The organism is Synechococcus sp. WH 7805, from assembly GCF_000153285.1.
In the GTDB taxonomy this organism is placed as follows: Bacteria; Cyanobacteriota; Cyanobacteriia; order PCC-6307; family Cyanobiaceae; genus Synechococcus_C.
The window spans coordinates 330,471-388,141 of record NZ_CH724168.1 but is presented as its reverse complement, the minus strand read 5'-3'; the positions used below and the strand labels follow the sequence as shown (position 1 = coordinate 388,141).

Below are 57,671 nucleotides of genomic sequence, written 5' to 3'. Positions count from 1 at the left end.
CCTTAGCAATGCTCAAATCGAAGATCAGAGAACGGATCTCAACGTTCTTGGATCAGTGCTCGAGCTCTGCAGTTGTGAACCTTTAACTGGATGGTTCCGCGATGGTCATTGCAAGACCGATCCCTCAGACCACGGACAGCACACCGTGTGTTGTGTGATGACGGAAAGCTTTCTCAGCTACAGCAAAGCGCAGGGAAATGATCTGAGCACTCCGATGCCCGCCTACGGGTTTCCAGGGCTCAAACCTGGCGATCACTGGTGTGTCTGCGCACCACGCTGGAAACAAGCCATGGAGGACGGCATGGCACCCCCTGTGCGCCTTGAAGCGACCGAACAGGGATCTCTGGCAGTGATCCCGCTTGAAACCCTCCGTGAACACGCTCACCAGGGGATGGACTGACCATCCCAGGCCAGAAATGCACCGGATTGCGCAGGGGTCTGCTGGAGCAAGACATCCAATAGGTGACCCGCTGCCCGCTTCGGACTGAAGAGCTTCTCCGCCGGGACGAAGCTCTGAAAGGGTTTCGATAAAGCTGTATCGGTTGTTCCTGGATGCAGCAACGTCACCGTGGCTTCGGGAAAGCGGCGAGCCCACTCCACGCTGAGTGTCCGAAGCATCATGTTCTGGGCAGCCTTGGCGGCGCGATAGGCGTACCAACCACCACTGCGGTTGTCGCCGATGCTTCCGACCCTGGCACTGAGACTTGCGTAATGAAACGGTTGGTTGCGGCGCAGCGACGGCTCAATGGCCTTAGCCAGAAGCAATGGAGCGGCTGCGTTGATTTTGAAGGATTCGATCAGTGCGTCTGGCTGGACATGCTGAAGACGTTTCTCAGGCTGCAGAGAGGGACCGTGCAGGCGACCAGTGGCGTTGAAGACCAGTCGCAGGGGGGAGTGGTCATTCGAGAGCGTTTGGGTGAGCCAGGAGAGGCTCTCGGAATTCTCCAGGTCAAGAGGCCAGTCCGATGCATCTTTCGGTTGGCGTCGACAGAGCGTGACCGTTAAGTGGGGGCAGCGATCGGCCAGCTGGGACGCCAGCACTTCACCGATGCCACCGGCTCCCACAATCAGGGCGCGGCCCGACCAACTTTTTTGGCTTGATTCAGGCATGATTCAGCCGCCGCTATCGCGGATATGAAGTTCTCTCCTTCACTGTTACTGGCCACCTTCACCAGTGTCCTTGCACTGGTTCTCTGGTGGGTGTTTGCAAGCCGCTCCTCACTGCCGGACCCAACAGCCACCGAAACCTTGCTGCAAAGCTTGCTGGATGGTTCCGATGAGAAGGAGATCTCAAAACCGAGCGCTATCACTGTTCCGGCCAGTCCTGAAGCAGGCCGGTCAGCTGATCCTCAGGTCAAGGTTGCTCTCTTGAGTCAGTCGCCGCCCCGCAGCATCTCGCTTCAAAACGGAGCTCGTTGCCGTCGTGCTTCTGGGGAGGTGATCCCAAAAGGGACGCTGATGGAACTGTTGGCCGTCCAGAGGCAAGGTGTTATCAGCTGTGGCGGCGATCGCGGACGCGTTGGAGTGAATGACAGGTCCTATGAGGGAACCATCCATCTTTTGAACCGTGGAAAGGGATGGACTGCAATCAATCAGATCAGTCTTGAGCGTTACGTTGCCTCAGTGGTTGGTGCCGAAATGCCCTCGCACTGGAACAGTGAGGCGCTGAAGGCGCAGGCAGTGGCTGCACGCTCCTATGCCCTTGTGCATGTGATCCGTCCAGCAACAGCCGACTGGAATCTGGGGGATACAACGCGTTGGCAGGCCTACGCAGGCCTGACCAGTAAGACAGCATCCACTCGCCAGGCCACGACTGAGACCAGGGGGATCGTGCTCAGCTTTGAGGGGGGGCTTGTCGAATCCCTGTATGCAGCAACCCGTGAAATCTCAGCAGAAGCCCATGGCCACCTGGGCGCCAGCATGAGCCAGCATGGTGCACAGAGACTGGCAGAGGAGGGCTTGCAGTACAACGAAATCCTCGGCAAGTACTACGTCGGAGCATCACTGGCGAGGATCAGAACGGATGAGAAATGAACGTTTCTGGACATCAGCGCTGAGTCAATCCAGCAAGGCGCTGGAGAGTGGAGCTCTGATTCCTCTAACAACCTCCCGACTGCAATGTCCAGGCCCTGGTGGCGAACGATTCGAACTGCGTCGACTCAATGCGCAGCTTCCGAGACACCATCGACCAGAGGGACCCAAACCGAATCCATTCAGCCCATGGGATCGAGAACTCGAAATTGATGTGATCGGGACAGATCATGTGCTGATCCTCAACAAATACCCTGTTCAGACTGGGCACATGCTCCTGATCACTAGGCAATGGGCGCCGCAGGTGCATTGGCTGACCCAACCCGATTGGACTGCGCTTGTGGAGGTTGACCGTGACACAAGCGGATTGTGGTTCTTCAACAGTGGGCCGAAGGCTGGAGCAAGCCAACCGCACCGCCATCTGCAGTTGCTGCGACGCCAAAGCAGCGAAACAGCTTGCCCGCGCGAGAGCTGGTTTCGCCGCATCCTCGAAGGAGGTGACACAAAACGGCCATCAGAAAGTAGCGACCCGCTGATCGATAGTTGCGCCTTGGTGAAGCGTCCGAGCTGCTCAGACCCAGAGCAGGAGGCCCGTGCCTTGCATACCCTTTACCGCACCCTCGCCATGAGGTTGGCCCTTGGAGATGCCGATGCAGAGCGACCTCCACTCGCTCCCTACAACCTTCTGCTCACACCAGATTGGTTGGCCTTGATTCGGCGCAAGCAGGAGCGTGCATCAGGATTCAGCCTGAACGCTCTCGGTTTCGCCGGCTACCTACTGGCCACTGAGAACTCGGACTTGAGCTGGTTAGAGCACAACGGTGGTGAAGGCCTGCTCCAAGAGGTTGTGAGCGCGATCAGTGATGCCACGGATGACGGCAAGTCCTGAATGAGGACTGGATGAGATGAGTCCCTGCCAAGACAGGGGATCACGAAACCAGTCCATGCAGAAACAAACAACCCAGCGAAATCAAAGGGTGAAAGACCATTTGCAGCTGGTGACTCCGATCGCTAGGCACTACGCCCAACGTTGCGGAATCGATGCCGACGATCTGAGACAAGTAGGACTCATGGGTCTGCTCCGAGCGGCGGAGAACTTCAACACGGAACGCTGTACACCGTTCAAAGCATTCGCCAGACCGCATATCCGTGGAGCCATCCTCCATTACCTGAGAGACAACGCATCCGTCGTGCGCTTCCCAAGACGCCTGCAGTCAGACAAGGAGATGAACGAGTCTGGAAAACAGTGCCATGGACTCTTGCTGCGAAGGGTTTACTGCGGCGATGAGACCGTTGCAGACACCAAAAGCGAAACCATCGAGGAGATCGATCAGATGGAACGCTCAAGACTGATTCAAGAGGCTTTGAAGTCGTTGCGTAGCCCTGAACGATCGGCCATCCAGGAAGTTGTCCTCGATGGCAGAAGCCTCAGAGCCGCGGGGAGAGTGGCAGGGGTTAGCGCAATGACCATGCAGCGGCGCGTCAAGCGCGGGCTTTCGAGGCTTCGGTTGAAGCTCGAGCCTCAGCTTTGGGCCGACTGATCGCGTTCGATCTGCTGTTCAAGTGTTGAAATGGCAGCAGAAACCGCTGCAAGCTGGCGCTCAAGACCATCGCGCCAGAAGCGGAGCATGCGCAACTTCCGAGATTTCTGCTTGTGCTGCCACTCAGCATCGGCACAGGGCATGCAATCAAAAGGAGGGAACATGGATGAACTGCTGGTGACACCATCCTGCCGAGAGAAAATCCGAGTCGCGGGGTCGTAGGCGACTTGGCGGTTTTAGATCTGAGGCTTAAGTTTGGAGCTTGAGCCCTTGCGGGCGACCTTCCCGAGGATCCAGTCTCGCGTGTCTCACCGAATTCCACAACTGGTCCTAATTGGCGTCTCGGTTGGGATTGGCGCGGCTGTTGAAATACGCCCCGTTCAGGCGTTTGTGCCGCTGATGGCAGGCCAGCGAGCCAGACCATTGAATGGAACGTTCAATAATGTTCCGGTTCTGCATTCCAACCAGCCCGAGATTGTTAAGGGACCGGGAATTCTGGTCAATACAGCACCTGGACAAGCCATAGCTGCAGAAACGAATCGGCCGCTCCAGAACGCGACTTATACGTTCAATGGTGAATTTGGCCTGCATATGCACCATAAGTACTACCCGGAAGACTCCAACAAGTTGGGAGGACGTAGGGCCAGAGGACTTCTAACTGTGGCCGCAATAGCCATCAATCCTGGATCAACACCGATTACGCTTCGCTTTCAGCAGGGTTCAGTCAAAAACAGTTTTGAAGCCCCTTATCAAGCCAATAATCTGATGGGGGTAAAGCCTCTGGGTCGAAGGCCCTGGAACACAGGCCCAGGTGATGCAACGGCCGTGCAGATTCTCCGAGGTGAGCTCGATCGCCGACTTCCCGAATCAGTGGTGATTCCACCAAACAGCAAGAAGGTGATTGTGAGCAGCGTTCTCCCTGCTCGGGGAATCATGAACGGACTGCTTCACGGAAAAAGCGATGGACCCTTCCAGATGGCTGTAGTCGCAGCAGAAGAAACGAAAGATGAGAATGAATTGATTGCAGTTCTCAATCGTGGACGCCTCGCTCCCGGACGTATTTATCTCAATCGCCTGAGGGAGATTCAAGCAGGAACAGTCTTTTCTCGTGTTGCTGGCGTCGCTCTAGGTGATGAATACAAGGCATCCATCAGACACGACCTTGATCAAGGACCTTTGCATGTTCCGTTCACAAGTACCCGAAAGCATCACTTTGGAACTCGTGACATTCAAGTCAATCCATTAACCACCAAAATGGTGGATTCTGCAGTGAATAATGTCGGTACATACGGCGTTAGATTCGATATCGATTTGAATCTTTCTGGTGAAGGGACGCACGATTTAGTCCTCAGCCATCCTGTGGCATCAGGGCGTCCACCATTCACTGCGTTTCGAGGGTCGATCGGCATCAAAACTGACGAGGGGTATCAAGAAGTTCACGTTGGAATGCGCTCAGGACAGAGCCTTTCCATTGCCAAACTCAATCTCAAACGCAAGTCTCTAAACAAAGTCACAGTGAGTGTTGTGTATCCAGCGGATGCAACCCCTGGGCACCTGCTGAGCGTCGTTCCTGATACCCAGCTCGCCATGCTCAGACAACGGGAAGAAACGCAGGAAGCAGCTCGCAAGGCCCAGGCTGCTGCCAAAGAGCGCAAGATTCGTCCTGCGACACCACCACCGACAATCACAGCAAAACCGAAACCGACACCAACGACGACACCGGAACCCAAAACTGCCTCAAAGCAAAACACTCAGAAGCCCAACACGTTCACGCCGCCACCGCCACCCCCGCTCATCATTGCGCCTCGTGGAGGACTCAATCCGATGCCACCGGCGATGATCATGCCCCAACGCGTCAACAGCACCCTGGAACAGCGTTATCGCGAAGCGATCAAAGCCCAGCAGGAATGGCTGCGTCGTCTCCAGGGTCGATAGGCTTCCAGGCCTGAGGGCCAGATCGTTTCGTAGATATGCCAAGTAAACGGATCAGCCTCGAACTCCCTCAACATCTTGTTGACCGGCTCGATCAGCTGCGAAAGGAGTGGCATGCCCGATCAAGGGGGGCCTGCCTGGAGCGATTGCTGGAGGAGATTTTTGAATCCGAAAGTGAGACCACCTCGGCTGAACCCCAGTCCGATGGGGACTCAATCACGAGCAAGGTCATCAACTCGGAGAGCAGCGACCCTGTCTACGACGAAGACAGAGCCATTGTGCTGGTTGGTTCCCAGCGCAACAGATCCACAGAGGAGCGTGATGATGACATCGACGTCGAACCATCACCGTCGCGACGCACTGCAGGATCCAACGCAAGTGGGATCGATCTTCCAGGGTTTGTCAGAAAACGGACAGCCGCGATTCGATCCAGCCTGGATGTCACAGACACTCCTGTCGATGCCCCACTGGTGCCATCGATCAGCGAAATCCAGATCAAAGCTTGGTGTGATGCAGCACTCCAGCACTGGATGAACCTTTACGGCTCATCACCAGGTGAAACCGTGATGGAAGCTGTGATGCTTTGGATGGCCAGGGATATCTGGCCGCAGATTGATGGCAGCGAGGGACGAACCTTCACCTGGTCTCAGGTGAAGCATTCAATGGATCAGATCTGTGGAAGCTGGCCTGTGCAGACACCACGATTTGAACAGGTGATCGTTGCAGCAGCGGTGTTGGAAGATCCGTTTGCCACAGCAACGGTGACTGATCGGATCCCAACGTTGATTCGTCGGTTTGTGAACCGGTTCAAACGCAGCCGAAAGGTCACCTCCTTTGAGACTCTTGAATCCACCATGACGTTGCATGGCGCACTACGGCAACTTGAACTGCCAACCCAGGCCGGGCACTCGTTGACCTTGCGCACGATCCGCGATGCCTATAAACGCAAAGCTGTGGAGGTGCATCCTGACTCAGGTGGATCGACCGAAGCGATGCGTCGCTTGAATGAGGCCTATCAGATGCTGAAAGAGCTCTATCGCCAAAAAGATCAAACTGAATAACCGAACAACACCAACCAAGACGTGAGCAGGCAAGTCTCACACGGCACAGACGAGACACTAAATAAGTCTTTTAAAGCGTCTCATTTAGTTCTCCCGAGACATTCTTATTAACAATGTTTTTTTGTCTGTTTTTATCCATGCAGTGACGCACATAGCCGGCCTCCGATGCCGGATTGAGCGATTCGCCGAATAGCAAAGCCGCTGTTTGTCCAACCAGATCAACACCTCGTCCAACAGACAACCAAGCTTTCAAACCCATTGCAAACAGGAGTCCAATCACTTTGCGTACCTGCTGTAGACACAGTGACGCAGTCCTGATGGCCCAATCCAGCACTCCCTGCCGCGCTCACAGAGAAGTCTTGCAATACGCTTCTGAGACGCATGATGCGACGCGTGATGCGTCTCATATCAGACATACAATTTGGTTGATTGTGGTGTGTTCGTGTTGAACAATAAAAAAGGCCCTCGTTAGAGGACCTTGAGTCAACGGATGAAAGGAAGCAATCAGGTGCTGGTCTGCATGCCCTGAATCAGGAAATCGAAGTAGGGCCCTGCAAGCCTCTGTTGATCATCAGAGAGAAGAACCAAGGCAGCCTCACGCATTGCTCGCATGGCATCCACCATTCCTGGCATGGGAACGCCAAGGCTGTTGTACATCTCACGCGCACCAACCAAGCCGATCTGCTCGATCATCTCGGTACTACCAGCCAAAACACCGTACGTGACAAGGCGCAAATACCAGCTGTAATCCCTCAAGCATTGGGCACGCTGTTTTTGTCCGTAGGCGTTACCACCAGGAGCGACATACTCCGGACGAAGACTGAATAATTGGCGTGCGGACTCATCAACAATCTTCTTCTCGTTATCAGAGAGGATTCGCACCACTGAAAGGCGCACGGAGCCTTGGCTGAGAAACTCGACAATCGAATTCAGTTCACCGCTGCTGGGATAGCGCAGATCGTCATCCGCTTTGAGGATCAGATCCCTTACAACGCTCATGACGGCTGGCATGCTGGGAAAAGTTTAAAGCTCCTGAACCCCAGCCATGGATGTGAGGTGTGGGGTGTTACGCCTTTGCAATGACATCACGCGTTGATTCACCCAAGCCAGGCCTGACCATCTCGGTTCAGGGAGAGGATCTCGACCAGCAGGGACGGGGGATCGCACGCTGGAATGGCTGGGTGATCACGGTCCCGGAACTGATTCCCGGAGAGGACGCCAGCGTTCAGCTGCTGCAACGGCAGAGGCGGCTATGGCATGGCAAGAAGATCAAGAGCATCAAGCCCTCACCCGATGCCAGGCGACCACCATGCATCCTTGCGCATGCGTGCGGTGGATGCACGCTCCAGCACATCAGCGTGAATGCGCAGAACCAATGGAAACAGGAACACCTCAAAGCCACCCTGCTGCGGATCGGAGGTGTCACGACCTTGGCTGGGCCCTTGATCAGCCCCGAGGATGAATCCCTTGGGTATCGAAATCGAGCGCTGATTCCCATTCAACGCGGTGAAGGAGGACTTCGGCTCGGCTATTACCGCCGAGGAAGTCACCGCATCGTCAATCTCAATCATTGTCCGGTGCTCGACCCGCGACTGGACGCCTTGATCGAGCCCATCAAGAACGATCTGGCCTTGACCGACTGGCCGATGGATTCTGATTTGCGAGGTGAACCGGGTCTCCGACACCTCGGGCTGCGGATCGGCGTGCGAACCGGTCAGATTCTGATTTCACTCGTTGCGGCAACGGATCATCTTCCAGGGCTGGACCGACTCACTGCGGAGTGGATGCAGCGTTGGCCGCAGCTGAAGGGAGTCACCCTGAATGTGCAACCCAAGCGCAGTAACACCGTGATCGGCGAGCAGACCCTCTGCATTCAGGGCGATGACGTGATTGAAGAGAACTTCTGCGGCCTGTCGCTACAGCTCGGAACCACCACGTTCTTTCAGGTGAACACCACACGAGCAGAGCAGGTTGTCACGATGATTTGCGACTGGATCCATGCGTCAGCACCATCAGCCAACGTGATCGATGCGTACTGCGGCATCGGAACCATTGCCTTGCCGCTGGCAGCCTCAGGCTTGAACGTGGTCGGACTGGAAATCAATCGAGACTCCGTGATCCAGGCCCAAGAGAATGCGCAACGCAATGGGCTTGAAAAGGTTTGCTTTCTCGATGGCGACGTCGCTGAACATCTTGAGCAACTCCTGCCACACCACCAGGCTCTCGTCGTCGACCCTCCCCGCAAGGGGCTGGCACCGGCGGTGTTACAGATGATTCTTGCGATCCCTCCCGCTTTCCTGATCTACCTGAGCTGTGATCCCGCGACCCTGGCGAGGGATCTGCAACAACTTGCAGGACCTGATGGGCCTTATCGGATTGAACAGATCAAGCCTGTGGATTTCTTCCCCCAGACCTCCCATCTCGAGTGTCTGGTGATGATGATTCGCGTCAGCTCCGCAGTTCCACCTCGAACTGCTTGATCAGGGCCTGACGCACCTTCTCATGCACCGGCTGTATCTGATCATCGGTGAGAGTGCTGTCCTTGCCGCGGTAGCGCAGCCGGAACGCCTGACTGCAACGGTCGTCACCCAACTGCTTGGCCTCAAAGCGATCAATGAGTTCGACCGACTCCAGTAAGGGTTTGCCAGCCTTGCGGATGGCCTGCAACAGATCAGCGGACGGGAGGGATTTGGAAACCACCATTGCCAGATCTCGCTCCGACGCTGGAAGGGTGGAAAAAGGCTTGAACTGTGGGGTCCAGCGGTTGCTTCGGGTGGCGGCACTGAGAAGAAGTGCCATATCGAAATCAAAGAGGTAGGTCTCCGATGGCAACTCGAAGTGTTCGCAAAGCGATGGGTGCAGCTGCCCGAAACATCCCAGAGGTTTTCCTTCCACGACAACCGTGGCGGCACGGCCTGGATGGAGACGATCGTCGTCTACGAGACGACGATCCATGCTCTCAAGTCCCAGGGAGGCAAAGAGAGACGTGAGCAGCCCACGTGCTTCGTAGTAACTCAGAGGCGAAGGTTTGCCACTGTTGAGCCACCGGGAGAGCCGTCGCTCACCACAGATCACACCACCGAGGCGGGATGTCTGGCGAACCCCGCTGGCATCGGGGAAGAACACGTTGCCGATCTCAAACAGCCAACAACCGGGTTGGGACGATTGCAGATTGCGCTGGCAGATTTCCAGATGCTCCTGCCAGAGGGCCGTACGCAGGTGACTTGTTTCGGCGAGGAGGGGGTTGCTGATGGCAATCCTGGCCTCATCTGTGTCATCCGCTCGAGTCAGCGAGAGCGTTGTGACCTCCTGAAGGCCGAACGAACACAAACGCTGACGCAGGCGACGTTCAGCCTGTTGACCTAGAGAAAGCCGGCCTGGGCTTAGAGGATCGGGCAGGTGGGATTCAAAACGATCAAATCCAACAAGGCGGGCCACCTCTTCGATGAGGTCAACTTCACGCAGGAGGTCAAGGCGACGCGACGGAGGGACAACCACATCCCATCCGTCCTCTGTTGACGTCAGCGAGCAGCCAAGAGACTTCAGGCATACTTCAACTTGACCATCACTCAGATCCTGAGCCGCTGAATCAGGATCTGTAGGCGCCAGTGGTCCTAATAACTGATGCAGAGCGCTCCGACGTAGACCAACTACGGGCGCTGGACCTGGCTCGGACGCACACTGCCACGTGCGTCCGATTTCGGCTCCCAGTAACGATTCCAGGAGTGAAAGAGCGCGGCCGGCAGCCAACAGAGTGATTTCCCGTGGCACCCCTTTCTCATAACGACTGCTGGAATCAGTGCGTTGTCCCGTAGTTCGGCTACTGATGCGCACGGAGGACGGAGTGAAGAGAGCAGATTCCAACCAGATGCGCCGTGTTTGATCGGTGACCCCGCTCTCCTCACTGCCCATCACGCCAGCAATCGCAACAGCTCGATCGCAGCACGTCACCACCTGCACACGGGAATCCAGGGACAAATCCCGACCATCCAAACCACGGAACGCTTCTTTCTCGCGAGCCTGACGCAGGCCGAAATCGGATGCTGTGATGGGTTGTCCGCAGATGGACTCGAGAGCATCAGCGTCGAATGCATGCAGAGGCTGACCCTGTTCAAGCATCACCAGATTGCCGATATCCACTACCGCATTCACCGGCTTCACACCAGCGCGTTGAAGACGCTGCTGAATCCATTGAGGGGAGCAGCTTGAGCCATCGAGTTGCTTAACCTCAGTGACGGCATAAATGCCACCTGTTTGCATGGCTTCGGCCGATGGTGGGCTGGGATTCAGTGCATCAACTGTTGTGGGTGCTGATGTCTCAGGAAGAGACAGTGCAGCGCCTGTGAGGGCAGCGACTTCACGGGCGATGCCCGTCATTGACAGTCCATCGGGTCGATTCGCTGTGATGGCCAGTTCAAGAACGGTGTCGTCGAGCCCAAGCACTGGGGCGATCGATGCACCCGGTGCTGGAACCTCAGGGACGAGTTCCTCGAGGATGGCAATTCCGTCAACATCACTGGTTTGCCCAAGCTCTGCGAGGGAACAGATCATTCCCTGGCTGCTCACCCCTCTCAGCTCACCGGCCTTGATGGTCAGATTCACAGCCGGAAGGATGGCACCGACCATGGCCACCGGCACATGAATCCCTGCGCGCACATTGGAGGCCCCGCAAACGATCTGAAGTGGAGATTCAGCCCCCACGTCCACCGAACAAACACTCAACTTGTCGGCATTGGGATGTTTGTTCTTCTCCAGCACGTGACCGACAACCACGCCTTGCGCAAAGAGGCTGAGATCCTCAAGCTCCTCCACCTCAAATCCCGCCATGGACAGCCGATCCCCCAGCTCAAGGGCAGGTTCATTCACCTGAACCAGATCCTTCAGCCAGGAGAGGGAAACCCGCATGGGGAAACGTGTCGTCGGTGGGGGATCCTACGAACTCTTTCGTGCTGAGAAGGTGATCCATCAGTGAATGGCCGCCCTGTAGAGTTGTCGTTTGTCACTCGCTTCGCAAGCGCGGCGTAACGTCCTTATGGCCAAGAACAAGGGCGTCCGGATCGTTGTCACTCTTGAGTGCACCGAATGCCGGTCCAGCACCGAAAAACGTTCCCAGGGTGTGTCTCGATACACCACTGAAAAAAACCGTCGGAACACCACCGAGCGGTTGGAGATCAAGAAGTTTTGTCCTCATGACAACAAAATGACGATTCACAAAGAGATCAAGTGATCTTTCGAATCTGAAATTTCTGTACCAACTTCGCCTCCAAATCCATTCCAATGTCCAGCTCCTTTTTCAAGAAGCGTCTTTCACCGATCAAGCCCGGTGATCCCATCGATTACAAAGATGTGGATCTGCTCAAGAAATTCATCACAGAGCGCGGCAAGATTCTGCCCCGCCGTCTGACCGGTCTCACAGCAAAACAGCAACGTGACCTCACCAATGCAGTGAAACGTGCTCGCATCGTGGCTCTTCTGCCATTTGTGAATCCCGAGGGCTGATTTCTGGCGACCGCCAACTTCCAACCCGGTGACCTCGTCGGGATCAGCGAACTGAAATCTCCTCAACTCGCTGTTGTTCTCTCTGTACAGGGCAGCAAGCGTCGCTTGAGCGTGGGTTTCAAAGCCAAAGAGCAGCTGCTCCCGGCCCGACAGATCACTCTGATTGCCTCCAATGCTTCCTCCTCTGATGTGGCAGGAAGACTGGGGGCTTTTCCATGGGAATTCACCGAGAAAGACCTAGCACTCGCAAGTCTCAAGCGTCGCGACTGGGGCCAGGCATGGGTCTTACTTGCTGAATCAGGTGAGACTTCTGAGCTTGAGGAATTCGCTGATCTTGTTTACGGAACCAGTGATGCACTGCACTGCGCAGCAACCTGGTTAGCGCTAAAGGCTGAAGAGCAAGATTTATTTCGAATCAAGCAAGAGCGGATTTGCCCACGGTCGCTTCAAGAAATTCGAAACCGACGTCACGATCGCCGGCGACAACACCTTGCGCAGATCCGGTTCAAGCGCTGGATGGCCTTCCTCAGCAAACAGGGTGAAGGAGACAAGGAGCTGGATCCACTTCACAAGGAGTGGATTGAACAGCTCATCCGTTTCTCCGCTGGAAGCATCAACCTGGACGACCTGTCGACAGAGCTTCGTCAGTCTTTGACGAGTTTGCGCCTGGATCAGAACCGGGGGGACGTTCGCGAGCGCCTCGTGACCCTTGGCCAACTCGATCCTCACCAGCTCTCCTCGATCGCGGGAACGGCCTGGACCAACGGCTTCAGCGCCGAGCTCATCGCTGAAGCCGAGCGTGTGCTCAATGGCTGCCTGGACGATCACCCCGGGGATTCAGAGCGCATTGATCTGACCCATCAGACTTGCGTCACCATCGACGATGCCGAAACCAGGGATATTGACGATGCCCTGGGGCTTGAGCGACTGGCTGATGACCAACTCCGGATTTGGATTCACATCGCAGATCCTGGTCGTCTGATCACAACCGGCTCTCCTCTGGATCTCGAAGCTCGCCGCAGGGGGAGCAGTTTGTACCTGGCCAGGGGAATCTTGCCGATGTTCCCCTCGAACCTGTCAACCGAGGTGTTCAGCCTCAAAGCAGGTCAGCGAAACGCTGCCTGGAGCACTTGGGTGGATCTTGATCACACGGGAGACGTCAAAACGAGCGGGATGTGTCGTAGCTGGGTGACCCCTCGTTACCGACTCACCTACGAGGATGCAGACGAATTGATTGATTTCGCGCCACCGGAAGAAGCCGATCTCTCCAATCTTCATGCACTGCTGGCCACCAGACGTCGTTGGCGCCTCGAACGCGGAGCGTTGTTGATGGATCTACCGGAAGGTCGGATTCGCTGTCGCGATGGGCAGCCAACCGTTGAAATCACCGAGCCCAGCCCGTCCCGAGAGATGGTCGCCGAAGCCATGATTCTTTGCGGCACCGTTGCCGCCACAAAGGGCATTGAGAATGCATTGGCGCTCCCTTTCCGAAGTCAGCTGCCTGCAGAGCTTCCATCGGCGGCTCAACTCGAGGAACTTGCTGACGGTGCCGTTCGGTTCGCCGCCATCAAGCGCTGCCTCAGTCGTGGATTGATGGGAACCACACCGGCAGCTCATTTCAGCCTTGGTGTTCCTGCCTATACCCAGGCCACATCACCGATCAGACGCTATGGCGATCTGGTGGTGCAGCGGCAGTTCGCCGCCATGCTCTCACCAGATGGACATGACGACCCTCTGGATACGGAGTCATTGCAGACTCTTCTCCAACAGATAGAAACAGCGGTTCGCGAGGGAATCGCCGTGACCCGCGAAGATCAACGACACTGGCAACAGGTTTGGTTCGAGCATCACTCCAGTGAGCGCTGGCCGGTTGATTTTCTGCGCTGGTTGCGTCCCCAGGATCGTTTGGGACTGGTGCGTATCGAAGACCTGGCTCTTGATATCGCTGCAAGCTGTCCGACTGGCTGTGAACCCGGTGATGCGTTGGTGCTGAAGGTGGCAGGAGTTGATTCCATCCGCGATCAGTTGCATCTGGTCGCGGACGTCAACGGGACTGTCTGAACACAGAATCAGGCCAGCAAGGCCCGGAGACGTCGTGCCAATGCCTCGAGAGGAGCACCATCAGTCGGGGCTGAGCACCGTTCACCGGTCTCCCCGTTCATCCAGACCGGGTGCTGTCCGTGCCAAAGGATCGGTCGTGCGGGCTGATCGAACCAAGAAAGGGTGAGATTGAGATCGGACCCGCTGCGGTAAAGCTCAAGCTCGAGATCATTGTCCACGAGACGAATCCCATGGGCATCGCGGCATTCGATCCTGCCGCAGTAATCCTCAATGGTTGCACTGTCCGCTGAAACAACAGCATGAAGCAACGGCTTGCGACAGAGATCAGCCGCTGCTGCGATCAGTGTTTCAAGCGGCGCACAGGACACGATCTCAGAAGGCTTCAATCGAACGGATCAAGAGCTGGATGGATCCAGATCGGTAGCCGGGGTTGGCCTCGCCGTCGTCACCGAATCGGGAATGGAGCAGCTGAAGGCGCGTGATGCAGGAAGAATCAAACCGGAGTGGCAATTTGATAGGGCTTGCCCTCACCACAGGCTTGAGCTGAGCAAAGGGAATCTCCACCACGGTTAGTCCATTCGGCTGGGTCGGCACGGTGGACACCCATCGCAACCCGCCAGGAATGAGCTCAGTCAAACCAAGAACACCATCGCGGCAGGCCACCGCAAACTTGAAACTCCGCCCCTGACCATCCAGGGACAGGCGAAGACCGCGGTAAGCCGTCAGATCCAACGGCGGCTTGAAGACCGGAGAACGGCAACTGACGAATCCACCGCCTTCGCTCACCACGTCGCCTTCCAGCAGCAGTCCGTCATCGGTGATTCGACAGCCGGCTCGGCTTGAGCCACCCATGATCGTGTCGTTCAAACTGGACCAAGCGTTAAAGGCCGCCCCAGATGCAATCACTCGAATCTGGGGAGCGGGCTGGGGCGGTGGGGTTGTCAAAGACCTTGAGATGCAGCCTGATCAGCGAGCACAAGAATCTCTGTGCTCGGAGACACCAGTTTGGCAGGAGTCCGTTCGGCAGATTCCGAAGGATCAATCAGGCGAGACAGTGCCTGATGTTTGCCTTCTCCACTGACGAGGAACAGAACTTGTCTTGCTGCACTCAACACCGGCGCAGTGAGTGTGATCCGATCGAGTCCCTTGCCTCGACCGATCGTGGTCCATTGATCAAGCACCTTCGGCGCTTCCGTCCCTGGAAACAGCGAAGCGGTGTGGCCGTCATCACCAAGTCCGAGAAGCATGAGATCAAACACCGGCGGATCTCCCGCACAGACCTTGGTCACCAAGGAAGCAAAAGCCTCCGCACTGGCTTCTGCCGTGGGCAGCTCCACGGTGGGTACTGGATGAAAGCAGGCGCGTGAACCCGGGTAACCAGCTTTCAGAAGCGTGTTGCGCAACATCCGAGCATTGCTGGATTCATCATCAGCGGCGACCCAGCGTTCATCTCCAAGAAAAACATCCACACGGTCCCACGGCAGATGCGCTTGACCAAGAATGTCGTAAGCACGTGCTGGAGTGCTGCCGCCAGAAAGAGCAATCTGAGCACGATCGCGCTGATCCAGAGCCAAATCGATGGCAGCACCAATGTGCTCAGCGGCGCTGCGGGCCAGATCCTGAGGATCTGAAGCCCGCTCGATGCGATAAGAGTTCATCAGTCTGCGTTCAGTTCAACCACTCAGTGTGGAAGACTCCGTCCTTATCAACACGCGCATAGGTGTGGGAGCCAAAGCAATCGCGCATGGCTTGCACCAGGTTCTGAGGCAAACGGGAGGTGCGGTAGCTGTTGATGTAATCGAGAGTGCTGCTTAGGCAGGGAACGGGTATACCAGCTTCGGCAGCACCGGCCACCACCTTGGCCAGCCCAGGCAGTCGGCGGTTGACCTGGTCCGCGAACCAAGGATCGATCAGCAGGTTGGCCAACTGAGGATCAGCATTGAATGCATCCTGAATGCGTTTCAGCAGCCGGGAACGAATGATGCAGCCACCCTTCCAGATCTGAGCGATCGCAGGCATGTGCAGGTTGTAGTTGTGCTCAGCAGAGGCAATGCGCATCAGCTCCATCCCCTGGGCGTAGCTGGCCATGCAGGCCAGAACCATCGCATCCATCAGTGGAGCCATGCCATCGGCGGGGGTGCCCATGTCGAAGGGCTTGATCGCTGGGCCCTTGAGAATCGGCTCTGCCTTGATCCGCTGTTCCTTCATGGAACTCATCACCCTTCCGTTCAAGGAGGCGTAGATGGTGGGAACGGAAGCACCCATTTGGAGAGCACTCACCACGGTCCATAGACCTGTTCCCTTCTGCCCGGCCTTGTCCTGGATTTTCTCAACCAGATCAGATCCGTCATCAGGATCTTTCGTGCGCAGACACACCTCGGTGATCTCAACGAGATAAGAGCACAGCTCTTCAGTGCTGTTCCAGTGCGCGAACACATCGGCCATCTGGGTGCCGTTCATGCCTCCCACGCGCTTCATGAGGTCGTAGCCCTCAGCGAGAATCTGCTCGATTCCGTATTCGATGCCGTTATGAACGGTTTTGACGAAGTGACCTGAGCCACCGGGACCGATGTAAGTCACGCAGGGGCCGTCTTCCACCTGTGCGGCCATTTTTTGAACCAGGCTTTCAATGGCGTCGTAGGACGCTTTGGTGCCTCCAGGCATCATGCTTGGCCCTTCAAGAGCACCCTTGGCGCCACCCGAAACGCCCATACCGATGAAACCGAAACTCTTGCTCTCCAGCTCAGCAACACGACGCTCGGTGTCGTGATACTCAGAATTTCCACCGTCGATGAGGAGATCTCCCTCTTCGAGATATGGAGAGATCTGCTCAATCACCGCATCAACCGGACCACCCGCCTTCACCATCATCAGGATGCGACGAGGACGCTCCAGTTTGCTGACAAAGTCCTGCAGGTCTGTAGCACCTTGAATGTTCTTGCCGGCACCACGGCCTGACAGGAACTCCTCGGTTTTGGAGTAGGTGCGGTTGTAGACAACGCTTGAGAAACCGTTGCTCTCGGCATTGAGGACGAGGTTTTCACCCATCACACCGAGACCGATCAGACCGAAGTGTGCCTTGGACATGGTCAGATCAAACCATTCACTGGCGTCAGTGTGACCATGCCACCGGGGTTCGGCTGCAACCTGGACAACCTCTGTCAGGAATGAGTGATCAGATCACCGTTCCATCTGGAATGGACGCGTTCTTCACTACCACGACAATGCCGTTTCGAATGTAGAAACCATGCTCAGGGCGATCCGCCTCTTCGACGTGATCCTTGTTGACGATGGTGACGTTGCTACCGATGCGCGCGTTCTTGTCGAGAATCGCCCGTTTCACGGTTGTTCCCTTTCCGACACCCAGCGGGATGCCCCCCCGTTCCTTCAGTACAGCCCGTTCGCTGGAAGACTCGAAGAAATCTGATCCCATCAGCAAGGAATCCTGTAAGACCACGTCGTCCTCAACGCGGCTTCTTACACCGAGTACAGAGTGGTGGATGCTGCAGGATTTGAGAATGGACCCTTCACCGATGATTGAATCTGTGATCTGAGAGTCCACCAGTTTGCTGGGTGGCAGGTAGCGCGGTCGTGTGTAAATCGGAAACTCAGCGTCGTAAAAACTGAACGGCGGAGTTGGTTGCTGCGTTAAGGCCAGGTTGGCTTCGTAGAACGCGCCGATTGTGCCGATGTCTTCCCAATAATCATCAAAGACGTAGCTCTTAAGACGATCGCCACGTGCTAGTGCTTCAGGGATAATTTCTTTGCCGAAATCCTTGTGCGTTGGATTCTGGTGAAGCAGATCAAACAAGGTATCGCGGCTGAAGACGTAAATCCCCATCGAGGCAAGGTAGGGGCGCTCCTTCGCTGAATCGGCACTCAGTCCGAATCTGGAGGTATCGACGGCCATTTCCAGGAGGGAATCACCTTTGGGCTTCTCTCTGAATTCCAAGATGCGACCATCCTGATCGGTGCGCATCAGACCGAAGGCTTCAGCTTGCTTGGCGTCAACGGGGAGAGCCGCAACGGTCAGGTCCGCTCCGGTACTGCGGTGATGATTGATGAACAGGCTGTAGTCCATTCGATACAGCTGATCACCCGAGAGAATCAGATATTCATCAACGTCCCACTCCTGAAACAACCACTGGTATTTGCGAACAGCATCAGCTGTTCCTTCAAACCAGGAAGGACTTTCGGGAGTCTGCTGAGCAGCCAGCACCTCCACGAAACCCTGACCGAAGCCGGCTGACAGGTTGTAGGTCTGACTGAGGTGCCTGTTGAGAGAGGCGCTGTTGAATTGCGTCAACACATACATCTTGTTGATGTTTGAGTTGATGCAATTACTGATTGGAATATCAATCAGTCGGTATTTACCGGCGAGTGGCACTGCAGGCTTCGCCCGCATTTTTGTGAGGGGATAGAGGCGCGTACCAGCGCCTCCCCCGAGAATGATGGCCAGAACGCGCTTCATGCCGCCCCCGCAGATCGGCGTTGCGGTGCAAACTTACCGGACTTTTCGCTCTCTCAACCGGGGAAAGGGGAAGATCCACCAAGATTGGTGCGAATCACTTCTGGACAGCGCCAAAAGCAAGGATTGACGACCTCAACGGTCGCTGTCCTCCTCCGGCTGTAGAGCGAACAGACGCTCAACAACAGAGAGTGCATTTTGTCGGTCCGAGCGTGGCTGTGGGCTTCTCAGAGCCGTGACAGGGGCATGCAGAATTTTGTTGATGATCCCTTTGCTAAGGGCTTCGACCACTTTGCGTTCCCGCGCTGAGAAATCCGGACCCATACGGCTGAGAGCCTTCATCAATTCCTCAGAACGGATGGACTCCAGCGATGAGCGCAGACGGTTAATCGTTGGGACGGCTTCCAACGAGTCCCACCATTCAAGGAACATCCGACTTTCCTCGTCCAGAAGCCCCTGGGCTTCACGAGCCACCTGCTGTCGGGCCTCTTGGTTGCGTTCCACCACCTCTTTGAGGTCGTCGACGTCATGGGCTTCAACGCCCCCGAGTCCCACCACATCCGCTGCGATATTGCGTGGCACTCCGATGTCGATTAAACGAAGTAAGCTCCTCCGGTTCAAGGTGGATAGACGCTGGGCATCGATGATCGGATCGTCAGCGGCTGTACTTGTGAAGACCAGAGAACAAGTGCTCAAGCAAAGATCAAGATCCTTCAGCGGTCTGCACTGGACGGGAAGGCTCGGAAAATCTGCAGCAAGGGCCTCGGCTCTCGCGACCGTTCGATTCAGCAGGACAACACCGGTAGCGCCTTTGGCCTGGAGATGTTGCAGTAGCAGGCGGCTCATCCGGCCTGCACCGACGACGGCGACCTGCTCATCCTCAAGCGTGACAAGCTCGTCGAGACCGCGGGTCTGACCAAGCTTGAGCTGGGCCAATTCAACAGCAGCGGAACTGATCGACACGGCTCCTGTGCCGAGATTTGTTTCCGAGCGGACGCGTTTACCGGTACTGACGGCCTGGGTAAGAAGCCGATTCAAAATTGGGCCAAGGGACTTGTGCTCCTGGCCCAGACGCATCATTTTTTTGACCTGGGAGAGGATCTGGCCTTCGCCGAGCACCAGACTGTCGAGTCCAGCAGCCACACGCAGCAGATGCGCGACAGCATCCTCGTGGTGGTAAGCGAAGAGATGGGGTTTTAGATCCCTGGTCTCCAGACCGGAGTGTCCACTGAGAAACTCCCTAACGGCACTAATTCCCAACTCGGGATTGCGCACCAGTGTGTAGATCTCGAGACGGTTGCAGGTGCTGAGAATCGAAGCTTCCAGCACCTGGTCATGACCGCGCAGGTTCTGAAGGGATTCCTCCATGGTCTGCTCAGGAATGCTGAGCTTTTCGCGCACTTCAACCGGTGCCGTTCGATGACTGAGGCCGACAACGGCGATGTGCATGGAGAAATCCCTTGTTGCGTGAAAAAGAGGTCAGCTCAGCGCGATGCTCTGGGCGCCGTCCTTGATGTGCACCGTGTTGGTGAAGCGGCAGGTGTTGTCCAGGTTGCTGATCACCAAGCTGCTCGTTCGGGTGCAGTCCGACTCGAACTTAACGCCATGGAATAGGAGGCCATCAGTGATGCCACTGCCGGCAAACACCACATGCTCACCAGAGGCCAATTCCTCAGCCTCATAAATTTTATCGGGATCGGCGATGCCCATTTCAGCCAAGCGGGCGAGGTTGCCTTCCTTGGTGAGATCCGCCCACTCCTTGGTCTGAGCAACCGCGGGGTCGTAAACGAGCTGACCCTGGAAGTGGCCGCCAAGGGCGCGCATGGCCGCCGCAGAAATCACGCCCTCAGGAGCAGCACCGATGCCCATCAGGCAATGGGTTCCTGTGCCAGCAAATCCACAGGCGATCGCAGCCTGAACATCACCGTCTGAAATGGGCTGAACACGGGCGCCGGTGGCGCGGATCTCAGCAATCAGATCTTTGTGGCGAGCACGATCCATCACCACGATGGTGAGCTCACTGGCCGCCATCCCCAGGCATTCGCTGAGGATTTTGATGTTTTCAGTGGCCGATTTGCGGATATCCACCTTGCCTTTCGCAGCCGGAGGTGCAGCGAGCTTCTTCATATAGAAGTCTGGAGCGTTGAAAAGGCCACCACGATCAGAAGCAGCCAGGACGGCCATCGAGCCCCTCTGATTGTTGGCGCACAGATTCGTACCTTCACAGGGGTCAACAGCGAAGTCGACACCAGGACCAGTGCCGCTGCCGACCTCTTCGCCGATGTAGAGCATGGGAGCCTCATCACGCTCGCCCTCACCGATCACGATGCGGCCCTGCATTTGGATTGTTCCCATGCGCTGTCGCATGGCCTCAACGGCAGCAGCATCGGCTTCATCCTTTTTGCCGAGACCAGTGAGGCGGGCGGAGGCGATAGCCGCCTGCTCAACGACCTCGAGAATTTCCTGGATGAGAGTGCGATCCACGGGAGTGCGGCGGGGGAACTGGATGCGAAGAGTGTCAGCTCACTGGGCTTGGTGCCACTGGGCTCATCACTCAAAAGCGCGGCTAACTGTATCAGCGACTTCCGCACTCCTTACAATCACTGGGTCTCAGCAGTCTTCTCGTCATGAGCACCAAGTCCCTGGTGGTCTCCCCATCCATTCTTTCAGCGGATTTCTCACGACTCGGCGAGGAGGTCAAAGCTGTTGACCAAGCCGGTGCGGACTGGATTCACGTTGACGTAATGGACGGCCGCTTTGTGCCGAACATCACGATCGGTCCCCTGATCGTTGACGCACTTCGACCGGTCACGGCCAAGCCTTTAGACGTGCACTTGATGATCGTCGAGCCTGAGAAGTACGTAGCAGATTTCGCCAAAGCCGGCGCCGATATCATTTCTGTTCAGGTTGAGGCCTGCCCTCACCTGCATCGAAATCTTGCTCAGATCAAGGATCTCGGCAAGATGGCTGGTGCTGTTCTCAACCCCAGCACACCGCTCAGCACCCTTGAATACTGCCTCGAACTGTGCGATCTCGTGCTGATCATGAGCGTCAACCCTGGTTTCGGTGGCCAGAGCTTCATCGACAATCAGGTTCAGAAGATTCGTGACCTGCGACGGATGTGTGAGGAAAAAGGTGTAGATCCCTGGATCGAAGTGGATGGTGGCGTGAAAGGCGGAAATGCCTGGAAAGTGATAGAAGCTGGTGCCAACGCCATCGTGAGCGGTTCTGGAGTGTTCAATCAGCCTGATTACGCCGCTGCCATCCAGGGCATTCGTGACAGCAAGCGACCGGAAGCTGTTCTGGTCTGACGCCGTCGTGAGCTGGTCCCACTGATGGTTCACCTTGCTCGGTGAGTCATCAGTGGGAACCCCTGAATCAAAGGAAATCGCAATGATCGTCGTCGCTGTCTGCTTCCCTGGCTTGGATGGCTAGTGCAGACAGAGGCAAAAGAATTGCAAGACCAACAAAAATTTCCATGAAGAGGTTTCTTGGAAAACCAAGCATGGGGTGATTTCTCGACAGGAACTGCAGTAGTCAATACCTTTCAAGGAACATATTGATTTTCCTGGGAGACGTCCATTTTATTCATCATTAAAGTTCACACGCATCCGTCACATCAAGCACAATTGCGAACGACTGGAAACCATTAGCTTGAATTCAGCTAGTCAAGGATCAATGACTTCAAAGCAGTCACCAATTTCCTCATCGGCAAAAAGTTCATTTACCAACCGGACCTACGCAGTCGATTACTATGTTTGTGACAACGATCACAACTGTAGAATTGTCCCTCATTCTTGGCTGGCCGAGCAAACATCTAGATTGACGATGCGATATTCTCAATCAGTCCTTGAGACCAAAACTTGCTTCACTTTTCCTGAATAGCATCAATTGCAAGCATCTTCACAAGAGGGCACAAATACAGACACTCTCAAGAAAGACAGCGTTAGCTCAAAACTGAGAAAACAAGATCCTATCGGCCGACGGCAGAACCAGAGCCCTGGCAGCAGTGCAGCGATTAACGCTAGGACAGTCATAATTTTTGTCGACGAGTGATTTAAAAGCAAAATGCAACCACCCATGAATTTCATGCAACTTGCCAACAACCAGCAAGTCGGAAATTTACTCAGATTGTACTAAAAGTTCTAGGCAAAACCATATCCTCAATATCCAAGACAAATATAGACCCCTCTAAGAGCAATCACAGAATACTCTCATACAAAGCAGAGCACTTAAAATATAGTTAAGACAGGAGGGAATTTTCACGCTCCAATGTCCAATCAATGTGCCAATAAAGCCATGCAAGTCAACAAAACTGACAACACAATCACAGTGACAGGCTGTGGGATGAACAGCCAGACCATCATCTTCGACAAAGGCTATGACACGCTATGGAGGATGCGCCAGTTCACATCAGAAGGAGTACGCATTCCCGGATGGTCTTACGAGGATGTTCAGACCTATCTGAACACACTGTGGTAATAGAGAAAGTCCTCAAAATCAAAGAGACCAACGTTAAGCTCTGCAGGAGAGGCGTGTCACAGACAAGGGTTATAACGAATCTAATCGTTTACAACTTTCGTGCCATCAACCAAAACCTCAGAGATTGTTGTTACCCAAAAAACCATCCATAACTATGCAATCCGATGCCGAGTAGATTCACTCCGATATAGCAAACAACAATGACAAACAAACCAGCGACTGCGACCAGAGCTGGACGTCGTCCCTGCCAGCCGCGGCTGAGACGGGTATGGAGATAAGCCGCATAGACAAGCCAACAGATCAACGCCCAGGTTTCTTTAGGATCCCAGCTCCACCAGCTTCCCCATGCTTCGTTAGCCCAAACGGCGCCACTGATGATTCCTACGGTTAGGAGAAGGAATCCCACTGTGATCGTTCGATAACTGAGATTATCGAGCTGCTCACTGCGACTGAAATCCAAGGAAGACAACTGCAGATCCGGTGAAGCTTGCAAAACCACAGAGCCATCACCGACTGGCGCTGGTATCGCCCGGCGAAAGGCACCCGTTCCGATAGAACTGCTTCTCAGCTCAAGCTGCTGCTCCCGGTCCGTGAAAAGAACCGCTACCGAAAGCAGCGATCCCACCAGAAGAGCGGCATAACTCACCATGATCACGCTCACGTGCATGACCAGCCAGCTGCTGCGAAGAGCGGGAACCAGAGGAGAGGCCTGCTGAAGCTGATCAGGGAGAGCAAAACTGGCAAAGGCAATGCACCCCAGGCCCATGGGTGTAGCCGATGCCGCCACGAGCGGTGAGGGCCACTGACGCTCCACCAGCAGCTGGGTGAGTGTGCAAGCCCAAGCGAGGAAACAAAGAGATTCGTAGAGATTGCTGATCGGGAAATGACCGGACTGCCACCAACGCAGCACCAACTGCGCTGTTAACAAAAGATTGGCCATTCCAAGAAGAGAGCGGACAGCGCTGGAGCTGCGACCATTCGACAGAGCCCAGAAACTCCACGGCAGCGCTGTGAGCAGAAGAGCGAAGGCAATCAAACCAAGAAGCAGAACAGGTTCTGAGACGATTGATTCAAGATCGAGACTCCCCAAGACAGACACCGGACGAACTATGGATAAATGAAATTCTGCCGGAAAGGATCAGCGGCTGGCCTGCCGAAGCAAGAAACCGCCACCTGCCAGAGAGATCAACACCGGCGACCAGGCCGCGAGCAGCGGAGGCAGGGTGCCCTTCACTCCTAACGAGCTGAAGCTGAAACTGAGTACGTAATACACGAGAATCAACACAACGCTGATACCGAAACCCTGACTACGGCTCGTGCGGTTGTTCGGTTTGGCTCCGAGACTCGCACCGATCAGACCGAAGACCAAACAGGCCATTGGCAAGGTGAATTTTTCCTGAATCCTTACCTCCAGCCTGCGTGCTTCCTTGATATCTCCTGCTTGTTGCAGCAGGTCCTTGGCTTGAAGTGCTTCAACCACCGTCATGTTGTTCGCATCCTTTGGCAACTTGGCAATACGGATCGGTGCTGCGCTCAGTGGATAGAGGTATTGGTCGAAATCAGCGGAAGTGGTACTTCCTGAAGGAGTCAGGGTGAGGATCTGCCCATCGAAAAACTGCCACTTTGCCTGACTCTCATTCCAGACTGCTCGATCAGCAACAAGCATCTGAGTGAAACCAGCGCGGGTGAAATCAAGAACGGTCACTTCGTTCATCACACCATCTCGAAACTTTCGGGCATAAAACAACTGCGCCAGGCCTTTATTAGAAGTGCCATCAGTTTCTTGAAGGCGACCGAAACGGGAATAGACAATATTGGTTCCCTTTTCTGTTGCAATTGCCTTCCCTAAAGCTCGAGCGAGAGTCGTTTCAGCCGAGCGATTGGCTCTCGGTACGAGTGCGTCGTTAAATATAAAAGTTAATCCGGACATCACCAATGCCAAGATCAGAGCAGGCACGATCATTCGCGTAGCAGTCACTCCCACGCTGCGAAGAGCGGTGAGCTCACTGTTGGCGGACAATCGGCTGTAAGCCAACAACGAAGCCATCAGTGTGGCCATCGGAAATGAAATCACCAGAAAACTGGGCAGGCGCTGTAGAAGCACCTGCACTGCAATCCCCACTGGCAGACCAGATTCAACAATCTGACGCACCAGTTCGAACATCACCCCAACGGAAAGGGACACAACGGTGAAAGCGGCGACAGCGAAGAGCAGAGGACCCAGCAGCTCACCAAGCAACCAACGGTCCAACAAGGGAATCCGATGGATGAGACGTTGAATGGAGGACTTCATGGATTCGATCACAGTTGAAATCCCTCGCCGAGATAGTGGCGCCGCACCAACGGGTCATGAGCGACCTGCTCAGAGAGACCGGAAGCCAGGATGCTGCCATCAGTGAGGATGTAGGCACGATCTGTGATCGCCAGGGTTTCACGGACGTTGTGATCGGTGATCAATATCCCCATGCCGCGTTGCCGCAACGAATGGATGAGTTGCTGAAGGTCGGCAACGGCCAAAGGGTCCACTCCAGCGAAGGGTTCATCGAGGAGCAGGTAACGGGGGCCTTCCAGACCTACGGCCAAAGCACGAGCAACCTCGCATCGGCGCCGCTCACCTCCTGACAGTTGATAGCCGCGACGATTAAGAAACGGCTCAAGATGAAAGTCACGGATCAACTGCTGAAGACGCTCCCTGGACTGGGATCGGGCGAGTCCGCTTTGATCAAGCACCAATTGCAAATTTTCCCGCACCGTGAGCTGGCGAAAGACGCTGGGTTCCTGGGGGAGATAACCGATGCCAAGCCGAGCACGCTTGGGCATGGAGAGGCTGGCGACGGGATGACCATCCAGTAGGACCTCCCCACTGTCCGGCCGGAGGAGACCGATCACAAGATTGAAACTGGTCGTTTTTCCGGCACCATTGGGGCCAAGTAGACCAATCACTTCACCTGGTTCCAGGCTGAGGGTGAGATTTCTCACCAGTGGACGACCTCCCAGGCTGAGGGAAACGCCATTGAGGCTCAAACTCATGGCGTTAGTGGTGTCTGTGCAGGCTGCTTGGCGCGGATCATCATCGTGGATCTCACCTGATTGCCCTCGGCGGGTAGGGCCACAGCCCGCTCATCGTCAAGGCTGTACGTCACCCGTTCCGCCCGCAGTGTGCTGCCATCCTCCTGAATCAGATCAACGTCGCCACTCAAAACCAACCTCCCTTCTCGGCTGAAGTATTGCGCCTGCCGGGATGTTGCAACCATGCCCCTTGCTGGATAAACAATTCTCACGTTGCCTGAGGCCGTGACGACACCGGTGAGGTTGTCGGCGCTCTGGCTGTCGGACTCGATACTGATCAGACCAGCTTCAACTGATTCGACGTCATCAACGGGTGCGGGCAAAGACTGAGAACGCACCAGTTCGACCGATGCCATTGCCAGGAGAATGGCCAATGGTCCAGAGAGCCATGACATCGGAGCCTTCGTACGCGACTTGAAAAGCAAGGGAGCGTCTCAAGAGACAATCAAGATGTCATGGTCCCACGGGATCATGACAGGAGGAGAGGGATGGGGGCGGAAGCTGCTCTGGGTCCCCATCGTTTTGAAGAACAAGTAATCGAGCGCTCGCCAAAGCGTGCAGGAGTGTGAGATCGAGCCCCAGCGCTGTTGGAAGTGATGCCTTCAGACGGCCGATTCCCTCACCGAGAAGGATGGTGGCTCCGCGTGCATTGCCTCTCTCAAGGTGGACATGCGCCACAGCAATCTGAATGATTCCCTGAAGCAGGCGCCGCTCAGGATTGACCTGCTCATGCCAAAGCTCCTCGAAGGCATCGTGAGCTTCATACCAGGCTCCTGAGTTAAAGAGCTCAAGAGCCATAGCGAAACGAGGATCGTCGACAAGCTTCAACGCTTGGCCATCCTCTTGGCAGGCAACTTGCGGAGACGGATGGACTCCGGAGTGACCTCAAGCATTTCATCGGGGCCGATATATTCCAAAGCTCTCTCGAGAGTCATCTGAACGGGAGACTGAAGCGTATCGAGTTCTTCCGCTCCAGCAGATCGCATGTTGGTGAGTTGCTTGGCCTTGCAGACATTGATTTCCAAATCCTGCGGGCGATTGTTCTCACCGATAATCATTCCCTTGTAGACCTTAGTGCCAGGCGAGATGAAGAACTGACCGCGATCTTCGGCATTCTTCAGGGCGTAAAACGTGGCTGTACCTTCCTCAAAGGCAATCAGAACACCATTTCTGCGGGTATCGAAGTCACCCATCATTGGCCGGTATTCAAAGAAAGAATGGCTCATGATCCCTTCGCCCCGTGTGGCACGAATGAATTCACCTCTGAAACCAATTAGACCGCGGGACGGCACAACAAACTCCAACTGCGTGCGTCCATCCTGACCGGTCTCCATGTTTTGCATCTCGCCCTTTCGGGTGCCGAGTTTCTCGATACAGGAGCCCACCGCCTCTTCAGGCACATCCATAACGAGAGTCTCCACAGGCTCACAAGGAGTGCCATCAATTGTTCTGAAGATCACCTGAGGCTGGGATACCTGAAACTCATAACCCTCGCGGCGCATGGTTTCGATCAAGATTCCCAGGTGAAGTTCACCCCGGCCACTGACAGCAAAGCGATCTGGAGAGTCGGTGTCCTCCACCCGCAGGGCCACGTTGGTGAGAAGTTCACGTTGCAGACGGTCCCGCACCTGACGACTCGTGACGAACTTGCCTTCCTTCCCCGCGAAGGGAGAGTCGTTGACAACGAAAGTCATCTGAAGGGTGGGCTCATCCACCTTGATCAGTGGGAGTGCCGTCGGCTCATCGGGGCAGGCAATGGTTTCCCCGATGTTCACATCATCGAAACCGGCAACGGCAACGAGATCGCCGGCAGCGGCGTTCTCAATTTCAACCCGTTGCAGACCTTCAAAACCGAGAAGCTTGCTGATGCGTCCCTTCTTGACACTGCCATCGTCTTTGATGAGTGAAGCGCTTTGCCCCTGCTTGATCACGCCGTTGTGAACGCGACCGATAATGATTCTCCCCAGGAAATCGGAATAATCAAGGGTCGTGATCTGGAGCTGAAGAGGCTTCTCTGGATCACCGACCGGGGGCGGGACATGACGCAGGATCGCATCGAACAGCGGACGCATGTTCTCGCTGTCGGTTTTCATATCGGGTTTGGCAAATCCTCCCAAACCACTTCCGAACAAATAAGGAAAGTCGCACTGATCATCGTCAGCACCCAGCTCGATAAACAGATCCAGCACCTTGTCAACAGCCGTCTCGGGATCCACGCGGGCCCGGTCGATCTTGTTGACGAAAACAATCGGCCGCAGTCCCTGTTCGAGCGCCTTCTTGAGCACGAAACGGGTCTGGGGCATGGGTCCCTCGTTGGCATCAACGATCAGCAGACAGCCGTCCACCATGCCGAGGACACGCTCGACCTCACCACCGAAGTCGGCGTGGCCAGGGGTATCAACAATGTTGATGCGCGTTTCGTTGTAAGTGACCGCAGTGTTCTTGGAGAGAATGGTGATGCCGCGCTCACGCTCCAGATCATTGGAGTCCATCACGCAGGTGGGCACGGCTTCGTTGTCGCGGAAGATGCCCGATTGGGCCAGCAGAGAGTCGACCAAGGTCGTCTTGCCATGGTCAACGTGGGCGATGATCGCGATATTGCGAATCGCCTTTTGCTGGGCACTCATGGGGGTCCGTGGAGGGGGCGAAGGGTCGCTGTGACGCCCGTAGGCGCAGCCGGTGAAGACTATCTCAACGTGAGATCAATGTGGTTCCCTGCGCACGATCTGCGCGAAGACTGCCCCTGGTGACGCCGAGACGATGCACGATCTGTTCGTGACGCCAAACCTCAGCAGAAGGCATGCGCCCTTGGATTGCGTCGCCGTAAAGCTGCACACGCCGTTTGGTGGCCTCAGCATCTTCATCGAGGAGATCAAGCCGGAAATGCCTCAGGCCCCGAGCGCGCATAGCTGGAAATGCCTCAACACCGGTTTGTGCGGTTCCGTTGAATAACGTGTTCCGACATCCGAGGTCAGCCCGCAGAGGGTGTTCGATGCCGCTGCGATCCCTCAGCAGAACGGTGTGGGTCTCACAGGGTCTACCGCAGTCCGTGTGGTCATGCCCATCAGACAGCAGAGAGCAGAAGAGACAATGCTCCATGTGAAACAGAGGCATGTGCTGGTGCAGCACAACCTCCAGACGATCGGAAGGCACGTTCTCGGAGAGCTCCAGCAGCTGGTGAAGGTTGAGGTCACAACTCGCTGTGACGCGTTGAAGTCCCCAGTGTTCAAGAAACCAGAGCAGCGTTAGGGGATTCGCCACATTCAGGCTGAAATCACCCCGACAGGGACCCGTGTCGCTGAGACGTTCGAGCTGATCAGCATTGCGCACCAGGAAGCCATCGGGTTTGGCGCGCAGGAGCGGCTCCAGAGTCCATCCCTCATCGGGACGCGTCACCCTGGGACCAGTCAACCAGATGCCATCACTCCAGCAACCCCGGGCTATGGCAACGGCCTCCTTGAGGTCTCGGGGCTGCTCCAGGTCAGCAACGACCCCTTGAATCGGGGTCTCGTCGCCGAGTTCCATCAAGCCCTTGAGCTGATCGAGACTTCTCACCAGCACAGTGAGTCGAGGGGTCTGATCGGCAGTGTCAGCCGGTAGACGGTTGATGCAGCTGCGAATCAGCTGACGTCGCTCATCGCGGTTGGATGCTTCAAAACATTGGCGTTGTGTTGTCCCAGGGTTCCCAGGAACAATGCCCGCGTCCGCCATCACCTGAAGCAAAGCCCGACGCAGACGGTTGAGCTCGCCGATCGGCAGAAAAAGGGACTCGGGGAGATCAAGACGCAAGTGATCAAGTCGCCAGCCTGTTCCTCCAAGACGCCCCAGCTGAGCCATCAGACGCTCCCGATTCAGTCCGTGGTCTTTCGCAGGCTCTAGAGGTCGATCACTGACGACGGTCAATGATTGGCCATCCAGCGATTGTGGTGACTCCAATGCGAGCACGAGTGGTTCACCATCGCGACCGCTGACCGCCAGAGACAGCGGAAGATCAAGGGGAGGAGTCTCTCGACTGGCTCGCCGGCTCCAGGTTGATTGCCACTGGGGATCACTGGTGAGCCAGACAGGAGCTCCAGCGCACAGACCCGCCGTATCAATGCGGCCTGGTCCAAGCATCAGTCGCCAGCACTGATCGCCTAACGGCTCCACCCTCATGATTCGACCGCCAACTTCTCGGGGAATCTGAAACGGTCCACCCTTGGATGAAGCGACCTCAAGAACCACTCCCTGACCGCACTGAGGCTCAGTCTCAGCCTGAATCTTGAGCCAACCACGGGATAGAACCGACAGGAGCCGACCGAGGCACGGTCCACGTTTCTTGCTCCAACGACCGTGAACAAGGGCCGGATGGTCAATGCCCTCAAGCCAACCAGTGGTCAGGCCCCTTGAAAAACCAAGTTCAAGCTGATTGCTGATGGCGGCAGGTTCACTGACCACACCGTCAAGAGCGCGGCGGTAAACATCAGTCACCGCGGCCACGTAGGCGGCACTTTTCAGCCTCCCCTCAATCTTGAGGCTGCAGATGCCGATCCTGGCAAGTTCCGGGATCAGTGACCATGCAGCAAGATCCTGGGGTGACAACAAATAACGCTGCTCGCCTAGGTCACGCTCCTCACCATCAACGATGAGCTGGTAGGGAAGTCGACAGGCCTGGGCGCATTCCCCACGGTTGGCGCTGCGTTGACCGAGCGATTCACTGGTCAGGCACTGCCCCGAATAGGCCACACAAAGAGCACCGTGTACAAACACCTCGAGCGGCACATCAAGGTGGCGCTGCTTGAGCTGTTGTTGCACCCGTTCCAGGTCTCTCAGGGTGAGTTCGCGGGCCATCACAACCCGCTCACATCCAGCTGCGGCGGCCTGAGCCACACCAGCGGCACTGGTCACCGACATCTGGGTGGATGCATGAAGAGCGAGATCAGGCACAAGCTCTCTGGCGAGCAGGCACAGACCAAGGTCCTGAACAATCAGGGCATCGACCTCAGCCGTCCAACAGTCCACAAGGAGCTCAGAAACCGTCTCGAGCTCTTCGGTGAAGATCAGCACATTGAGGGTGAGGAAGCCCTTGACCCCTCGGGCGTGCAACCAACCCATGATCTCCGGGAGATCACGCCGATTGAAATTCTCAGCTCGCAGACGGGCATTGAAGATCTCAACTCCGAAGTACACCGCATCGGCTCCTCCAGCAACGGCGGCCCGGAGTGCCTCCCAGTCTCCAGCTGGTGCCAGGAGCTCTGGAGAGATGTTCACTGTCAAAGACCGTCGGCCAACCGTCGCGCCGGTTCGAATGCGCGCAGTGCCTGTGAAGACCCTTCAAATCGCCAGTGCCAGGGCTCGTAGCTCACGCCCTGGGGATTGACGACTGGGAATGACAGCGTGAAGTGATAGACGGCGGCGTTGTCCTGAAGCCAGCGAAATGCGCGTGTGTTTTCGAAGGATTGCGAGAGATTCGTGGCTGGATCAGCACCGTCCCCGAAGTCAACGGCATAGCCAGTGCTGTGTTCTGAATATCCCGGTGGTGCAGAAACCTTGGCCCGTTCGGCAGCGGTTTGGTTCCGCTCCGATTTGACATCAAAAAAGATGTTTTTCTGTAGATCGTGAGATCGATAGCCGCTGAGAAGGCGCAGGTCCACGCCATCAGCGGCGGCCGCTCGACGCATGGCATTCAGAGCCAGAGCAGCATCACGATGAAGCTCAATCCCAGCCTCCACCGGCACGAGAGCGTCGAGGCTCACCTCTGGATAAGGAAAATGTCCGAGGAGACGACCATCACGCGAAGGTTGGGCATCGATGCCTTCAACAAGCTCTGGGGAAGGCTCTCCAGGCCCGTTGAGCAACTCTGGAACCATCGGAATCAGCAGAACCGCGGCAATGGACGATGCGAACACCACCCCACTGGCAAGCAGTAAGCCAAGACGACGACGTTTCGGAGCGGCGGCGGGACTACGACGAGCTACAGGAATATCGTCGCGTCTTTGATCGCGAGATCTGCTGCGTCTGGCGACAGCCGGAGACACGACTTCATTGCAGTGATGTATCGATCGTAAGGGGAGGCGCCAGGGTGGCCCCCGGATCGGTACTCATCGGTGATAGCTTTTCAATAACAATCCAGCGGAGTGAGCTGAGATGCTGAGAGTTGCCGTCGTCGGAGGTGGTCCGAGCGGATCCTGCGCAGCTGAAATTCTTGCCAAGGCTGGCATCAGCACCTGGTTGTTTGAGCGAAAGCTCGACAATGCCAAACCCTGTGGGGGAGCCATTCCGCTTTGCATGGTCGAGGAATTCGATCTTCCGGAGTCGATTATCGACCGCAAGGTTCGAAACATGAAGATGATATCCCCCTCCAACAAGGAGGTTGATATTCAGCTTGATCCACTCGGGTACGACGATAATGCCTATATCGGCATGTGCCGCCGAGAGGTCTTCGATGCTTTCATGCGCAACCGGGCTGCTGAGCTCGGCACAACCCTGATCAACGGTCTTGTCCAGAAGATCGACACGGGCAGCGCTCGTCAAGGTCCGTACACCCTTCATTACGCCGACTACAGCTCTGGTGGACCAACCGGTGAGTTAAAAACCCTCGAGGTGGATTTGATCATTGGCGCCGACGGGGCTAATTCCCGTGTCGCCAAAGCCATGGATGCTGGCGATTACAACGTGGCCATCGCCTTCCAGGAACGCATCAAGCTTCCTCCTGAAGAGATGACCTATTACGAGGATCTCGCCGAGATGTACGTCGGAACCGACGTTTCTCCCGATTTCTACGCATGGGTTTTTCCGAAATACGACCACGTGGCCGTTGGAACCGGGACCATGCAACAGAATCAGTCCCTAATCAAGGGATTGCAAAAAGGAATTCGTGAGCGGGCCCGCAAACGCCTGTTCAAGGGCGAAGTGATCAAAGTTGAAGCTCATCCGATTCCGGAACATCCCAGACCCCGTCGCGTTGTTGGTCGGATGGCCCTGGTTGGTGACGCCGCCGGTTATGTGACCAAGAGCTCCGGTGAAGGCATCTACTTCGCAGCGAAAAGTGGCCGGATGTGTGCCGAAGCCATCGTTGAGATTTCAGCGAACGGCAGCCGCGTACCCACGGAAAAAGAGATCAAATCCACGTACCTCAAGCGTTGGGACAGAAAGTACGGAGCCACTTACGCCGTTCTCGACATTCTCCAGCGAATTTTCTACCGGAATGACGCGGCGCGAGAGGCATTCGTGGAAATGTGCGATGACCGAGATGTACAGAAACTCACCTTTGACAGCTATCTGTATAAGAGGGTGGTGATGATGAATCCGTGGCAACAGGTGAAACTCACCCTGCGCACCCTTGGAAGTTTGCTTCGGGGTGAGGCCCTCGCCCCAGCTGGTTACGACGCCGTTCCTTCCGCTGTGGGACGTTCGGAGGGAGATTTTCTAGCGGATGAAGCGGCTCAGGCCATCAAGGCTCAGGTTCACACTGAATCGTCAACAGAGACGAAGGAACGACCGACCGTCACAACTGGGTGAAGACTCCATAGCTGAATCTGCGTTTTGCAGATTCAGCTGCAATCGTCCCGTTTCAAGACTGAATGTTGTCGAAACGGGCCAACACAAACGCTTGGTTGCGCAGCACGCCCAGCAAATTGAGGCGATTGCGCCGAATCGATGGATCATCGGCCATCACCATCACACTTTCAGCACCATCAAAGAAGGCTTCAAGTGCGCGTGCCGCACCCTGGAGTTTCTGAGCCAAGCCTTCGTAGTCTCTTGCGACGGCGAGCGGACTCATCGCTTCGAGTTCCACTAACAGCGAAGCCTCGCTGGGTGAATCGAAGAGTTCGGCGTCCACCACACCTTCGACACACAGGCTGGACAAAGGCAGATCACCTTTATCGGCCAAGCGGGATGCACGTTGGACGACAGCCTGCAATCCCTGCAAACGACCAGAAGTCCGGAGGTTGTTCAACAGAAGCAGGCGATCCCTTGCATCCACTGGATCCTCCAGCAAGCGGTCAGTGCTGACCCCATCGCCGCTGACTGCCTGCACCAAATCAATTTCAAATCCATCCTCTTCGAACTGAGACACCATCCGCTGACGGAGAAGTTGTCCCAGATCATTGGCCAAGGCTGAAGCTTCAACCTTGAAAGCCGGGAAACGTTCAGCCCAATGCGTTGCTGCCGTTTTGAAGAGTGACTGCAGGGGGAGTCTCCAGCCACGATTCCACAGGATCTGAACAATTCCATTGCCTGCTCGCCGCAGGGCATAAGGATCAGAAGATCCAGTAGGGCGCTGACCCTTCGCAAAGATGCTCAACAGCAACTCGATCCGTTCCGCGAGAGCCAGCAGAGCTCCTGCATCACTGGTGGGAGGAGCATCACCGGCACCAGCAGGCTGGTAGTGCTCTGCCACAGCCAGAGCCACGTCACGGACTTCTCCTTCCTCAAGAAGGTACTTACCGCCCATCAACCCCTGCAGCTCAGGGAATTCCCCCACCATCTGACAGACGAGATCGTGTTTACAGAAATGGGCAGCGCGTCTGGCATGGCTGGCGATGGGCCCCTCAAGTTGAAGCGCGAGCAGCAGTTGGTCCATGACCCAACTCATTCGCTCACTACGGTCCAGAAGCGTGCCCAGACCCTCGGCAAAGGTGACCTGTGCCAAATTTGCCCGCCGTTGCTCACTGGACTGACGACGATCCACAGTGAGAAAGAACTCGGCATCGGCCAGCCGGGCTCCAAGAACGCGTTGATTGCCGCTCACAATGGTGTCCGAAGCTGGTTCCAACCCATTGCTCACCAGAAGGAATTCCGGCCTCAGAACATTGCGGGACTGAAGTTGCAGGGGGTCTGAACCTGCCTGCGGATGCAGGAGTGGGACATAACGCTGATGGGCCTGCATCACCGTGACAATCACCTCCGGCGGTAGATCAAGAAAGCGATCCGCGATCTTGCCCTTCAACACTGAGGGGGTTTCAACAAGATCCACAAGCTCCTGAAACAGTGACTCAGGACAATTCGCTTGTCCACCGCAGCGCTCGGCCTCCTGCGCGATTGCCGTGCGGATGGTTTCAGCGCGTTGTTCACGATTCACCATCACCCCGGCTCGGGCCAGTTGAGCCAGAAGTTCCTCGGCGGACTTCACGTCCTTCAGTGGTTGATGAAGACGATGACCACGGCTTGTGCGACCGCTGGTCACCACAGGATCAGCCGCATCCAGAGTCACAGGGATCAACGCATCCCCGAGGAGGACCACTAACCAGCGAACCGGTCGACTGAAGCGCTGCTCTCCACATCCCCAGCGCATAAATCGACGCCCCTGAAGAGCATCGATCCAGCGAGGAACGTACTGGCCGAGTAGAGCGGAACTGGCCTGCCCTGGAGTCTTGACCTGCGCGAACAGACAAGGGCCTTTCGGCGTTTCCCTGGGCTGAAGATCCGATGGATCTACACCGCAGCGTTTGGCAAAACCGATGGCAGCCGGACCAGGCCGACCATCCACGAAAGCCGAGGAGACAGGTGGTCCTTTGCGGTCTTCTTCCAGATCCGGCTGAGAGTCAATCAGGTCTTTCACAACCACAAGCAGCCGACGCGGCGTTCCTGTCACCGACAGCTCACCGTGGGCGAGCCGCAAATCGTTGAGATCACTGCGAACCCTCTGCTCCAATTGCCGAAGGGCCGAGGGAACGAAATCGGCGGGGAGTTCTTCAGTGCCGATCTCAAGCAGAAACGTGTTCGCCACAGCACGTACGTGTCCAAGACGCGACTGTATTGGAAGCCGCTTCGCTAGCTTCAGAGAGTTGATGCAGCTCTTTGCCGGTGAGTCAGTCCAGTGTGGAATCCGCCACGGAATCAACCACTGCCAGGCTGCCGAAGGCTGAGCAACGCAAGCTGGACAGTCATCATCTGCGGGACCCCCTGCTAGATGAACTCTCGAATGAGCTCCCCTACTTCAGTGAAGACGCGCTTCAGCTGCTGAAGTTTCACGGGAGCTATCAGCAAGATGACCGGGATAAGCGAGAGAAAGGGAAAGAGAAGACCTGGCAGATGATGCTGAGGCTGCGTAGCCCAGCAGGACGCATTCCGGCAAGGCTGTTCCTCGCCATGGATGATCTTTCCAATCGCCTTGGCGATGGCACCCTGCGAGCAACGACCCGACAGGCCTTTCAGATGCATGGCATTCCAAAAGGTGATCTGAAGGAAGTAATCGGAACCATCGTTGAAAACATGGGGTCCACCCTGGCGGCCTGTGGAGACATCAACCGCAACGTCATGGCACCGGCTGCGCCTTACGCCAAAGGTGCTTATCCGGCAGCGCGTCAGCTGGCTGATGAAATCGCGGATGTTCTCAGTCCCGAGGCTGGTGAAGCGTCTTATCTCGAGCTGTGGATCGATGGTGACCTCAGTTATCGAATCAATCCTTCGCGGATGGTGAAGGCAGCCCGTTCACGTCAGCGTGATGTTGGAGTGTTTTCAGGTAGCGACGATGAACCGCTCTACGGAGACACCTACCTACCCAGAAAATTCAAAGTAGCGGTCACGGTTCCTGGAGATAATTCCGTCGACCTTCTGACCCAGGACATTGGTCTTGTGGCCTTCACCGATGCCACAGGTGCCCTGATCGGCTGCAATGTTTACGTGGGTGGCGGCATGGGCCGCACCCACAACAAGGAAGAAACGTTCGCAAGGATCGCTGACCCTCTTGGATACGTCGCAGCGAACGATGTGCTTGATCTAGTGCAATCGATCTTGGCCTTGCAGCGTGATCACGGTGATCGTCAGATCCGAAGGCACGCCAGGATGAAATATCTCGTTCACGACAGAGGTGTGTCCTGGTTCAAGAGCGAACTGACGCAGAACTACTTCCGTGGTGAGTTGAAGAGTCTTCGCAATGAGCCGAAAGCAAAACTCACCGATTACCTCGGCTGGCATCGACAGCAGCCTGGAATTTGGTTCGTTGGGATCCCTCTGCTCTGCGGGAGGCTCGAGGGTGCGTTTAAGGCTGGGCTTCGAGAGATCGTTGATCGTTACCAGCTCGAACTGCGTTTGACGCCTAACCAGGACGTGCTTCTGTGCAACATCGGCAGCTCCCAGCGCAATTCTGTTCGTGATGCATTGTCGAATCTGGGAATCAAAACGCCGGAGGCACCGCCACCGCTGGCACGTCATGCCATTGCCTGCCCTGCCCTGCCCACCTGTGGGCTTGCCATCACTGAATCTGAACGCATTCTTCCTCGGGTTCTTGAACGTCTGGATGCGCAACTCAGCAGGCTCGAAATCGAGAAGTCCTTGCTGTTTCGCATGACCGGATGTCCGAATGGGTGTGCCCGGCCCTACATGGCAGAGCTTGCGCTTGTCGGCAGCGGTGTGAATCAATACCAGCTGTGGCTTGGTGGTAGTGCCAATCTCCAGCGTTTGGCGAAGCCTTTCCTGCAACGCATGCCGTTGGATGAACTCGAGAGCACCCTGGAACCATTGTTCGTGAGCTGGAAGCAGGCTGGTGGGCGAAGAGGTTTTGGTGACCATGTGAGCCAGCTCGGTGACGAACGGGTTGCCGAACTGCTTACTTCCGCCCGTTAGTGGCCATCCACTCGGCCGTAGACGGCCATTGATGCCTTAACCGTCCAAGCCCACAGCTGATCTCCATAGCTGTAATGCCACCATTCATTGGGATGTCGGACCAATCCGGCATGTTGCATGGCCGCATGCAGGTTGGAACGGCGTCGGTGCCAAAGGGCTTCAGGGCTGTTGGGATTAGCCCTTGCAGCAGATGCGTGGTGGTCTGGGAGCGATTCAGGACCGATGGCATCAATCGCTCCCCCCATGTTCAGAGGCGCTCCACGCTGATCGGCCAGCGTTAAATCAATGGCTCCCCCCGTGCTGTGAGGAGGCGGCGTCGACCGATCGTCACTTGGCGGTGCCCAGAAGCGTCCAACATCGCGCTGCACGTCCTCCAGCGCCGTCGCCCAATGAGGCAGTGTCGGTTGAAGGCCTCGACGCACACATTCTTCCTTGACCGCGTGCTCCACCATGAAGGCCTGAACACTGACGGGGCGCCAGGCATCAAACACAAGCAACTGGATCGGGCCGATCTCAGGATCCGGATGCTGGGTGAGGTGGTTCTGGGCTTGAACGAGACGGGTCAAAAGGCTCGATCGCACCCTGAAGGGATCACCCTGATCTCCGTAGGGGGCACCAAGTTCTGCGTAGGGATGGGGCTCAAGGCAGAGAAACGTCCCTCTGAGCGACTCCAGCGGTTCACCGCAATCCTTGATGGCCACATCACTCCAGGGCCGGCGCATCGTTGGAATTCAAAACAGAAGAACTGTATTCACTCGGTCTCCGACTGAGAGCCCTTCCATCCTTTAGATCCAGACTGAACGGGGCATCAGTTCAACTGCGCTGCTGAGGTCACACGGTTGCGTTGATCATCGAGCAAGCAGCGAAGCACCGGGTGATTGTTCAGATCAGGATCGTTGCGGAGGATATCGGCCGCTTCGTCCCGGGCCTCCTCCAAAACGGAGCCATCATCCGCCAGGCTGGCCAATGCCAGGTCTGGCAAACCAGATTGGCGGGTTCCCAGCACTTGCCCGGGGCCACGAAGCCTGAGGTCCATTTCGGCGATCTCGAAACCGTCCGTGGAACGCACCAACACCTCAAGTCTCTGTCGAGCTAGCGGATTACGGCTGTCGTTAATCAACAGGCAGCGGGATGCCGCAGCACCGCGGCCGACTCGACCTCGCAGTTGGTGAAGCTGTGCCAGTCCGAAACGATCAGCATGATCAATCATCATCACGCTCGCTTCAGGAACATCCACACCAACCTCCACAACAGTGGTGGACACCAAAACCTGCGTTTCCCCGCGCGCGAAAGCCTGGATCACCGCCTGCTTCTCCGCACTCGGCAGGCGTCCGTGCAGGAGCCCGACCTTGAGATCCGGAAACTCCTCCTCCTCAAGCTGACGATGCACGTCAACGGCAGACCTAAGGTCCATTTTTTCTGACTCCTCCACAAGCGGAAGCACCACATAAGCCCTCTGGCCCTTCTCCACCTCCTCACGGATCACGCTGTAGGCCTGATCACGCTCCGAGCCTGCCAACATCGTGGTCAAGATCGGCGTTCGTCCCGGCGGAAGTTCATCGATCTGACTGACATCCAGATCTCCATGGAGTGACAGAGCCAGCGTTCGCGGGATCGGTGTCGCTGTCATCGTGAGGAGATGGGGCTGGAGACCTTTTCCAAGCAGTCGATTGCGTTGGCGAACACCGAACCGGTGCTGCTCATCCACCACCACCAATCCAAGACGCTCGAACGCAACAGGGTCCTCCAGCAGGGCGTGAGTTCCCACAAGAACCTTGCAGCCCCCTGAAGCCACATCAGCGAGAAGCTGCCTCCGTTTCTTGAGAGGTGTGGAACCGGTCAGGAGCTCAACCGTGACATGCAAAGGAGGAAGCCACTGGCAGAGACTGCGGTAGTGCTGTTCCGCAAGCACCTCCGTCGGGGCCATCATTGCCCCTTGCCATCCGGCCTGGATGGCCTTGAGCAAGGCAGCAACAGCAACAACCGTTTTCCCACTGCCCACATCACCCTGCACCAGCCTGGCCATAGGCTCCGAGCGCTCGAGATCCTCATCGATCTCCGCCAACACTCTGGTCTGTGCCCCTGTGAATTGGAATGGAAGATTGTCAAGGAAGCGAGCCAAGAGACCGTCGCGATCCGAGGCGATCCTCAGTGATGGTGCCGCTCGCTGACGCAGTGCCGCCCTGCGTTGCATCAATCCGAGCTGAAGCAGCAGAAATTCATCAAAGACAAGACGGTGACGGGCCTGCTGAAGCTGCTCGGACGTCTCCGGTCGATGAATGGCCGTCAGCGCCTGATGCCTGTCCAGCAGCTGCCTAGCTTGGCGTCTTTGAGGTGGCAGTGGTTCAGGCCAGAGACGGACGGATGGCAGCGCCGCTTCCACCAAGGTTCTGAAACGATCGGCCGTCAGACCTTCCGTCAGGGAGTACACCGGCAACAGCCTGCCAATGCGTTTGGATTGCAAGGGGGCCTGAGCACTCTCCATCACTTCAATTAGCGGATCCTGAAAGCTCAGGCCGTAGGGACCATCCTTGACCAGACCGCTCACTGCAACGGTGGCTCCATTTGGATAGAGCCGGGTCTGTCCATGGAGATAGGAGGGATTGCTGAAACGCCGACCTGCCAGAAAACGACTGACCTTGATGCGTCCGGTGGGGTCCTGAAGCTGCAGCTCGAGAATGGAGAGATTGGGATTTCTCGGACTCGTGAAGCCGTGACAGCGACGGACGGTGGCAACGATGGTGGCTGTTTCCCCGGGAACCAAGGCCTCAATCCGGCGCAAGGCGGAGTAATCCACATAGTCCCTGGGGTAATGAAGCAATAGATCTCTGACCACCAGGAGACCGAGGCTGGCCAGGCGTTCCGCCTGCTTGGGGCCGATGCCACGGACCCGTGACAGTGGTGCGTCCAACGGCATGATTCCGTGGTGAGTCGCTGGAGCTGCCGGGCTGCTCGTGGCAACCTTCAATTTGGGAGGTGCCATCGGTCGGGTGGGTTCCAGGCGCTGACGAAGGGCATGGAGCCACTGCCTCACCGTGGTGACTAGGCGCCGACGCGCTGCATCACTGAGAGAGGGATAGGACTGAAAATCATTGGAGAACGCCTGCAGGCGTTCCTTGCAATCGGGCGGAAAAGGAATTCCTGGTGGTGCACCCAATTCACGGCTTAGGAAACTGTGGAATGTCTCCTGCCGGCCTTGAACATTGACGAATCCTCGCTCCGCCTCAAGCGACAGCGCCTGCTGGAGCGGGCGAATCCAGATCTGAAAACGCTCCAGAGCCTGATGATCCAGGCCAGGACTCAATGGCGCGGAGGGATCTCCGTTCGGTTGGGCCACCAATGGGTTTGAACCTCCCTGGTGCTTGAGCGACGTTGCCAGTGTCGCTCCTTAACCACAAGAGTGGAGAGATAACGCCGTTGCTGCTGAATGCGTTCGCGGCAACGGCGCAGAGAGGGATGATCGAATTCCAGCTCAGAGCTGCGCAGAAGTAGGCAGTGGCTTTCAAAGGACTGCTCATCAGCAGCAACGGGCAGCGGGAGATGGAGTCTCAGAAGATTGGACTGGGAAGCCTGAGACGGCAGCTGACCGTTCATGGCGGCCTCCAACAACTGGATGGGTAGAAGACTTCTGATGATTCCCGCGCGCATCAGCTCCACATTGAGCGCATGGGAAAGATTGCGGAGGCGTCTGCAAAGGGCTGCATCAAGTCCCTCAATCCAGGCCAGCAGATCGCTCGGTGACGCTGGCATCAACTGATTCGATGATGAAACCGACCGCAGCAACGAGCTCTCCGAAGGTGTCATGGCTTCACCGGAAGACACCTGGGCCTCTCTTGTTTCCATTGACTCACTGGCCAAGACAAACAGGGAACGGAGCAGATCCAGTTCCGTAGCCTCTTGAATCGGTGGTTGTTCTTCCTTAGAGAACTGATCCGCTTCAGCTCCACCACGGTCTGAAGATTGCGGGTCAGGGACCAAACCATCGATCAAGTCAGGACGATCGAGGGGAAGCGACAGTCCGAGATGAATTTCATGACAGGGCTCTGAGGCAACCAGCGTTTCAGAGGAACTGGCCATTGCCTGAACCTGGAGGAGGCGGCTGCGCTGGGCATCCGCCCTTAAACGTTCGGCCGTGACGAGCAGCTGCTCGACAGTGATCAAGGTGGTGGTTTTCTGAACAAGTGCATCAACCCGGAGATGGATGCTTTTCAGGCCATCCCCTCTGCGGATCCGTGCGTCCACATCGGGGTCACAGAGAAGATGCTTGATCGCGGTTCGGACGGCCTTGGGGAGCTGATCGCGAACAATCTGAAGGTAGAGCGCTTGCTCCCGGTAAATCGAGGGGGATAGAGAGCGACATCGCTTGGCCAAACGCTCCAGCTGGAGGTCTGGATCATGACGATGGCGACTCTCCGAGTGAACCTCCAAAATCAGCCCTTGGTCATGGATGCCACTTCAGCGGCAAAATCGTTGTCTTCCACTTCGATGCCCTCACCGAGGGTGTAACGAGTGAAGCGACGCACCTTCACATTTTCACCGATCTTTCCTGCCGTCTGCTTGACGAGTTCGGCAACGGTGAGAGAACTGTCTTTGATGAAGGGTTGCTCCATCAGGGCCAGTTCTTTGAGTCGCTTGTTGATCCGACCTTCGACAATCTTTTCCTTCATTTGCTCAGGTTTGCCATCGAGATCATCACGTCCCATCTCAATGGCCTTCTCTCGCTCACGGATCTCGGAAGGAATCTCATCGGTGTTGACATACTCCACACCTGGGCAGGCAGCCACTTGCATGGCCACGTCCCTGAGCAACTCCTGGAACATCTCGCCTCGGGCGACGAAGTCGGTTTCACAGTTGACTTCGATCAGCACGCCAACACGGGCTCCGGTGTGGATGTAGCTGCCAACAGCACCTTCCGCAGCGGTGCGTCCTGACTTTTTCTCAGCGCTGGCGATACCTTTCTGACGAAGCCATTCGATGGCTTTGTCAGCATCGCCGTCAGTGGCTGCAAGTGCTTTCTTGCAATCCATCATTCCAGCGCCGGTCTTGTCGCGCAGGTCCTTAACGAGCTTGGCGGATACGGCAGCGGCCATCAGAAGAGAAGGAGGGGAGTGTTTGGGCAAAAAGCCGCCTTTCCAAACATTCGGAAGGGCGGCGTGAACTTAGCGGCTCGAGGGACTCAGCCTTCGCTGTCGTCACCACCACGCTGTTCATTGGAGCCATGACGGCCTTCATTGATGGCATCGGCGAGACGGCTCAGCACCAGCTGAACGGAACGCACGGCATCGTCGTTGCAGGGGATGGGAACCTCGCAAAGATCAGGATCACAGTTGGTGTCCAGCATGGAGACCAGAGGAATATCCAATTTGCGGGCCTCGAGCACCGCATTGGTTTCACGACGCTGATCAACCAGCACCACTACATCGGGAAGACGACGCATGTTCTTGAGGCCGCCCAGATATTTCTGGAGACGGTCAAGTTCACGACGTAGAACGGCGCCCTCCTTCTTGGGACGCATGGCGATCGCTCCGCTTGCCTCCATGCGCTCAAGATCCTTGAGGCGATCGATTCTGGCTTTCATCGTGGTCCAGTTGGTCAGCATGCCGCCCAACCAGCGTTGATTGACGTACGACCCACCACAGCGTGTGGCCTCTAGAGCCACCACTTCAGAAGCTTGTTTCTTCGTGCCGACAAAGAGAAAACGTTTGCCGCTCCTCGCAGCAGAACGCACCCATTTGTAGGCGTTATTCATGCAGACAGCGGTCTGCACAAGATCAATGATGTGAACCCCATTCCGCGCGCAGTAGATGTAGCGCGACATTTTGGGATTCCAACGACGAGTCTGGTGACCAAAGTGGGCACCAGCCTCCATCATCTCAGAGAGAGTGACAACAGCCATAATTGTTTGAGGTTTCGGGTTGGCCTCCACCTGTCAGGGATCACGTGCGGGCTTATGCCCAGACGATCAGCACCCGAAACAGACAGGTGTGCGGTTTGAGAGAACGTCTTGAATTTATCAAACGGTCGGTTTAATGCAGACCGTTGGCCCTGGCCTCGCTGTAGAGAGCCTCAACGCCCAGTCGGTTCAAGGGGAGGCGCAGAAGTTCGAGGGCCAGAGAGGGCTGTCCTCGATGGATGAGCCAGGAGAGAAGCGGCTTGAGTGATCGCTCATTGACCAAACCTCCCAGGGTCAAAACGGACCAGAGAACCCTGTGCATCCAAGTGAACTGAATAATCATGCGTACTCGGCGACTGGGATGCTTTCTGTAGAAGACAAGGCCCATCCGCGCGCGCTCTTTCTCCACACGAATCAGATCGGGAATTTGCTCAAGCCGGAACGCGGGATGCCAGTGATAGCCGACAGCTTCAGGACAGCGAACGAGCTCCACACCCATCTGCCTCAGACGTTCACCAAGTTCAAGATCTTCCCAGCCATAGAGACGGAATCCCGTATCAAAAAGACCGGACTGCTCGAGAACGGAGCGGTCGATGGCGACGTTGCCGGTTGCGAAATAAGCCCAGGAGAGATCTCGAAGCTTGTGCCGCTCCTGCGTTGGATTCTCAAAATTCGCAGTATTGATCACAGCGCCGTAGGTGAAGCACAAACGATGTCCGCTTCGACGCCACTGAGCAGAGAGCGCTTTGGCATGACTGGCCAGAAACGTTGGTGTAACCACCAGATCACTGTCGATGAAGACAATGACGTCACCCCGAGCGTGACTGACGCCGCGGTTCCGACCTTCAGCGGGTCCACCGTGGCTCTGTTCGATCAGACGCATGCTGGGGAAACGACTGCTTGAGGCTCTCAACCAGTCCGGCGTTCCATCGGTGGAGCCGTCGTCGACAACGACCACCTCATAATTTTCAATCTCCCCACTTGGAGTCTGCCCTTCCAGTGCAAGCAGGCACTTTTCCAGGATCGAGCGTCGGTTGTAGGTGGGAATGACAACGCTGATGAACATCCGCGCTTCACGGTGATCCGATTGACGTCAGCCTAAGGGCACAAAAAAAGAGGGGGGTAGCCCCCCCTCTAACAGCAAAGCCGGAACTCAATCGGCGGCACCACCATTGTTGGCAGTCCCTGTGACACCGTTGCCAGCACCTTCGCCACGACCGTCATTGCGCATCTTGCGCTTCTTGAACTTGCGTGCGTAGGCGCGGTTGCGCTCCTGCTTTTCTTTCTTGAGGTTTCTGCGCTTGGACATGCGTTGGTTGAAACGGTTCCTGTTGTCACCCCAACCTACTCAATGGCCTGAAAAAGGCGGCCATCTTCCATCCGCACCAAACGATCGGCCACATCGAGAATCCTGGGATCGTGGGTAACCATGAGGACGGAACAGGATTGTTCCCTCGCCAAACGTTTCAACAATTCCACCACTTCTCGCCCCGTTGCGCTGTCGAGAGCGGCCGTGGGTTCATCAGCCAGCAAGAGTTTGGGCCTGGCGGCAAGCGCTCGGGCAATGGCGACGCGCTGTTTCTGTCCCCCTGAGAGATCGTGGGGGAGTTTGCCGAGTTCATCGTCCAGGCCAACAGCACGCAACCACTGCCTGGCTTGATCACGCCGGCCCCGATAACTGAATCCGGGGAGAAGATCGGCACCCATCTGAACGTTCTGCTCGGCTGTGAGGCAACGGAGAAGATTGTGGCCCTGAAAGATCATCCCGATCCGGCGCCGAAGCCTCTGCCGCTGGCCCCGTCTAGCTCCCTGCAACTGCTGACCGAACACGCGAACGTCGCCCTGCTGCACTTGACGCAAAGCTCCGATCAACGTGAGCAGCGTGGTCTTTCCACATCCGGATGGCCCTGTCAGAAGCACCACTTCACCGGCAGCGATCTCTAGATCAACTCCCTGCAACACCTGCCGACGGTTCGAACCCTTTCCGTACCAGTGACTCAAGCCACTGATACGCACACTGAGCTCCTGTCGAGAGCCTGGCTTGTGGATCGACTCTGAAAGCGCGCTGCTTGACATCAGAAGATCTCCGCCGGGTCAGCATCCACGAGGCGACGCATCGCCAATCCCGCCGACGCCATGCACATAATCAAAATCATGGTGAACACTGTGAAAGCTCGGCTGAAATCCATGGCAACAGGAAGCTGGGTTGCATTCCTAACGAGCAGGTACAGACCTTGGCCGGCGGCATAGGCCGGCAGATATCCGAAGAGAGCAAGCAGTAATCCTTCACGAACCACAACGCCGAGAAGTGTGTTGAGGCGATATCCCATTGCCATCAACGTGGCGTATTCAGGCAGGTGATCACTCACATCGGAATAGAGCACCTGGTAAACGATCACACACCCCACCACGAAACCCATGGCGGCTCCGAGGGTGAAGATGAAGCCAATCGAAGTACCGGTTTTCCAATAATTCTGCTCAAAATCGATGAAGCCTTGTTTTGTCAAAACGGAGACGTCATCTGGGAGCAAGGTCTTTAAGCGCTCCACAGCCAATGCAGGGTCTGCATCGGCCTTGAGGCGAATCAATCCCACCTCAATGCTTCCAGGGGGCGTGTTGGGGAGCAGTTCAAGGAATGTTTCGCTGCTGGTCAGGAGATTTCCATCGGCACCGAAGGACGTTCCAAGTCCAATCAGGCCGGCAACACGAACACGCTTGCCAGCAATTTCGCTTTCCACAACGCGACCTTCGCGGAACCACTCAGCAACAGGCCCGAACTCAGGACGCGATTTTTCATCAAACAGAACTCTGCCTTTTTGAGTGAGCTTCTTGGCTTTGGGCGACAAAGTCGGATCGGTAAATAAAGGATCACCAGGTTCGAAGCCGAGAGCAAGAATGGATCGAGTTCCACGGGTTTCAGGATTTCTCCAGAGGAGAAGATTCCAGTTCACAGGAGTAATGCCTTCCACTTCCGGAAGCGCCATGGTCTGTACAAGCCGCCTTTTAGGAAAGCCAGCCATACTCACCGAACTGGTAGAACGCGGGCTGATTAGAACAATGTCGGCATCAAATAAGCGATGCACAGTGACACTGGCATCAAACAATCCGTCTCTGAATCCCAACTGCATGAACATCAGGATTCCAGCAAAACTGATTCCAGCTAGAGCAACAGCCAAGCGCACAGGCTGTCGGATCAACATCAGTGAAGCCAGGGGAATGCCTCGGCTAGACCAGAATCCACCGCTCATGGGGCTTTGAAGCGAGCAATCACTTTCAGACCAGCCAACGTTTCAACCCGACGTGCCGAATCGCGATCAAGGCTCACCTGAACCTCGACAACCCTGGCATCGGCATCACCTGTGGGGTTCGTGGACAAAACCTCCCGTTGTCTCACCTGGGGGCTGATGCGTTCGACGCGCCCCGTGAGGCTTCCTTCAAATCCACCGTTCTCGCTAACAAGCGTCACCGGATCATCAACAGCAATCCGGTTGATGTCGGATTCATACACCTCAATCAAGGCCTCCATCGACTGGCTGGCGCCCACTTCGAGCACACCATCGGCACCGGGACGCTCCCCGACCCTGGCATGCAATTTGAGCACGGTGCCATCGATCGGAGACTTCAGTTCACTGTCCGCCAGGTCGGCTTCAAGGATGCGACGTTCGGCGATCAGCTCGATGCGCTTACGTTGAGACAACGTCAAGGCGTTCTGCTTCTCTTCAAGAATCACCATCGAAGCGGCGCCAACTTTGGCAGCCTGTGAATAGCGCAATACCTGTCGGCGAAGCAAAGGAATTTCCGTCTCCACAGAGCGAATCTGAGCATCAAGAGCCGAAAGATCAGCTTCAATCTGGGGGCGGCTATCGAAGACAGCCAGCACCTGGCCACGGGTGATCGCATCCCCCTCATTCACCAGAAGCTTCGAAACTCGGGGGGTGCCTCCGAAGCCGCTGACCGGTGCCGCAAGGCGGCGAATCTCTCCAAGAGGGCGAAGTCGTCCCAGAGCCGCCACAGCCTCCGGTGGTCGGGGCACATCGGTCTGAGGAGCCTCCGCGACAACAGTGGCAGGCCGTTGGAGATAAACAACAGTCCCAACGATGACGAGGAACGAGAGCGTACCCGCCCCGATCCACATCGCCCGACGCGACATCAAGGGCAGGCTGGTTCGTCGAAAAGAAGCTCTTCGATGTACCGATCGGCCCAGTTCGTTCCGAAGGCTTTCTCCAGAACCCGCCGGGTTTTGTCGTTGCGTTTCTGTTGCTGGCAATACGACACCTGCCCGTGGTATCGGGCAATCGTAAGCGGATCGCTGGCCTCCGATGGTTGTGCACACTCCACAGCACGACTCAAGATGCTCAGGTAGGTCTCAACAAGCGCCACAAACCAATCCTGTTCGACGCGATTGGCAGGTCTGATAAAGCACACGAATGGTGAAAAAATCGTGGCCCAGGCAGGGAGATCACGAACCTGTTCAAAGGCAGGAATGTCGATGTTGCTGAGGCCTGCGTCGATCGCAGCAGGAAGGTGCTCACCAACGGGAGAAAGATCAACGATGGCCGCGGAAATGCCGGCTGGACTGGCAACGATGTCAGCTCCGAACACAGGAAGATCGAAGCGTGGGTCAGGGAAGAACACGCAGTGGAGAATCTGCAGGCCGACTCCGAGTCGGGCCGTTTCGAGATGCATCTTGCGCAGTCCGCGACAGCTGTGCACCTCATTGCGGATGAACAAAGCCTCCCCATCAAGACTGCCGATGATCTCCTCGAGATCCGCAGGAATCGCGCGGTCCTGTAACTCGGGAAGGCCCTCACGACACCGACGGATGCGATCGGCCAGGGACACCAGCAACGGATGAAGCTCCGGGCCACTCGAGGACTCAGGCATCAATCCGATCCGTCATTGCACAGAATGGGACTTTGCCACGGGACCCTGACAGCGATCTCATCCGGTCCTCTACTGGAATACTTCACTTTCACAAACGGCAGCACCCTGGTGTCCGCAGATCTTCCGGGAGCCAGTCTCATCTGCCTTGATTTCTGGTGCCGGGGGGGCAGCTTCTGGGAACAGAGCGGTGAAGAGGGCATGGCTCACTTTCTCGAGCACATGGTGTTCAAGGGGAGTGAACGGTTGCAACCAGGTGATTTCGACCGCCAAATCGAAGCTCTCGGCGGCAGCAGCAACGCCGCCACCGGTTTCGATGACGTGCACTTCCATGTTCTTGTTCCACCCAAGGAAACATCAGCAGCGTTGGACCTGTTGCTTGATCTGGTCCTGCATCCCTCCCTCGATGAAGGTTCGTTCTCCATGGAGCGTGAGGTGGTTCTGGAGGAAATTGCCCAGTACCGCGATCAACCCGATGATCTGGTGTTTCAGAAAGTGCTGGAACGCTGCTTCCCCAAACACCCCTATGGGCGCCCGGTTCTGGGAATCGACTCCAGCCTGAAAGGAATGAACCCCCAGGGAATGCGTCGCTATCACCAACGCCGCTACCAGGGTCCGAACTGCTGCCTTGCCGTAGCTGGAGCCATTCCTACTGACCTGATCAGCCAAGTCCGGGGGAGCGCGCTCACAGCATTGAGCAACGGGGCTGATCCCTCACTTCCGAACCCGCCTGGCGAAGGCAGCCGCTCAACGGAGCAGCTGCCTTTTCAAAGCGGAAGGGAATGCCACGGATTTCCCAGGCTTGAGTCTGCGCGCTTAGTGATGGTCTGGCCAACCGCTGCAGCTTCCGATCCAATCGGAGTAGCAGGAGCAGACTTAGCGACGACGATTCTGTCTGAAGGTCGCAGGAGCCGGCTGGTGCAACGTCTCCGCGAAGATCTGCAGATCGTCGAATCCATCGACATGGACGTGACGACACTCGAGCAGGGAAGCCTGGTGATGCTGGAGGCATGCTGCCCGGAAGAACAGTTGGAACGGGTTGAACAGGAGATCAATCAGGAACTGCTGCGCAGCGCCGAGGAACCGATGCTGGAGGAGGAACGGAGCCGGGCTCTGCAACTTGTGGGCAATGGCTACCGCTTCAGCCTTGAAGCCCCGGGATCGGTGGCGGCCTGCGCAGGCTCTCAGGCCGTTTGGGGGCGGCAGCGGCAGCTGCTTGAACCACTCAACGATCTCGAACTGTGGAGTGCGACGGCTCTGCAGGAGCAAGTGATGCAACGACTCCAGCCAGACCAGGCGTTCACCTTGATCGCCCGCCCTGCGGAAACAACATGAACGGAATCACTGAGTTGGTCATTGACCCGGTCGCAACGACCGGCGTCTTATCCGCAAAGCTCTGGATCCGACGGGGAAGTGGTGCAGATCCTCTCGGACAGCGGGGTGGCCATCAACTCCTCGGCTCCGTTCTCAGTCGCGGCTGTGGACCGCTGGACCATGTCCAGCTGGCGGATTTGGTGGAGGGCTGCGGAGCAGGGCTTCGTTGCGATACCCATGAAGATGGAATTCTGGTGAGCCTCAAATGCACGCAAACCGACGCCGAAAGGCTTCTGCCGATTCTTGGATGGATGCTGCAGCAGCCGCATCTGAACCCAGCTCAGATTGCGCTGGAAAAGGAACTCAGCCTTCAGGCTCTCCAACGGCAGCAGGAAGATCCGTTCCAACGCGCTTTTGATGGCTGGCGACAACTTGCCTATGGCCAGGGTCCCTATGGACACGATCCTCTCGGGGTCCCGGGGGATTTAGAGAACCTTCATCACGATCACCTCATCGCCCTTGCGGACAGACTCAATGACGGTGGATCTGTTCTAGCCCTGTCCGGAACGCTTCCTGAGGGAATTCAGACGATTCTGGAGAGCTACGAAGAATCAGGCAGGCGAGAGAAGACCTCACACTCACCAGACTGGACAGCCGATCCAGGACAACCAGACAGTTCGTTGACACTGAACCCAGTGGAGACGGAACAGGTTGTGATGATGCTCGGTCAAGCCACCTTGCCCCACGGCCATCCGGATGATCTGGCGTTGAGAGTGCTGCACGCACACCTGGGATCGGGGATGTCGAGCCTTCTGTTCAGACGTCTCCGGGAAGACCATGGTGTTGCTTACGACGTGGGAGTTCACCATCCAGCCAGACAGCATTCGGCTCCTTTCGTGATGCACGCCTCCACAGGCGTGGAACGCGCGCAACTGAGCCTCGAACTGTTGATGAAGAGCTGGGAAGAGCTTCTGGACACCGTGATTGCGAAGAGGGACCTGGATTTGGCAATGGCCAAATTCCGAGGACAGCTCGCTCACGCCTCCCAGACCACGGGCCAGCGGGCGGAGCGTCGTGCCCAGCTCCGCGGGCTAGGGCTACCGGATGATCACGATCGCCGCTGTCTCGATCAACTCGACAACCTCACAGGTGTCGATCTCAGAACGGCAGCCCGCCAGCACCTGAAGAAGCCGACGCTCAGTCTTTGTGGGCCCAGTTCAACTCTGAACAGACTCGAATCCGTTTGGAGAAATGGACCATTTCCGTCAACTTGACGCTTGATTGTCGACAAGGGACAACGCATCAACCGCCAAGAGAAATGTTCCGCGGGAGAAACGCACTGCGACGGTTTCTGCAGGGAGCAGAGAAACAACGATGCCGACGTCATCGAGATCCACGAGATCGGGAGGACGGAGCATCGGCATCGGATCCGCTGTCTTCAGGTAGGGCTGGGCGCGGAGCAGTCGCACATGGTCACCAATGGAAACGGTCATGAAAGCTGGGCAATGCCTTCCTCTTACAGCAGGATGGTGCCAGCTGACGACTGCCCGTGAGGGCTATAGCCACGTGGAGCGGCGCTGTCGCCGGACTGTTCCTGATTCTTGTGGGGAGCCTCATTCAGGCTGCCCTGGTGATTCCATTGCCTGAACTCCCGCCACCGGTGTTGTCTCTGCCCAGTACCTGGCAGGTTCCGGCACTGCTCATCTGCTCCCTGGTGGCAGGACCTCGAGCCGGTGTGATCGCTTCGGTTGCTTACCTGACCATCGGTCTGGTCGATCTCCCTGTGTTTCACGGTGGCGGGGGCTTTGCTTACGTGCTCACACCGGGGTTCGGATACCTAGCGGGATTTGTTCCCGCAGCATGGCTGACAGGACGGTTGTCCCAGCAGAGCGGCATGAATGACATCACCCGACTCACGTTGGCCGCCATGACGGGTCTGCTGATCATCCAAGTGTGCGGTCTGCTCAATCTCATCATCGGTGCTGAGTTCGAACGATGGCAGGCCCCCCTTGCCGAACTCTTGTTCAGTTACAGCCTGGGACCTCTGGCCGCTCAACTCGCTCTTTGCTGCGCGGCGGGTCTTCTGGCCCGTGGGATCCGGAGTCTCCTGTGGGTGGAATGAACGCAGCAGGACGATCAATGAAACGCAGCCACCGTTCTTTAGGGCGCGGATCACTGCTCCTCATCAGCGCCTTGATGGTGATTCTTGACCAGTGGAGCAAGTACTGGGCTCATTCCGCCTTGATCCTTGGCAGGCCGGTGTCGTTCATTCCCGGATTTCTGCAGCTGCGTCTCGTGCAGAACAGTGGAGCCGCTTTCAGTTTGTTCACCGATTCCACGCTCTGGCTTGGTGTGCTCAGCTTGCTGGTGACGCTTGGAGTCACAGGCTGGATCTGGAGTCAGCCCAAACGTGGTCTTTGGATGGGACTGGCTCTCGCTTTTCTGCTCGGGGGAACCCTCGGCAATGGTATTGATCGCTGGCGATTGGGTTATGTCACCGATTTTCTTGAACTGATTCCGATCAACTTCCCCATTTTCAACTGGGCTGATGTCGTTATCAATCTCGCCGTCATCTGCTTCGCCATCGACGCCTTCCATGAACGCCATGGCAACGCCTAATTCAGAGGATCAGGGCACGGCCCGACTGACCATTCATCAGCACGACTTCCCCGATCACAACCTTCATTTGCATGGAGAGGGGTACCGAATCGGTCGCGATCATGACTTGGAAATCTGCATCGAGCATCCCGCCGTGAGCAGGCAGCACGCGATGCTGCAGCGCCGCAATCGGCGGTGGCGGCTCCAGGATCTGGACTCAACCAATGGGCTCTGGTGGAAGGGTCGCAGGGTCAGGGACATTGAGCTGAAAGACGGCGACCGAATCAGCCTGGCTCCTTCTAGTGAAGCCGGAGCACCAACCCTCCTGTTTGAAAACCCAGCCGATCGTGCTGTGCAGCGGTTCCGACGCTGGCTCGGCATCGGACTTCTACTGGCCCTCGGAGGATCAGGCACCCTGCTGCTTCTGGCTGGCCTGGATGTTCCCGTTCGGGGACGACTGGCCACTGTGCGCGGACCGGTGGCCATCTACGACGGCAACAACAAACCTCTTGATTCCGTTGATTCCAGTCGCCACCGCGAACTTCCCTCTCTGTCGGATTTTTCACCATTTCTGATCAATGCTCTGCTCAGCAGTGAAGACAACCGTTTCTGGTGGCACCCAGGAGTTGATCCGATTGGAACGGTGCGGGCCTTCGCCACAAACCTGAGTGGTGGCAAGGTTCTGGAAGGTGGAAGCAGTCTCACCCAGCAACTGGCCAGAAGCCTTTACCCGGATCTGGTCGGGGAGGGGGACACTCTGGGCCGGAAATGGAGAGAACTGCTCGTCGCCCTGCAGCTGGAAAGTCGCTTCAGCAAAGGTGAACTTCTTCTGAGCTACCTCAACAGGGTTTATCTCGGCGTGGGATGGGGCTTCGACGATGCAGCCCGAACTTTTTTCAACAAATCAGCCGGATCGCTCACGGTGGAGGAAGCGGCGCTGTTGGTGGGCCTGTTGCCATCGCCCAACGGCCATGACCCCTGTCAGTTTCCGCAGCGAGCCCTCGAAGCCCGCAACAGGGTTCTCAACAAAATGGCCGACGCCGGCCGTCTCTCCTTGGATGAAGCACGCGCTGCGCGGCGTCAGCCCATCAAGCTGGCTCAAACGGCCTGCAGCAGCAAAGCCACGCGTCGATCCGCTCCCTTTTACACCGACCAGGTTCGAAGAGACCTGACGGCTTTGGTAGGCCCCGAGGTGGCAGCGGAAGGCAATTTTCTGATCGAAACCCACCTTGATCCGGTTCTTCAGAGCGTGATTGAGCGGCGCCTTCGCAACTTGATCAGCAATGCCGGCGGACTTGGTGTCAGTGAGGGTGCTGCGGTCGTGATCGATAGTCGCAGTGGTGGAGTTCTGGCAATTGCGGGTGGACGCGACTACCGATTCAGTCAGTTCAACCGTGCCTCCATGGCGATGCGACAGCCAGGAAGCACCTTCAAGCTCATGACGTACCTCGCTGCTCTGGACCGAGGAATCAAGCCCGGTGAGAGCATCGACTGCAGCGCTATGGAATGGGGGGGACAGCGGTTTGAAAGTCCTTGCAAAGGGCGTCTGACGCTCACCAATGCTTTTGCGTCGAGCAGCAACACCGCTGCTCTACGACTGGCCAAGCGTGTGGGACTCGAGCAAGTGGTCCGTCAGGCTCGTGCCTTGGGAATCACAACCCCTTTGGACCCTGTTCCCGGTCTAGCTCTCGGGCAAAGCGAGGTGCGCTTAATCGAGCTCACGAGCGCCTATGCCGCCGTGGTCAACAAAGGGCTGTGGAAACCACCCACCACCATCCGACGTCTCTTGGATGCTGAAACCTGCCGACAGGACAATCAGCTGGGATGCACCAGTCTCAGTGGCGCAACAGGGAACAGCGTCAATGCCGGCCGTCAGGCCATCCGTCCAGAGGTTGCCAAACAGATGCAGGCCATGTTGAGAGCGGTGGTGAGAAACGGCACAGGAACAGGAGCGTCTCTTGGAGGTCAGGAAGGAGGAAAAACCGGAACCACCAATGACGGGCGCGATCTTTTGTTCATCGGCTACGAACCAAGTCTTCACTGGGTGCTGGGTATCTGGCTAGGAAACGACGACAACAGCCCATCGACCAGCTCAAGTGCTCTTGCGGCCTCGCTCTGGGGCGAGATCATCCGATCGGCAGGACGCGGCGGGCTCAATACGCGATAACAAGCGGATGAAACAGCAGACCCGCTTGCTACTGGCAGGAACCGCTGCTCTGGTCGCTTTGATGGTGATCGGCTTGGTGCTTCAGGCCATCCGCAACCTGCTTTGGGATCTCAGCTACTGGCTACCCCCATGGCTCGTTGGCCCCGTACTTCTCATCGGGACAGTGCTCCTGGTGGCGGCACTGATCCAAGTGGGTGTTCCGTGGCTGAAACGCTGGAAGCAAGGACGCCGCTCTCAGGTGGCGGACTCTGATCGCCCCGAACCACCTGGCAACCGACGGGAAGCAGCCCGTCAGAGTCTCGACAGTGTGGACCGACTTCTCGCTCGACTTCAGGACGATGTCGCGCGCCGATCATTGCAGGAAGAACGGGAGCGGGTGGCTCAGCAACTCGAGCGTGGCGATCTGGAAGTGGTGGTGTTCGGGACCGGATCAAGCGGAAAGACCTCCTTGATCCGTGCCCTGTTGCAGGACATCGTGGGCAAGGTTGGGGCATCCATGGGATCGACCAATGAAATCCGCTCCTATCGCCTGAGACTGAAAGGCTTGGAGCGAGGCGTGCTTCTTGTGGATACACCCGGAATCCTTGAAGGAGGACAGGATGGCCGCACCCGCGAGCAACAAGCCAGACGAAGGGCATCGCGCGCTGATCTGATGTTGGTTGTCGTGGATGGTGATCTGCGCAGCCAGGAACTGGCCGTTGTCCAAAGTCTCTCTGGTCTTGGCAAAAGGCTGCTCCTTGTCCTGAACAAATGCGATCTGAGGGGTGAGGAAGAGGAGCGACGGCTGATGATGCTGCTGCGGGAACGCTGCCTGGGATGGCTGGCCCCCGAGGATGTGGTCGGCACGAGTGCAGCACCCCAGTCTCTGCCGAGACCAGGCCAGAAACCTCTCCAGCCACCTGCGGAGGTCGGGCAGCTGCTCAGACGCCTGGCCGTCGTCCTGCATCAAGACGGCGAGGAGCTGCTTGCCGACAACATCCTTCTTCAGTGCCGATCGCTTGGTGAGACCGGCCGCAGCCTTCTCGATCGGCAAAGGGAGAGGGAGGGCCGTCGCATCGTCGATCGCTACACGTGGATCAGCGCAGGTGTGGTGGCAGCCACTCCCTTACCGGGAGTGGATCTGCTCGGAACAGCTGCGGTCAATGCCCAGATGGTGATGGAGGTGGCTGCTGTGTATGGCGTTCAACTCACGCGTGCAAGGGCGCAGGAATTAGCGATCTCAGTGGGGAGAACGTTGGCAGGCCTTGGCGTTGTGAAAGGTGGGGTGGCCATCATTGGAACAGCACTGAGCGTGAACCTTCCCACGCTTCTGCTGGGCAGGGCAGTCCAGGGTGTGGCGGCTGGATGGCTCACCAGGATCGCCGGTGCCAGCTTCATCACGTTCTTTCAACAGGATCAAGATTGGGGCGATGGCGGCGTTCAAGACGTTGTGTTGAGGCATTACGACCTCAACCGTCGCGATCGCTCACTGAAGGAATTTCTTGAGACTGCGCTGCGACGGGTGGTGGACCCCCTTCAACAGCAGGTGAAGAAACGACTTCCGCCCCGACCAGGGCCTCAGGCGGAGGGGGACGCATCGGACCGCGGCTATCGAGAACCGTGATCAAACCGAGATAGAGCACCCCGATCAGAATCGAAATAGCGCCGGTGAGCACTGCGATCCACCGACCTCGTTTCGGTTGTGCCTCAGATCCTGCCATCAGTGAACACTCCGAACGATCGATTGATTGATGATCATCCCCAAATGTTTGATCAGCGCATCGGACGTATGTGGATTGCCCAGGACAACCTTGATGTGGTGACGCCCCCGGTAGCAGGGTCTTGACACCATGATCTGTTCATCGAGTAGACGCTGGCGAAGTTGAGCTGACCAACGATCACATTGGTCAGCATCAGTATTTTTCGGTGCACAGGCCAACAGATGAAGCGGACCCGACACAACATCCAGCGCCTGACCGTCAAGGCTTTGCTGCAACCGCTCTTTGCGTGCCAAAGCATTGCTCAGAAGCGAGTCGATTCCAGCCATTCCGAGTTGACGCAATCCGAGCCAAAGCTTGAGGATTTCTGCTGGCCTGCTTCCCTGCAGTCCGATCTCACCACCATGGGCACCAACGGTGGCAGGCTCCATGTAAGGAAGTCCGGTTCCGAACGCAGCGTGAAGGGTGGACTGATCGCGAACCAGCAACAGGGAGGACGTTTTGGCGATCCCGAGCAGTTTCTGGGGATTCACGGTGATTGAATCGGCCTCTTCTAATCCGTCCACCAGTTCACGGGTCTTCCCCGACAGTGCAAAGACAGCGCCGATGGCGCCATCCACATGCAACCAGGTGCCATGGTTGCGAGCGATCTCCGCAATCGCACGCAAGGGGTCGATCGCACCACGAACCGTCGTGCCAGCCGTGGCGACAACGGCCAGACATGGACGATTCTCAACCGCGAGAAGGTTTAGTTCGTACTGAAGAGCATCCAGCCGAAGACATCCACTGGCATCGACGGGAATCCGCCGTAGTGCATCGGCGTTCAAACCCATCACCCTGCAGGCCTTGGCCAAGGACACATGGGCATCGTCGCTTGTCAGAACGACAGCTTCAGAAACTGCATTCAGCCCAAGAGAATGTCGCGCTGTGACCAGAGCAGTGAGGTTGCTCAGAGTGCCGCCACTGGCAGCAACGCCTCCCGATCCCATCGGGAGGTCGAAGCAGGACGCAAACCATTCACAGAGTTGGCGCTCCAGTTGCGAAAGGCTCGGTGAGAGTTCCTCAGCGAGAAGATTGTTATTAAGTCCCGCACAGATCAGTTCCGCAGCAATCGAGGCCGTGTTTGGGGGTGGATCCAAATGGGCCAAGGCACCGGGATGGGAGGGTTGGTAAGCACCATCCATGACCTGCTGAAGATCATCCAGAAGACGCTGTGCCCCAAGCCCTTCCGTTTCGGGAAAGGCATCAGGAAGCAAACGGAGCGAAGGCAGGGGTGAGCGCTGGTTTGCGGTTCCGAACCATCGACAAAGTGAGGCGCAGGCCTCTTCCAGAAACCTCTGCAACTGAGGATCAAGGGCATCAGGTGATGCAAAGGCAGCCAACGGGTCCAACGCTTCAGAAGATGTCCGAGCAGGGCCGTGCAAGTA

At 56.7% G+C, this 57,671-nt stretch carries 53 protein-coding genes (2 of these 53 cut by a window edge); 19 read left to right on the top strand and 34 right to left on the bottom strand.

Annotated elements, in window-relative coordinates; genetic code table 11:
- Nucleotides 1-400: the 3' portion of a DUF2237 family protein gene (locus WH7805_RS02295; RefSeq protein ID WP_006041329.1), read on the top strand. It extends 8 nt beyond the left edge of the window; the window shows 400 of its 408 coding nt (coding positions 9-408); its start codon lies off the left edge, out of view; the stop codon is at nt 398-400.
- On the opposite strand, the gene WH7805_RS02290 is transcribed toward WH7805_RS02295, so the two are convergent.
- Nucleotides 382-1,110 carry an SDR family NAD(P)-dependent oxidoreductase gene (locus tag WH7805_RS02290; protein ID WP_006041328.1) on the bottom strand — a complete coding sequence of 243 codons (729 nt, stop codon included), beginning with the start codon at nt 1,108-1,110 and terminating at the stop codon, nt 382-384. The two genes, WH7805_RS02295 and WH7805_RS02290, sit on opposite strands and share 19 nt — an antisense overlap.
- 24 nt (nt 1,111-1,134) lie before the next feature.
- Here WH7805_RS02290 and WH7805_RS02285 point away from each other — a divergent pair, with 24 nt between their 5' ends.
- The 3 genes from WH7805_RS02285 to WH7805_RS02275 all read left to right on the top strand — a co-directional run bounded on the left by WH7805_RS02285 (nt 1,135) and on the right by WH7805_RS02275 (nt 3,572).
- Nucleotides 1,135-2,034 (top strand): SpoIID/LytB domain-containing protein, encoded by a 900-nt coding sequence (locus WH7805_RS02285; RefSeq protein ID WP_006041327.1) that lies wholly within the window; start codon nt 1,135-1,137, stop codon nt 2,032-2,034.
- Complete coding sequence (locus tag WH7805_RS02280; protein WP_006041326.1) at nt 2,024-2,920, top strand: DUF4922 domain-containing protein; 897 nt, start codon at nt 2,024-2,026, stop codon at nt 2,918-2,920. Before WH7805_RS02285 ends, WH7805_RS02280 begins: the two co-directional genes overlap by 11 nt.
- Nucleotides 2,921-3,029: 109 nt before the next feature.
- A complete protein-coding gene (locus WH7805_RS02275) occupies nt 3,030-3,572 on the top strand; it encodes a sigma-70 family RNA polymerase sigma factor (protein WP_232198922.1) in 543 nt (180 codons plus the stop codon).
- On the opposite strand, the gene WH7805_RS14270 is transcribed toward WH7805_RS02275, so the two are convergent.
- Nucleotides 3,554-3,715, bottom strand: a complete 162-nt coding sequence (locus tag WH7805_RS14270; RefSeq protein WP_006041324.1) for a hypothetical protein — start codon at nt 3,713-3,715, stop codon at nt 3,554-3,556. The genes WH7805_RS02275 and WH7805_RS14270 overlap by 19 nt on opposite strands.
- Nucleotides 3,716-3,971: 256 nt before the next feature.
- On the opposite strand from WH7805_RS14270, the gene WH7805_RS02265 reads away from it, so the two are divergent.
- Together WH7805_RS02265 and WH7805_RS02260 are read left to right on the top strand one after the other, a co-directional pair.
- The gene (locus WH7805_RS02265) at nt 3,972-5,507 is read left to right on the top strand and encodes a DUF3370 domain-containing protein (protein WP_038004295.1); all 1,536 of its coding nucleotides are present in this window, start codon (nt 3,972-3,974) and stop codon (nt 5,505-5,507) included.
- Nucleotides 5,508-5,542: 35 nt separating this feature from the next.
- Nucleotides 5,543-6,565, top strand: a complete 1,023-nt coding sequence (locus tag WH7805_RS02260; protein WP_006041321.1) for a hypothetical protein — start codon at nt 5,543-5,545, stop codon at nt 6,563-6,565.
- Nucleotides 6,566-6,635: 70 nt separating this feature from the next.
- Here the strand turns inward: WH7805_RS02260 and WH7805_RS14885 are convergent, their stop codons facing one another.
- Nucleotides 6,636-6,824 carry a hypothetical protein gene (locus WH7805_RS14885; RefSeq protein WP_232198921.1) on the bottom strand — a complete coding sequence of 63 codons (189 nt, stop codon included), beginning with the start codon at nt 6,822-6,824 and terminating at the stop codon, nt 6,636-6,638.
- Nucleotides 6,825-7,069: 245 nt separating this feature from the next.
- Nucleotides 7,070-7,564, bottom strand: a complete 495-nt coding sequence (locus WH7805_RS02255) for an allophycocyanin subunit alpha-B (RefSeq protein ID WP_006041320.1) — start codon at nt 7,562-7,564, stop codon at nt 7,070-7,072.
- A gap of 80 nt (nt 7,565-7,644) precedes the next feature.
- On the opposite strand from WH7805_RS02255, the gene rlmD reads away from it, so the two are divergent.
- Complete coding sequence (gene rlmD / locus WH7805_RS02250) at nt 7,645-9,045, top strand: 23S rRNA (uracil(1939)-C(5))-methyltransferase RlmD (protein ID WP_006041319.1); 1,401 nt, start codon at nt 7,645-7,647, stop codon at nt 9,043-9,045.
- Here the strand turns inward: rlmD and pheT are convergent.
- A complete protein-coding gene (pheT, locus tag WH7805_RS02245) occupies nt 9,014-11,470 on the bottom strand; it encodes a phenylalanine--tRNA ligase subunit beta (RefSeq protein WP_006041318.1) in 2,457 nt (818 codons plus the stop codon). The genes rlmD and pheT overlap by 32 nt on opposite strands.
- Before the next feature lie 127 nt (nt 11,471-11,597).
- Between pheT and rpmG the strand changes: the two genes are divergently transcribed.
- From rpmG to WH7805_RS02230, 3 genes are all read left to right on the top strand, one after another.
- On the top strand, nt 11,598-11,792 hold the full coding sequence (rpmG, locus tag WH7805_RS02240; RefSeq protein WP_006041317.1) for a 50S ribosomal protein L33: 195 nt from the start codon (nt 11,598-11,600) through the stop codon (nt 11,790-11,792).
- A 50-nt stretch (nt 11,793-11,842) separates the two neighbouring features.
- Nucleotides 11,843-12,064, top strand: a complete 222-nt coding sequence (gene rpsR / locus WH7805_RS02235; protein ID WP_006041316.1) for a 30S ribosomal protein S18 — start codon at nt 11,843-11,845, stop codon at nt 12,062-12,064.
- A 105-nt stretch (nt 12,065-12,169) separates the two neighbouring features.
- A complete protein-coding gene (locus WH7805_RS02230) occupies nt 12,170-14,125 on the top strand; it encodes a ribonuclease catalytic domain-containing protein (RefSeq protein ID WP_006041315.1) in 1,956 nt (651 codons plus the stop codon).
- A gap of 8 nt (nt 14,126-14,133) precedes the next feature.
- On the opposite strand, the gene WH7805_RS02225 is transcribed toward WH7805_RS02230, so the two are convergent.
- From WH7805_RS02225 to glpX, 7 genes are all read right to left on the bottom strand, one after another.
- Nucleotides 14,134-14,496: a hypothetical protein gene (locus tag WH7805_RS02225; RefSeq protein ID WP_038004913.1), complete on the bottom strand. Its 363-nt coding sequence runs from the start codon at nt 14,494-14,496 to the stop codon at nt 14,134-14,136.
- 1 nt (nt 14,497) lies between these two features.
- Nucleotides 14,498-15,070, bottom strand: coding sequence for a CIA30 family protein (locus WH7805_RS02220; protein ID WP_006041313.1), 573 nt, complete (start codon nt 15,068-15,070; stop codon nt 14,498-14,500).
- A complete protein-coding gene (gene pgl / locus WH7805_RS02215; protein WP_006041312.1) occupies nt 15,067-15,783 on the bottom strand; it encodes a 6-phosphogluconolactonase in 717 nt (238 codons plus the stop codon). The genes WH7805_RS02220 and pgl overlap by 4 nt, the downstream gene beginning before the upstream one ends.
- Nucleotides 15,784-15,793: 10 nt before the next feature.
- On the bottom strand, nt 15,794-17,212 hold the full coding sequence (gene gndA, locus WH7805_RS02210; RefSeq protein WP_006041311.1) for an NADP-dependent phosphogluconate dehydrogenase: 1,419 nt from the start codon (nt 17,210-17,212) through the stop codon (nt 15,794-15,796).
- Between the two features lie 88 nt (nt 17,213-17,300).
- Nucleotides 17,301-18,596: a glucose-1-phosphate adenylyltransferase gene (locus tag WH7805_RS02205; protein WP_006041310.1), complete on the bottom strand. Its 1,296-nt coding sequence runs from the start codon at nt 18,594-18,596 to the stop codon at nt 17,301-17,303.
- A 132-nt stretch (nt 18,597-18,728) separates the two neighbouring features.
- Nucleotides 18,729-20,042: a glutamyl-tRNA reductase gene (locus WH7805_RS02200; protein ID WP_006041309.1), complete on the bottom strand. Its 1,314-nt coding sequence runs from the start codon at nt 20,040-20,042 to the stop codon at nt 18,729-18,731.
- A gap of 30 nt (nt 20,043-20,072) precedes the next feature.
- Entirely contained in the window at nt 20,073-21,077 is a 1,005-nt protein-coding gene (gene glpX, locus WH7805_RS02195) for a class II fructose-bisphosphatase (RefSeq protein WP_006041308.1), read from the bottom strand.
- Between the two features lie 143 nt (nt 21,078-21,220).
- Between glpX and rpe the strand changes: the two genes are divergently transcribed.
- Complete coding sequence (gene rpe, locus WH7805_RS02190; protein WP_006041307.1) at nt 21,221-21,904, top strand: ribulose-phosphate 3-epimerase; 684 nt, start codon at nt 21,221-21,223, stop codon at nt 21,902-21,904.
- Between the two features lie 1,301 nt (nt 21,905-23,205).
- On the opposite strand, the gene ccsB is transcribed toward rpe, so the two are convergent.
- The 8 genes from ccsB to WH7805_RS02145 form a co-directional block, all read right to left on the bottom strand.
- Nucleotides 23,206-24,165, bottom strand: coding sequence for a c-type cytochrome biogenesis protein CcsB (gene ccsB / locus WH7805_RS02180; RefSeq protein WP_038004291.1), 960 nt, complete (start codon nt 24,163-24,165; stop codon nt 23,206-23,208).
- A gap of 48 nt (nt 24,166-24,213) precedes the next feature.
- Nucleotides 24,214-25,368 carry an LptF/LptG family permease gene (locus tag WH7805_RS02175; RefSeq protein WP_038004910.1) on the bottom strand — a complete coding sequence of 385 codons (1,155 nt, stop codon included), beginning with the start codon at nt 25,366-25,368 and terminating at the stop codon, nt 24,214-24,216.
- An 8-nt stretch (nt 25,369-25,376) separates the two neighbouring features.
- A complete protein-coding gene (lptB, locus tag WH7805_RS02170; protein WP_006041302.1) occupies nt 25,377-26,105 on the bottom strand; it encodes an LPS export ABC transporter ATP-binding protein in 729 nt (242 codons plus the stop codon).
- A complete protein-coding gene (locus WH7805_RS02165) occupies nt 26,102-26,539 on the bottom strand; it encodes an LptA/OstA family protein (RefSeq protein ID WP_006041301.1) in 438 nt (145 codons plus the stop codon). The genes lptB and WH7805_RS02165 overlap by 4 nt, the downstream gene beginning before the upstream one ends.
- A gap of 58 nt (nt 26,540-26,597) precedes the next feature.
- A complete protein-coding gene (locus WH7805_RS02160) occupies nt 26,598-26,942 on the bottom strand; it encodes a DUF309 domain-containing protein (protein ID WP_006041300.1) in 345 nt (114 codons plus the stop codon).
- Nucleotides 26,943-26,968: 26 nt separating this feature from the next.
- On the bottom strand, nt 26,969-28,771 hold the full coding sequence (gene typA / locus WH7805_RS02155) for a translational GTPase TypA (RefSeq protein ID WP_006041299.1): 1,803 nt from the start codon (nt 28,769-28,771) through the stop codon (nt 26,969-26,971).
- 64 nt (nt 28,772-28,835) lie between these two features.
- A complete protein-coding gene (locus tag WH7805_RS02150) occupies nt 28,836-31,394 on the bottom strand; it encodes a U32 family peptidase (protein WP_038004285.1) in 2,559 nt (852 codons plus the stop codon).
- Between the two features lie 2 nt (nt 31,395-31,396).
- Nucleotides 31,397-32,161 (bottom strand): M15 family metallopeptidase, encoded by a 765-nt coding sequence (locus WH7805_RS02145; protein ID WP_038004283.1) that lies wholly within the window; start codon nt 32,159-32,161, stop codon nt 31,397-31,399.
- Between the two features lie 109 nt (nt 32,162-32,270).
- On the opposite strand from WH7805_RS02145, the gene chlP reads away from it, so the two are divergent.
- Nucleotides 32,271-33,644, top strand: coding sequence for a geranylgeranyl reductase (gene chlP / locus WH7805_RS02140; RefSeq protein ID WP_006041296.1), 1,374 nt, complete (start codon nt 32,271-32,273; stop codon nt 33,642-33,644).
- A gap of 52 nt (nt 33,645-33,696) precedes the next feature.
- On the opposite strand, the gene glyS is transcribed toward chlP, so the two are convergent.
- Nucleotides 33,697-35,856, bottom strand: coding sequence for a glycine--tRNA ligase subunit beta (gene glyS, locus WH7805_RS02135; RefSeq protein WP_006041295.1), 2,160 nt, complete (start codon nt 35,854-35,856; stop codon nt 33,697-33,699).
- Between the two features lie 77 nt (nt 35,857-35,933).
- Between glyS and WH7805_RS02130 the strand changes: the two genes are divergently transcribed.
- Nucleotides 35,934-37,694 carry an NADPH-dependent assimilatory sulfite reductase hemoprotein subunit gene (locus WH7805_RS02130; protein WP_006041294.1) on the top strand — a complete coding sequence of 587 codons (1,761 nt, stop codon included), beginning with the start codon at nt 35,934-35,936 and terminating at the stop codon, nt 37,692-37,694.
- On the opposite strand, the gene WH7805_RS02125 is transcribed toward WH7805_RS02130, so the two are convergent.
- From WH7805_RS02125 to WH7805_RS02080, 11 genes are all read right to left on the bottom strand, one after another.
- Entirely contained in the window at nt 37,691-38,416 is a 726-nt protein-coding gene (locus WH7805_RS02125; RefSeq protein ID WP_006041293.1) for a M15 family metallopeptidase, read from the bottom strand. The two genes, WH7805_RS02130 and WH7805_RS02125, sit on opposite strands and share 4 nt — an antisense overlap.
- Nucleotides 38,417-38,502: 86 nt before the next feature.
- Complete coding sequence (gene recG / locus WH7805_RS02120) at nt 38,503-41,034, bottom strand: ATP-dependent DNA helicase RecG (protein WP_038004280.1); 2,532 nt, start codon at nt 41,032-41,034, stop codon at nt 38,503-38,505.
- Entirely contained in the window at nt 40,995-42,122 is a 1,128-nt protein-coding gene (locus WH7805_RS02115) for a hypothetical protein (RefSeq protein WP_006041291.1), read from the bottom strand. Before WH7805_RS02115 ends, recG begins: the two co-directional genes overlap by 40 nt.
- Nucleotides 42,123-42,124: 2 nt before the next feature.
- Nucleotides 42,125-42,784, bottom strand: coding sequence for a translation elongation factor Ts (gene tsf, locus WH7805_RS02110; protein ID WP_006041290.1), 660 nt, complete (start codon nt 42,782-42,784; stop codon nt 42,125-42,127).
- Between the two features lie 86 nt (nt 42,785-42,870).
- A complete protein-coding gene (gene rpsB / locus WH7805_RS02105; protein ID WP_006041289.1) occupies nt 42,871-43,590 on the bottom strand; it encodes a 30S ribosomal protein S2 in 720 nt (239 codons plus the stop codon).
- 130 nt (nt 43,591-43,720) lie between these two features.
- Nucleotides 43,721-44,653, bottom strand: coding sequence for a glycosyltransferase family 2 protein (locus tag WH7805_RS02100; protein ID WP_006041288.1), 933 nt, complete (start codon nt 44,651-44,653; stop codon nt 43,721-43,723).
- Between the two features lie 87 nt (nt 44,654-44,740).
- Entirely contained in the window at nt 44,741-44,896 is a 156-nt protein-coding gene (locus tag WH7805_RS14265) for a hypothetical protein (protein ID WP_006041287.1), read from the bottom strand.
- A 35-nt stretch (nt 44,897-44,931) separates the two neighbouring features.
- Nucleotides 44,932-45,663 (bottom strand): DevA family ABC transporter ATP-binding protein, encoded by a 732-nt coding sequence (locus WH7805_RS02095; protein WP_006041286.1) that lies wholly within the window; start codon nt 45,661-45,663, stop codon nt 44,932-44,934.
- Nucleotides 45,663-46,835 carry an ABC transporter permease DevC gene (gene devC, locus WH7805_RS02090; RefSeq protein ID WP_006041285.1) on the bottom strand — a complete coding sequence of 391 codons (1,173 nt, stop codon included), beginning with the start codon at nt 46,833-46,835 and terminating at the stop codon, nt 45,663-45,665. The genes WH7805_RS02095 and devC overlap by 1 nt, the downstream gene beginning before the upstream one ends.
- Entirely contained in the window at nt 46,832-47,737 is a 906-nt protein-coding gene (locus WH7805_RS02085) for an HlyD family efflux transporter periplasmic adaptor subunit (RefSeq protein WP_038004278.1), read from the bottom strand. Before WH7805_RS02085 ends, devC begins: the two co-directional genes overlap by 4 nt.
- Nucleotides 47,737-48,471, bottom strand: a complete 735-nt coding sequence (locus tag WH7805_RS02080) for a phycocyanobilin:ferredoxin oxidoreductase (protein WP_038004275.1) — start codon at nt 48,469-48,471, stop codon at nt 47,737-47,739. The genes WH7805_RS02085 and WH7805_RS02080 overlap by 1 nt, the downstream gene beginning before the upstream one ends.
- Nucleotides 48,472-48,495: 24 nt before the next feature.
- Between WH7805_RS02080 and WH7805_RS02075 the strand changes: the two genes are divergently transcribed.
- Both WH7805_RS02075 and WH7805_RS02070 read left to right on the top strand, forming a co-directional pair.
- A complete protein-coding gene (locus WH7805_RS02075) occupies nt 48,496-49,803 on the top strand; it encodes a pitrilysin family protein (RefSeq protein ID WP_006041282.1) in 1,308 nt (435 codons plus the stop codon).
- Entirely contained in the window at nt 49,800-51,056 is a 1,257-nt protein-coding gene (locus WH7805_RS02070; protein WP_006041281.1) for a pitrilysin family protein, read from the top strand. Before WH7805_RS02075 ends, WH7805_RS02070 begins: the two co-directional genes overlap by 4 nt.
- Here the strand turns inward: WH7805_RS02070 and WH7805_RS02065 are convergent.
- Nucleotides 51,048-51,275 carry a DUF3148 domain-containing protein gene (locus tag WH7805_RS02065; RefSeq protein ID WP_006041280.1) on the bottom strand — a complete coding sequence of 76 codons (228 nt, stop codon included), beginning with the start codon at nt 51,273-51,275 and terminating at the stop codon, nt 51,048-51,050. The two genes, WH7805_RS02070 and WH7805_RS02065, sit on opposite strands and share 9 nt — an antisense overlap.
- 56 nt (nt 51,276-51,331) lie before the next feature.
- Here WH7805_RS02065 and WH7805_RS02060 point away from each other — a divergent pair, with 56 nt between their 5' ends.
- Genes WH7805_RS02060 through WH7805_RS02045 form a run of 4 tightly spaced genes read left to right on the top strand, consistent with a single transcriptional unit; the run spans nt 51,332 to nt 56,150 of the window.
- A complete protein-coding gene (locus WH7805_RS02060; protein WP_038004272.1) occupies nt 51,332-51,904 on the top strand; it encodes a biotin transporter BioY in 573 nt (190 codons plus the stop codon).
- A gap of 17 nt (nt 51,905-51,921) precedes the next feature.
- Entirely contained in the window at nt 51,922-52,401 is a 480-nt protein-coding gene (lspA, locus tag WH7805_RS02055) for a signal peptidase II (protein ID WP_006041278.1), read from the top strand.
- Nucleotides 52,379-54,547: a transglycosylase domain-containing protein gene (locus WH7805_RS02050; protein WP_006041277.1), complete on the top strand. Its 2,169-nt coding sequence runs from the start codon at nt 52,379-52,381 to the stop codon at nt 54,545-54,547. The genes lspA and WH7805_RS02050 overlap by 23 nt, the downstream gene beginning before the upstream one ends.
- A gap of 7 nt (nt 54,548-54,554) precedes the next feature.
- A complete protein-coding gene (locus WH7805_RS02045; protein ID WP_006041276.1) occupies nt 54,555-56,150 on the top strand; it encodes a YcjF family protein in 1,596 nt (531 codons plus the stop codon).
- Between the two features lie 96 nt (nt 56,151-56,246).
- Here the strand turns inward: WH7805_RS02045 and WH7805_RS02040 are convergent, their stop codons facing one another.
- On the bottom strand, nt 56,247-57,671 hold the 3' portion of the coding sequence (locus tag WH7805_RS02040) for an aminotransferase class V-fold PLP-dependent enzyme (RefSeq protein WP_006041274.1). 21 nt of this gene lie beyond the right edge of the window; the window shows 1,425 of its 1,446 coding nt (coding positions 22-1,446); its start codon lies off the right edge, out of view; the stop codon is at nt 56,247-56,249.

Coding starts and splice junctions, on each gene's coding strand:
- WH7805_RS02290 (WP_006041328.1), bottom strand. CDS start 1,110: ATGCCTGAATCAAGCCAAAAAAGTTGGTCGGGCCGCGCCCTGATTGTG.
- WH7805_RS02285 (WP_006041327.1), top strand. CDS start 1,135: ATGAAGTTCTCTCCTTCACTGTTACTGGCCACCTTCACCAGTGTCCTT.
- WH7805_RS02280 (WP_006041326.1), top strand. CDS start 2,024: ATGAGAAATGAACGTTTCTGGACATCAGCGCTGAGTCAATCCAGCAAG.
- WH7805_RS14270 (WP_006041324.1), bottom strand. CDS start 3,715: ATGCCCTGTGCCGATGCTGAGTGGCAGCACAAGCAGAAATCTCGGAAG.
- WH7805_RS02265 (WP_038004295.1), top strand. CDS start 3,972: ATGGCAGGCCAGCGAGCCAGACCATTGAATGGAACGTTCAATAATGTT.
- WH7805_RS02260 (WP_006041321.1), top strand. CDS start 5,543: ATGCCAAGTAAACGGATCAGCCTCGAACTCCCTCAACATCTTGTTGAC.
- WH7805_RS14885 (WP_232198921.1), bottom strand. CDS start 6,824: ATGGGTTTGAAAGCTTGGTTGTCTGTTGGACGAGGTGTTGATCTGGTT.
- WH7805_RS02255 (WP_006041320.1), bottom strand. CDS start 7,564: ATGAGCGTTGTAAGGGATCTGATCCTCAAAGCGGATGACGATCTGCGC.
- rlmD (WP_006041319.1), top strand. CDS start 7,645: ATGACATCACGCGTTGATTCACCCAAGCCAGGCCTGACCATCTCGGTT.
- pheT (WP_006041318.1), bottom strand. CDS start 11,470: ATGCGGGTTTCCCTCTCCTGGCTGAAGGATCTGGTTCAGGTGAATGAA.
- rpmG (WP_006041317.1), top strand. CDS start 11,598: ATGGCCAAGAACAAGGGCGTCCGGATCGTTGTCACTCTTGAGTGCACC.
- rpsR (WP_006041316.1), top strand. CDS start 11,843: ATGTCCAGCTCCTTTTTCAAGAAGCGTCTTTCACCGATCAAGCCCGGT.
- pgl (WP_006041312.1), bottom strand. CDS start 15,783: ATGAACTCTTATCGCATCGAGCGGGCTTCAGATCCTCAGGATCTGGCC.
- gndA (WP_006041311.1), bottom strand. CDS start 17,212: ATGTCCAAGGCACACTTCGGTCTGATCGGTCTCGGTGTGATGGGTGAA.
- WH7805_RS02205 (WP_006041310.1), bottom strand. CDS start 18,596: ATGAAGCGCGTTCTGGCCATCATTCTCGGGGGAGGCGCTGGTACGCGC.
- WH7805_RS02200 (WP_006041309.1), bottom strand. CDS start 20,042: ATGCACATCGCCGTTGTCGGCCTCAGTCATCGAACGGCACCGGTTGAA.
- rpe (WP_006041307.1), top strand. CDS start 21,221: ATGAGCACCAAGTCCCTGGTGGTCTCCCCATCCATTCTTTCAGCGGAT.
- WH7805_RS02175 (WP_038004910.1), bottom strand. CDS start 25,368: ATGAAGTCCTCCATTCAACGTCTCATCCATCGGATTCCCTTGTTGGAC.
- lptB (WP_006041302.1), bottom strand. CDS start 26,105: ATGAGTTTGAGCCTCAATGGCGTTTCCCTCAGCCTGGGAGGTCGTCCA.
- WH7805_RS02165 (WP_006041301.1), bottom strand. CDS start 26,539: ATGTCATGGCTCTCTGGACCATTGGCCATTCTCCTGGCAATGGCATCG.
- WH7805_RS02160 (WP_006041300.1), bottom strand. CDS start 26,942: ATGGCTCTTGAGCTCTTTAACTCAGGAGCCTGGTATGAAGCTCACGAT.
- typA (WP_006041299.1), bottom strand. CDS start 28,771: ATGAGTGCCCAGCAAAAGGCGATTCGCAATATCGCGATCATCGCCCAC.
- chlP (WP_006041296.1), top strand. CDS start 32,271: ATGCTGAGAGTTGCCGTCGTCGGAGGTGGTCCGAGCGGATCCTGCGCA.
- WH7805_RS02125 (WP_006041293.1), bottom strand. CDS start 38,416: ATGCGCCGGCCCTGGAGTGATGTGGCCATCAAGGATTGCGGTGAACCG.
- tsf (WP_006041290.1), bottom strand. CDS start 42,784: ATGGCCGCTGCCGTATCCGCCAAGCTCGTTAAGGACCTGCGCGACAAG.
- rpsB (WP_006041289.1), bottom strand. CDS start 43,590: ATGGCTGTTGTCACTCTCTCTGAGATGATGGAGGCTGGTGCCCACTTT.
- WH7805_RS02100 (WP_006041288.1), bottom strand. CDS start 44,653: ATGTTCATCAGCGTTGTCATTCCCACCTACAACCGACGCTCGATCCTG.
- WH7805_RS14265 (WP_006041287.1), bottom strand. CDS start 44,896: ATGTCCAAGCGCAGAAACCTCAAGAAAGAAAAGCAGGAGCGCAACCGC.
- WH7805_RS02095 (WP_006041286.1), bottom strand. CDS start 45,663: ATGTCAAGCAGCGCGCTTTCAGAGTCGATCCACAAGCCAGGCTCTCGA.
- devC (WP_006041285.1), bottom strand. CDS start 46,835: ATGAGCGGTGGATTCTGGTCTAGCCGAGGCATTCCCCTGGCTTCACTG.
- WH7805_RS02085 (WP_038004278.1), bottom strand. CDS start 47,737: ATGTCGCGTCGGGCGATGTGGATCGGGGCGGGTACGCTCTCGTTCCTC.
- WH7805_RS02080 (WP_038004275.1), bottom strand. CDS start 48,471: ATGCCTGAGTCCTCGAGTGGCCCGGAGCTTCATCCGTTGCTGGTGTCC.
- WH7805_RS02075 (WP_006041282.1), top strand. CDS start 48,496: ATGGGACTTTGCCACGGGACCCTGACAGCGATCTCATCCGGTCCTCTA.
- WH7805_RS02070 (WP_006041281.1), top strand. CDS start 49,800: ATGAACGGAATCACTGAGTTGGTCATTGACCCGGTCGCAACGACCGGC.
- WH7805_RS02065 (WP_006041280.1), bottom strand. CDS start 51,275: ATGACCGTTTCCATTGGTGACCATGTGCGACTGCTCCGCGCCCAGCCC.
- lspA (WP_006041278.1), top strand. CDS start 51,922: ATGAAACGCAGCCACCGTTCTTTAGGGCGCGGATCACTGCTCCTCATC.
- WH7805_RS02050 (WP_006041277.1), top strand. CDS start 52,379: ATGAACGCCATGGCAACGCCTAATTCAGAGGATCAGGGCACGGCCCGA.
- WH7805_RS02045 (WP_006041276.1), top strand. CDS start 54,555: ATGAAACAGCAGACCCGCTTGCTACTGGCAGGAACCGCTGCTCTGGTC.